This is a genomic window from Sphingobacterium sp. SGR-19, from assembly GCF_011043555.1.
Lineage (GTDB): Bacteria > Bacteroidota > Bacteroidia > Sphingobacteriales > Sphingobacteriaceae > Sphingobacterium.
The window spans coordinates 57672-115342 of sequence record NZ_JAAKGS010000003.1; the positions used below are offsets into that span (position 1 = coordinate 57672).

Sequence of the window (57671 nt, forward strand, 5' to 3'; positions counted from 1 at the left end):
TGCCGAACCGGATCAACTTATCAAAGAACTGGCCATGGATGAAGCTATCCAAGAAGCTGACACTTTGCTCCTAACTATTCCCAATACTTTGGGAGTAGATTATAATGTACACGTGCTTTCTTCCATTTTAGAACATGTGGCGCCTGGGTTGGGTTGGCGATAGCTAACAAAAAGGATTGGACAGGAAATAAAAGATAAAGCAAACGATATTTGGATACCACCGTTATATTCAGTGTAACACTATATGGTAGTATCTATAAAATCTTAAGCATCATGATGACAGAAAAATTGGTCCATCTATCACAAACAATGCCTAGTTGGTTATGGAACTTTATGCTCATTTTGCTGTCGATCTTTCTCGGATTCCTCATCAAGGCGCTCCTCATTCCTTTAGTCCGAAGGGCAGCGGTTGCCCAAACGTCATATTCTTTATTCCGATCGTTCGTAAAGCACTTCAACCAGATTTTGAGCGTTTTCATCCCTTTACTTTTATTCAACGGCCTACTGCCGATTACGCGACTAAATTCAGCCACCCATCAAATTTTATCTGCGGCTGCAGAGATCTTACTGGTTGTTTGTTTTGCTATCATCCTGATAAGAGCTATCAAAGTGTTCGAAGATTATCTATACCATCGGTTCGACGTAAACAAGGAAAACAACCTTCGCGAACGGAAAATACGGACACAGATCGTATTTATCCGAAAACTCGTTATAACGATTATCATCATTGTCACTCTGGCGATTATTCTTCTTAGTTTCGAGAGCATGCGTAAGGTCGGCGCCGGCCTATTGACCGGGGTCGGTATAGGAGGTATTATCATAGGATTTGCTGCACAGAAGTCTTTAGGTAATCTTTTAGCTGGTTTTCAGATAGCATTTACGCAGCCTATCCGTATGGACGACGTATTGGTTGTAGAAGGGGAATGGGGTAAAGTTGAAGAAATTAACCTTACCTATGTAGTCGTCAATATATGGGATAAACGCCGTTTAGTGCTTCCAATTAATTACTTTATTGAAAAGCCTTTTCAAAATTGGACAAGAACAACGGCTGAAATACTGGGGACTGTTTTTATTTATACCGATTTTACGGTTCCAGTACAGCTACTGCGTGACAAACTAACTGAACTTCTTGAGAGCCATCCGCTGTGGGATCGAAAGGTCAACGTTTTACAGGTCACGGATCTTAAAGAACGGACGATGGAAATCCGATGTTTGATGAGTTGCCGTAACTCGGGGCAGGCTTTTGATCTCCGATGCTTTGTGAGGGAACAGATGATTGACTATATCCGAACCCAATTTCCAGAGAGTTTATCCAAGACGCGGGTTGCTTACGTGCCGCAACAAGACTAATAAGTTCAAATTTGTGCGTGTATTTACTGTTGATATAAGTTCTTTTTATAGTCGTTTTCTTGACAGCTAACAAAAATGACTAAATGAAACATTATTGAATACAATGGATTTTGTCTAAATTTGCACTAAACAATTTAGCAAAATGAAACGGTCAGGAACAGCAGATCTCCCCTTACACTATGGAAAAGTTCCACCGTGGCTGTATGAACGCATGTCTGCTTTAGGATTTTCGATAATCGAAGCCATTTTGATCGATTATGGTAAAGAGGAAGTCTTACGGAAATTAGCCGATCCATTTTGGTTCCAAAGCTTTGGGGCTGTGATGGGCATGGATTGGCATTCCTCTGGAATTACCACGTCGGTCATGGGCGCTCTAAAACGCTCTATAAATCCGGCAGCATCATCGCTAGGAATCTACATATGTGGGGGTAAGGGCAAGCTCTCGCGCGATACGCCTACGGAACTGCTACGGATTGCCGATCGAACAGGGTTAGCGGGTGATCAGCTTGTGAATGCTAGCAAATTGTCCGCCAAAGTAGACAACACAGCCATACAGGATGGTTATCAATTATACCTGCACAATTTTATTGTCGCGGACAACGGGAGCTGGGCAGTCGTGCAACAAGGTATGCATGATCGAGACGGCACTGCCAGAAGATACCATTGGCACTCGGAAAATCTAAAATCATTTATTGAAGAACCACATACGGGCATCAATGGAATTCCACAGGGACACATATTAAATCTTACGGCTACAGAAGCTGCCAATAGCCGGAAGGGTATCCTAAATATTTCACGTGAGGATTCGGTAAAGGTTATACAGGATTTTGCTCGCTTGATCTTGCCCGGGCACCATGATGTCAATTCTTCTGATGTAGACCTTAAAAAATTGGGCGCACTACTCTACGTAACTCGTGAATTACAGCCCAATACGTTCGAGGATCTTTTAATGCTGCAAGGTGTAGGGCCACGCACGATGCAGTCCCTCGCGCTGGTAAGCGAAGTGATACACGGCGCTCCGTCAAGGTTTCAGGATCCCGCCCGTTTCTCGTTCGCACACGGAGGCAAAGATGGCCATCCTTTCCCTGTACCAATCGATATCTATGACGATAGCATACAAGTTTTGCGGAAAGGCATCGAAAAATCTAAACTTGGTAATACCGACAAATTAAAGGCGATCAGTAAATTACACAAAATCGTGCTGCAAGCGGAAGCCAATTTTACGCCAAAATTTGATGTACAGCAAGTTATAGAGCAAGAGCGTAAAAATTCATGGAAATATGGTGGAAGGACAGTTTTTGGGAAGCTCAAAAAACCTGCTCCACTTATGCCGGGATGTCAGCTTTCTTTGTTCTAACTATAATATTTCCCTATCCCCTATCATCCATGAAAATCAAGATCACATTAGAGAATTTGGCGAGCGCTCCTGGGCTCTTCTATGTGCCAACAACAATTTTATAAAAGTTCCTTTACTTTTCAAATTGTAATTTTTGTTTGCATAAGTATGCGAATTTGTTTTCTTTCTACAAAATTTTTATACCTTTGCGAATCTTGGTTAAGTATTATTAAGCTAAATCGCAAATAAGATTATATAAACTACAAACAAATACACGAAGACAGACAATGCAGAGTAAAGGGCTGATTAAATTTTTGGTGGTAGTGGTGTCAATAGCATGCCTCTATTCCCTATCATTCACATTTGTTACAAGAAAAGTAGAACGAGACGCTGCGGAATATGCGAAAGGCGATATGGCCAAAGAAAAGGCATATCTGGATTCCATAGCTGGTGAGGAAGTTTACAATTTAGGATTAGCTAAGTTCACTTACAGAGAGGCTAAGGCACATGAATTAGCACTGGGTCTCGACCTTAAAGGTGGGATGAACGTCACAATGGAAATATCATTGGACGAACTCATAAGGAATTTGGCAAATAACCCAAAAGATGAAAACTTCAATAAAGCGCTTGAATCTGCTGTTCAAAAGAGTAAATCCGTAAACAGAGGTGTGGTAGAACTCTTCGTCGAAGAATATAAAGCTTCGGGAGCAGGAACACCTTTAGCGACTTTCTTCGCGACAACAGACAATGCCTCCCTTATTAAAGGAACTAGCTCGGACAACGAAGTACGTAGCTTCTTAAATAAAGAGGCGGACAATGCTATCGAAAATTCGTTTAAAGTATTACGTACGCGTATCGATAAATTCGGTGTTGCGTCACCAAACATCCAGATTCAGCAAGGCACTAACCGTATCTTGATTGAATTGCCGGGAGTAAACGATCAAGAACGTGTGCGCAAACTCCTGCAGGGTTCGGCCAAGCTGGAATTTTATGAAACACATGATAATTATCAGGTATATCCATTGCTGGAAAACCTTAATAATATTTTGGCTAACTCGCTAAAATCCTCGGCATCATCGACCTCAGCTTCGGCTACAACGGTTTCAAACGATTCGACTGTTACAGATAGTACGGCTAAAGTCAATGATGACAATTTACTAGCTAATTTAGGGGCTGCTCCTAAAGATAGTACTGATACTGCTGGAATCTCTGCGGAACTAGCAGCAAGCAATCCGTTGTTTGCAGTTTTGAACCCTGCCACGTATATGGAGCAAAATGGCCAACCAAACCTAACTCCAGGTGCGATGGTTGGTATGGCGAACCTAAAAGATACGGCTCGCGTTAACGAATACCTAAATCGTCCGGAAGTTAAAGCTAACATCCCTGGGAATTTAAAATTCTTATGGTCTGTGAAGCCCGAACAAAGAACACCAAACTTCCTTTCCTTATATGCGATCAAAACATCGGGTCCCGAAAATGGACCAGTCTTAACGGGTGATGTCATTACAGATGCACGGGATGATTTTAATGAAAAGAATCAACCGGTTGTTTCCATGTCTATGAATACCGAAGGGGCTCGTCAATGGCGGAGGATTACAGCGCAAGCGGCACAGAATAACAACGCTGCCATTGCGATCGTACTAGATGGTGTGGTATACTCTGCCCCCGGCGTAAACGAGGAAATTCCAAACGGAAATTCTTCTATATCCGGTAATTTTACGATTGAGGACACAAAAGACTTAGCTAATGTTTTAAAAGCTGGTCGTCTTCCGACTACGGCGAAAATTGTAGAGGAGGCAATAGTTGGCCCGTCACTGGGACAGGCAGCTATTGATGCCGGCGTAAATTCTTCTGTTATTGCTTTAATCGTGGTCATGGCATTCATGGTTGTATATTATAATCGTGCTGGTTTAGCAGCGAATATCGCCGTATTGTTTAACGTATTCTTCTTGATGGGAATCTTGGCCTCGCTAAACGCGGTACTGACGTTACCTGGTATTGCCGGTATCGTGTTGACCATGGGAACCGCGGTAGACGCCAACGTTTTGATATACGAACGAATCCGAGAAGAACTGGGATTGGGCAAATCCATCCGACAAGCAATTGCCGACGGTTATAAAAATGCCATGCCTTCCATCCTAGACTCTCAAATAACAACATTCCTCGTAGGTCTTGTATTATTTTTCTTTGGTAGCGGGCCTATCTTAGGATTTGCCACGACGTTGATGATTGGTATCATTACCTCATTGTTTACGTCTATCTTTATTTCTCGCTTGATTTTCGAATACATGTTGTCCAAGGATTGGAAAATATCGGTATCATTTCCTTGGTCTGCAAATACGTTAAAAAATGCAAATTTTAAATTTATTAAAAAACGGAAGCTATATTATGGCATCTCCGTTATCGCTTCTATAATCTCTATTGCGGCAATCCTTACCAAAGGCTTCACGTTAGGCGTTGATTTCAGCGGCGGACGTACCTACACTGTAGCTTATGAAAAAGCGGTTGATTTAGAGGACGTACGTCAAAACCTTGACGAAGTATTTGGTTTGACAACTGAGGTCAAAACTTTTGGTAGCGAAAATCAAGTTCGCGTTACAACAACATACCATATAGAGGAAACAAGTGATGAAGCGGATGCAGAAGTATTAGCAAAATTGAACGACGGACTGTCCAAAATTGACGGCAATAGCTACGAGATCCTATCTTCGCAAAAAGTAGGTCCAAGTATCGCAACCGATATAAAAGATAGAGCGATATGGTCGGCTGTATTCTCCGTATTAATTATTGCTGGCTATATTTTAGTACGTTTCCAAAAATGGCAGTATTCTATCGGTGCTGCAATATCAACTATCCACGATGCGATTATTTTATTGGGTCTTTTCTCTATTTTAGATGGTATTGTTCCATTCTCATTAGATATAGACCAGCATTTCGTGGCAGCAATCTTAACCGTCATTGCTTATTCCGTAAATGATACGGTAGTTGTATTCGACCGTTTACGGGAATACTTGAATAAACCTTCTGCACACAAGGAAAATTTTGGTGATACGATTAATAACGCGATCAACTCCACCTTAAGCCGCACCATCATTACATCATTGACCATCATCTTTGTGTTGGCTGTATTGTTTGTTTTTGGTGGAGAGGTAATCAGAGGATTTTCTTTCGCCATATTAATTGGTATAGTAGTGGGTACTTATTCCTCTATTTTCCTTGCTGCGCCTTCTGTTTATGATCTTAGGAAAGGCAAAAATGCTGTAGAGCAAAAGCCAGAAAAAGCGAAAGTGATTACTCCCTAGCATATACAACTATCTTGTTAACGACTCAAAAGGCTTCTAATTGTCAGAAGCCTTTTTTTTAACTCATCATTTTATCATCATTTAATCATTTCGACTAGTTGATTGACACAATTTTTCCTAGCTTTGGTGCGCAAATATAATTGTAGAATGAAATTTTTGATCACTAGTATCGCTATCAGCACATGCGCCTTATTCAGTGCATGCCAGTCTAACAACAATGATGCAGGAAATGCACAGCATACGACAGACCACCAAGTGGACCAACACGAACGACAAGCCGCTACAACCTCACAGCCAATCGTACCCATGGCAAAAGAACCTGCTAAGCAGTTGCCGGACTTTAAATTCTACAAAGTCAAGTCAGGGATAGGATTTACGAATGAGGATATACCTGCCAACAGAAATACGGTATTTATCCTTTTCGATCCAAGTTGTGGTCATTGTCAACAAGAGACTGGACTTTTAGCTAAGAATTATGAAAAACTAAAAGACGTCAACCTGTATTTCATTTCCATGAATGATCCTTCACTTATGGCTTCATTTCTGGAAACTTTCGCCAAAGGGCTTGTCGACAAACCGAATGTCGAAGTGTTGTATGATAGAAACCAAGAATTTATTCAAAAATTCCATGTGCCTGCACAATTTCCAGCAAATTACATATACGGGGCAAACGGTGCTTTGAAAAATAACTGGGACGGAGAAAAGGATATTGATTTTGTCATAGCTGAGTTTATAAAATAATGAATGTAGCGATAAACGGCTTTGGGAGGATTGGGCGCAATACGTTACGCAATATCTATCGCCGAGGGCTCCAAAAGGAAATCAGAATTGTTGCTATCAACGATTTGACCGATACTGCTACGTTAGCCCATTTGCTAAAATATGACTCCGTCCATGGACCATTCCCATTTACAGTTCATCATGATGCAGAGCATCTTTATGTCGGGGATCAATCTATCAAAGTATTAAAAGAAAAAGATCCTTTACAGCTCCCTTGGAGTGTAATGAGCGTCGATATGGTGATCGAGTCAACGGGTGTTTTTACCAGTAGAGAAAAAGCCTCTTTACATTTGAAAGCCGGCGCGACACAAACTATCATATCAGCTCCTTCACCCGACAAAGAAGTTCCGACTGTCGTTTTGGGTGTCAACGATCTGACATTTGATTGGCAGACTCCCCTATTTTCAAACGCCTCCTGTACCACCAATAATGTCGCTCCTTTGGTGAAGATTTTGGATGAGAATTGGGGCATTAATGATGGCTACATTACTACTGTACATTCGATGACAGGAGATCAAAATCTACACGATGCTCCTCATAGGGACTTACGTAGGGCACGCGCAGCATCCTCATCGATTATACCGACAACAACAGGTGCTGCAAAAGCAATTACCAATGTGTTCCCGCATCTAGAGGGAAAACTGGGGGGGGCAGGTATACGCGTTCCTGTGCTCAATGGTTCATTAACCGATTTTACCTGTACGCTAAAGAAACAGACAACAGTAGAAGAAATCAACACTAAATTTAGAGAAGCGGCAGTAGACTCCTTAAAAGGCATTCTTTGTTATACAGAAGATCCTATTGTCTCTGTAGACATCATCAATAATCCATATTCTTGTATTTTTGATGCACAGCTTACTTCCATTGTTGGCGGATTAGTAAAAGTCGTAGGGTGGTATGATAATGAGTTTGGGTATTCCAATAGATTGGTGGATTTATTGGTTAAAGTTCACCTAATACCCCAATACCAAACAATGCAAAATCATATTTAACGGGATCTTCAGGATCGAAGCGCTTTAAATTTTCCGTCAATTCTACAGCGGTTTTCCAATTCACCTTATCGGACGTAATCAATCCGAATTTACGGGCAACGCGTTCTACATGAACATCACAGGGACAGATAAGATCACGGGGTTTTATTCGATTCCATATACCAAAATCTACACCTTTATCGTCTTGGCGAACCATCCAGCGCAGGAACATATTTAAACGTTTGCAGCTGGATTTTTGCATAGGAGAACTGATATGTTTTTTGGTACGAATGGGATGATCGGGTAACGAGAAAAAATAAGCTTTAAATTCATTCAGGCTTCGCTCCATCGAAAAAGGTTTATTCAATTGATTACCAATTAGAAAAGCATCTTCTAATGAAGCGAAATGGCGGTAATGGAATTGCAAAAAAGAAACAAAATATAACAAATCGGTATCATTAAAAGTACGGTGCTTGAATCCTAAAAGGTTTTTCAAGTCCTCTTCTTTATGTCCTATGATGAATTCCGAAGGCTGTCCGCCAAACCGTTCGATTAATTCTGTGCATTTATTAATAATGGTTTTGCGCTGCCCCCAAGCTAAAATAGCGGCGAAGAAACCCATAATCTCGATGTCCTGCTTCTTGGCAAACAAATGAGGAATACATATCGGGTCATTTTCAATAAATGCAGGCTGGTTAAAGGACGCTACTTTGTCGTTTAAAAATTGCTTCATGTCGAAGTCTGCCATGTGCTTGATATCTATGTTCTAATTTGTATATAAAGATACCCTTTTCACAAATACACGCAATAATTTAAATACCTTTGCATTAAATTACAAGTATATGGATTCTAAAAAGAAGAAGAACGTATTGCATCCCAGAAATATACATCAATCCGGTTATGATTTTCCTCAGCTAACAGAAGCAAATCGGGGATTTAAAGATTATATCATCGAAACTGAATTTGGTACGGTATCGATCGATTTTGCTAACCCGAAAGCAGTCATTGAGCTCAATAAAGCACTCTTAAAAGCTTACTATAACATACAAAACTGGTCTATTCTGAAAAATAGCCTCTGCCCTCCTATTCCAGGGCGAGCAGACTATATACACTATGTTGCCGACCTTCTTGCAGCTGATAACGACGGTGTTATCCCAACCGGGGCTCAAATAAATGTTTTGGATATCGGAACAGGATCTTCCGTCATCTATCCTATTTTGGGCGAACGGACATACGGCTGGAAATTCCTAGGAACTGATATCGACATTGCTGCACTCAATCATGCGCGCTCTTTAGTCAAAACCAATGAGGGATTGTCGCGGAAGATCGTATTTCAACTGCAGGAAAACCGGGAACACATTTTCGAGGGTATTTTGAACAAAGAAGATTATTTCGATCTAGTAGTTTGCAATCCTCCCTTTTTTGCTTCGCGGGAAGAAAATTGGCAAAAAACGACCAAAAAATTTCACAATGTACATAAAGGTGAAGAAGCGCTTCCGGTACAAAACTTTGGTGGACATCCCAACGAGCTCTGGTGCAAAGGTGGTGAAAGAAAATTTGTACGCGATATGATAAACGAGAGTATGCGATTCAAAAAACAACTAGGTTGGACTACAAGCTTGGTTTCTAATAAAGAAAACTTAAAACCCCTTGTCGCCACGTTGGAATACAACAAAGCATCCCAAGTGGAAGTCATCAACATGATGCAAGGACAAAAGGCTATCCGTATTTTAGCATGGAAATGGTAGTGTAGAGCTTAGGCGCCTACACTTCACTTTTTACCGGCTTATCCCTTAACTTCCGCACGAAAAGACTATAGTTTTCATGTTTTTCAACATATATCTCTTCTCCTACATCGATAAAACCGTCTAGTGCAACGGCATCGTACCACACGCCATCAATCTCAATTTTACCAGCTGGTCTTAGAACCGTCCGAGCAATACCATTTTTATAAAGCAGATTCGTTTTCTGTGGAGAAGACGTATATCCCACATCAGCTTTTTGTTCGTCTTGGAGTACCAATCGCTTAAAGGCAGAAGACCTTAGGATATTTTTCCCGAAAATAACCATTAAGATAATAGAGAGCACCATTGCTCCTGTTACAATTAAAAATGACTCCATCAATAATCCTGGTTTGGCTAATTTAAAATCAAAAAAGTTATTGTCTACCATAGAGAAAGCAAGACCACACAATATACATATTATACCTAATATGCCTGCAATACCAAATCCGGGTATAACAAATATCTCTAACAGCAGCAGCGCGACGCCCACGATAAATATCGCAATTTCCCAATGATCAGCTAATCCCTGCAAATACAGTGGCGCAAAAAACAACACACCGCATATAATAGCGACCACGAGTGCAAAACCGATCCCAGGCGTTTGTAACTCAAAATAAATACCTCCAATGAGCCCTAGTATTAAGAAACCACTGACCATTGGATTAATTAAAAAAGAAATAATACGGTCCACTACGGTAACTTGGTGCTGCACTACCTCAAGATTACCTTTTTCAATTTGTTTGTAGACTTCGCCTACATCACCTACGACGGCCCGAACAATACCTGACTTCACACCTTCTGAAGCCGTTAGTGTCAACAGCTTACCATCAGGTTTCAATTGAGGGATGGAAACTTCGGGATCTACAAACGCTTCCGCTATTTTGGGATCACGTCCTTTCGCCTCCGCCGTAGCACGCATCAACCCGCGCATATAAGATTGATATTTTTCCGGCATAATCTCCCCGCTTTGGTTGACAACGCTCGCCGCCCCCATACTTCCCCCTTTTTGCATAAAAATCTCATCCGAGGCCAATGAAATCAGCGCTCCTGCCGAAGCGGCATTGTTGTTGATGTACACCACCGTATGCATAGTGGAGCCTAAAAGCTTAGTACGTATGGAATCCGCAAAATTTACCGCTCCGCCAAATGTATTCAATTCTATTAAAAACGTCTCAGCTTGGAGCTCTATTGCTTTCTGATGCGCCAAATTGACGGTTCGCCATGCGTTTGGGCCAATATTTTCTTTGATATCCACTTTATATATCTTTTGTGCCGATGCTACAGAAAGCATAACACAAAAAGTTAAAAGAAAAGCAAAAAAGGATTTCGTAATTTTGTTCATCATGAATTCATATTCTTGCGATAGTAATGACTAAATATACGACATTTAAAGCATTTGAAAAAAACTTTCCTTATCAAATATGGAAAATTGTTGCAGATGCAGCCTCCCGACAAATCGCGGTTGAACTCCGTGACAACGAGACGACGTGCGCCGTACTTTATGTCTTTGATTTTGAAGGGAAAGAGATGCTAGTAAATAAACAAATAGATGAGAAAGAATGGACATTGGAGGCTATCCAACATCATACCATCATTCTGAAACGTGTTGGTGACACAAAACCAGTGAAAGAGGGTATTTTATTTTTAGATATAGCAGGCACTCCCCGACGTCTATGGCAAGAATACACTTGGGTAGATACCTACCACGGTGTTATCAAAATGAGGCATCGTAATTTCCAAAGTGGTTTTGAAGAATATATCGATATAGAAACACTGAAAAAGACTTCTGAGGCAAGAAGAATGCAAGACTATTCCAGTGCGATCAAAATGCCTGTTCCTTATAGCGGTCCCTTACCTTCCTATCTACTGCACTCGGCTATACAAGATCTGCCTTGGATCAGCCGTTCAGCAGATCGTATACTTTGGTCATATCACATCAAGGAGAATGACCATTATCGTTTAAACCTTGCTATCGCCGATACATCCAATTTATTATGGACACAATCTCTATTATCGGATATGCCCAAGATGATTCCACAGCCCTACTTTCAAATAGAAAATCAAATATTTTTAATGTCATATAATAAACGGAAAATTGTTTCGTATTTAGTATAATTGTAAATATATGGGAAAAACAAAAGCTTTTTCGACCACTATAAAATTAGGTGTCATGGGGATATTATGCGCCCCCCTTTTTTTGATAGCCAAATCTGTTGATTATAACGTTAATGAACCCTTTACGGTATCCATTGCACCAGATTCAGTCGGTATGGAAGTCGTAAACGGTGAAATAAATATTATCCACCGTATTGAGCGAAAAGAAACATATTATGCGTTGAGCCGTCGATATAATATTCCGGTAAATCGTATTATGGAAGTGAACAATAAAAAGAGTCTTAGACCCGGCGATACGGTAAAAGTTCCGACTGGCCGACAAGAAGTTCCGTCAACAGTAATTTCTTCATCCACTCCTGCCAAGAAAGACCAACAGCAGGGACAACCTAAAGTGTTAACTGCATATAAAGTGGGGAAGAGTGAAACCTTGTACGCAATCTCCAGAAGATTTGGCACGACCGTGGAGGCCATCAAAAAAATGAATGAACTTCGGTCGGACTCTCTTCGGAAGGGTATCACCTTAAAAATTCCCAATGCAGATTATCGGGAGCCCATTCCAAAAGCTCCAGAACAGCCTATCGCTATCGATACATCATCCGCAACCGAATTAACACCGGAGCAGATCATTGCAGCAAATCGATACGGTATCCGTGAAAAACAAGAAAAAGGCATCGGTGTTTGGATCAATGATCTCGAAACGGATGGTCAAAGTAACCTCGCTCTTCATAAAACCGCTCCTATCGGCACCATCTTAAAAATCACCAATCCAATGACACGGAATGTTACATACGCAAAAGTAGTGGGAAAATTCACAGACACATCGGAAACAAAAGATGCCATTGTGGTGCTATCAAAATCAGCTGCTGCTTATATCGGTGCGCTTGATAGAAGATTTTTGATTGAAATAGCGTATGGAGTACCTTTACGGTAATTAAATTCAATAAGGTATATAGATGGACAAACCATATGTTATCGGTATCGCGGGCAGCAGCGGATCAGGTAAAACATTCTTTCTGAAACGCTTTCTTGATCATTTTCAACCCGATCAAGTCACCCTTATTTCTCAAGACGACTATTATATTCCTGCAAATACCAAAACAAAGGAAGAAAACCGTTTATATAATTTTGACCAGCCTACCGCTATTAATCGAGAATCTTTCTTTCACGATATAAAACAGCTTTTCGGTGGACATACCGTTTATCGGCAGGAGTATACCTTTAATAATCCCGACATTACCCCTAAAATTCTCGAAATTAAACCAGCTCCGATTCTTATTGTAGAGGGATTGTTTATTTTTCATTATGAGGAGGTGAATGAGCTATTGGATTATCGAATTTTTCTCGATGCAGAAGAATCTGTTGCACTGGAAAGAAGGCTGCGACGAGATCTTATCGAAAGAGGATATGATCACGACGATGTTATGTACAAATGGATAAATCATGTCGTGCCAGCCTATGAACAATATTTAGTTCCGTTTAAATCAATATGCGATTTGGTTATTATCAATAATACCGACGACCCCAAAATCATCGATGAAGCTGCGCGTGAAATTTCGGTTGAACTTAAAATTATTTAAATTCAATCTAAACAATTATCTTTGTACCTGAGATGGAGAAGATAATGAACTCGTTATTTTATATAGAAGATGGGAATTCCTTTTTTGACGAAATAAAAAAGGGAATAAACAGCAACCCAGATTTGGGATGTTGTGTCTTTAAAAAATGCTGTAAAAAATACAAACGGGGCAAACGTTGCAAGAAATGTCCGAAACGATAATTTTTGCGCACTACTCTTCCATATAATTTAAATCCTTATCGAAACTCTCTTCCAGCCTGGTCAAAGCGAAAATTGCAATTATAGACAATAGTATCGTAACAGCCATCGCCGCGTAAAGTATCCCCATTTTTGATACGAGCCAACCATATAAGAGTGTCGATGGGATCAACGCCCCCCTTACAAAATTAGGTGCTGTGGTAGCCACGGTAGCACGTAGATTCGTACCAAACTGTTCGGCAGAAATAGTAACAAATGTAGCCCAATATCCTACGCCAAGCCCTAATAAGAAAGCCAGTAACAAAAACTTATTTTCTGATATCCCCGTACTAGATAAGTACCACACGGCGAATAAAATAATTAACATTTGACAGATAAAGACCACTTTTTTTCTCGATTTGAACCACTGTGCCAATAAGCCTGCCAAGACATCGCCCAATGAAATCCCGAGGTAAGTGAACATCACGCCCTTACCTGCACTCAACGGTACTTCACTTTGTAAAGCTCGTCCGATTTCGGGCGCCTGCGTGACCAGAACTCCCACGACAAACCAGATAGGCAGCCCAATACAAAGGCAATATAGATATCGAAGGAAGCGCTCCTTCTTGGTGAACAACATTAATAAATTTCCTTTTACCGCATTTTGGTTATCTTGTTTTTTAAATAACCCAGATTCAAACGTTCCGACACGCAGCAACAAAAGGCAAAGCCCCATACCGCCGCCGACAAAATAAGCCGTTCTCCAGTCAAACCATTCGGAGACATAATAGGCCAATATCGCACCTAATACGCCCAATCCTGCTACGATCATCGTGCCGTATCCACGTTTTCCTTTGTCCATACTTTCACTCACCAATGTAATCCCTGCGCCCAATTCTCCAGCAAGTCCTATACCCGCGACGAAGCGAATCCATGCATAGGTATTTACATCTTGAACAAAGCCGTTATATATGTTAGCCAGGGAATAGAGTACTATAGATCCGAAAAGCACCTTTAGTCGTCCGAACTTATCGGCAATAATACCCCAGATAATTCCGCCGAGCAGCAAACCCGCCATTTGCATGTTCAAAACAAACTCTCCATTGGACCGCATTTGCTCTTCCGGAATACCAATGTCCTGAAACGATTGTACCCGCACGATGGAAAAAATAATTAAATCATAAATATCCACAAAATAACCGAGTGATGCTACCAAGACCAGCAGCCATACTTTACCAGGTTTAGGGCTATTTTCCATAATAATTTAGCGTTGAGCGCGCAATTTACAATCTTTTCCATTTATTACAAGAATTAAACAATCATAATCCGCTTAAATATTGCCGGAGTCCTATATTTGTAACCAGAACATCAACAATAAAAAACGAACATAATGAAAAAGTTCACTTTAGGTACCTTAACATTCGGTGTATTCCTTGCGAGTGCTTGCCAAAATACCACCGGACAAAACGAAGAAGCAGAAAAGCTAGCAAAACAGGCCATAGAAATACATGACGAAATCATGCCTCAGGTTTCTAACTTCAACAAACATGAAATTCTGATCGACTCTTTATTACAAAACCTATCTGTATTAAAGACCGTAGATGCAAATCTCGATACTGTGGAAGCCAGAGAAAAATTCCATACATTGAAAACAAACCTGGAATCTGCTACAGATAAAATGATGGTTTGGATGAAAGAATACGCTGCAGATAGTACGGACGTAAATTATCAAAAGACTGAAGTGGAACGTATTTCGGATTTGAAAACGGAGTTTGAACAGGTGAAATATGAAGCAGAGAGCTTACTGGTCTCCTTTAAAAAATAACCATGAAGCTTAATCTCAAAACGTACCTAAGCGCATTTGCACTTTCTGCCACTTTCTTCGCTTGTTCGGGAACAAGTGAAAAGAAATTACCCATCATCGGCGAGCGGGAGACAGAAGAGCGGATCGTAGACGGCAAAACGATGGTTGATACGATTTATCACCAGATTCCAGCGTTTACTTTTATCAATCAGGACAGTGTAGAAATCACAGATAAGAATTTTGACAACAAAGTGTATGTTGCCAATTTCTTTTTCACGCATTGCCCAAGTATCTGCCCGACTATGCAACGCAATCTGTTAAAAGTATATGAAAAATACAAAGGTGATGAACGGGTTGCATTTTTATCCCACAGTATAGATTTTAAATACGATTCGCCAAGCGTACTCAAATCTTATGCACAAAAATTAGGTGTTACGAACGAACAATGGCAATTCGTAACAGGCAATAAAAAGGATATTTATGGCATCGCCGACAAATATCTCGTGTATACGAAGGAAGATGAAAATGCGCCGGGTGGCTATGACCATCAAAGTTATCTGGTATTAGTGGATCCGCAAAAACGTATCCGTGGTGCTTACGACGGAACAAATGACGAACAGGTTGCCCAGCTCTTCGACGACTTAACGATCTTGTTGAAAGAACAATAATGAATACATGCGAAATACGATATTTTCATTAGCAGGAATAAGCATATTTCTTGGTATGCTTATTTTTTCTTGTCAACCCAATGTGAGTATCGAGACAGCACAATATGCTGTAAACGGTCAGAAGCTTTATACCACCCATTGCCAGAGTTGCCATGGTTCCAAAGGCGAGGGACTGGGGATGCTCTATCCCCCATTGACAGACACAACATATTTACAACAAAACAGAGAAAAACTGGCATGCATCGTCAAAAATGGCATGACAGGCCCTGTTGAGATTGGTGGAAAAACCTTTGAAGGTGACATGCCTGGAAACCCGCAGCTGACTAACGTCGACATCGCGTATATATTGACATACATTACTACTACATTCGGAAATAGTACGGAAACCTATACGCAGGAAGATGTGAAAAGCAGTCTAGAAAATTGTCTATAAAAAAGAAGGTTTCCAAACGGGGAGAATGGAAACCTTACTAAACTAACCAATTATAAACCTAAATTATGATAGCACAAATATAAGGCTGATTCCTTGATTACGCAAACAAACTACCCCCGAAATCGCATATTTAACGAAAAATTAACATTAGTGTAATCTTCACACTAAGCATGGTTGTTTATATAACAAATATTTGACATTCGCGACCATGTTTTTTTACTACTTTTGCAACCGAATGAACGTTCAATTGCTAAATAAAAAAGAAGCCATTTTTGAAAGCACGCTCAAGCTCATTAATGAGCATGGTTTTCATGGCACTCCAATGAGTCAGATTGCTGCTCATGCTAATGTGGCGACCGGCACGATTTATCACTATTTTAATTCTAAAGACGAATTGATTTTAGAACTTTTCAAGTACTGTCGGGAAAAAACAAATGAGCATATTTTCAATTTTAACGAAGATTTATCCTATAAGGAGAAGTTCTTTTACATCTGGAACCGTCTTGTGGATTATTATCTGGCACATAAAGAAACTTTTTGGTTTATAGAACAGTTTTATTCTTCCCCATATTATGAGCTCATAAAACAAAAGAAGAGTACGTATTATGGTGTTGACAAAATGCATTTATTCTTTGAAGAAGGTATAAAATCCGGCATTATTCGAAACGTAAGTTTCTATACCTTGATATCTATCTACATCGGGTCGGCTACATCCCATGTCAAGATGGTTACCTATGGGTTTTGTAAAATGCACGTTAAAGGCCGGGAGGATTTAATTGAAATAATTTGGAATGGTGTTAAAAATCAATAATATGAATTTTAAAAAAGTTGCGTTATCGTTATTTCTTGCGTGCTGTGTCGCAGGATACGCACAAGCACAGTCTGTTAATAATTCGGAATCGGAGAAACTCAACAGCGAAGCAACACTGGACGAGCTAATTGACTATGCGCTGCGCAATAAAATTGAGTTAAAACAAGCATACATCGACAAAGAAATCGGAGAGCGGGAAATTGCTTCAGCTTTATCGGGCTGGTTCCCTCAAATCAATGCATCTGCTTCTTTAGTACACAACATTCAATTGCCCGCCATGGTCATTGGAGGCGAAACGATACGAATGGGACAAAGGAATACCAGTACGGTAGGGTTTCAAGCTGATCAAGCGATTCTTAGTCCCGAATTATTTCAAGCATCTCGTGCCGCCAAATATATACGTCAGCAAAACAACTTGAACCTAGAGGACACCAGAATCAACACCGTAGTAGATGTAAGCAAAGCGTATTATGACATCCTTACCTCAGAAGAAACCATTAAGATCGTTAATGAGAATATTGTCCGTTTGAAACGTCAGTACACGGAAGCCAACGCACGCTATGAAACCGGTCTGGTCGATAAAATAGATTATAAAAGAGCGCAAATATCGTTGAACAACGCCAATGCGCAATTAAAATCAGCCAACGAAGCACGCAAATTCAAATATGATTATTTGAAATCTCTTTTAAATATCCCCGCCACAGAAGAAATTTCTTTATCCTTTGTCGATCAATCGTTGGAAGCCAATATTTTACTAGATACTACAGAATTACTGCGTATTGCCAACCGTGTAGAATTCCGACAGTTGGAAACATTGAAAGAGATTCAGAAATTGAATACGCAATACCAGAAATGGAGCTTTATGCCTCGGCTGGGAGCTTATGCCAACTATAATATGAACTATTTCAATAATGAGTTTAGTCAATTATATAGAAACAATATCCCCAGTTCGTCCGTAGGCTTGTCCCTATCTCTTCCCATTTTTACTGGTACAAAACGTATACAGGAAATCCGAAGGTCAGAGCTGGAAGAAGAACGGATCGAATGGGACTTGAAAAATCTGGAAAATGTAATTAGTGCGGAGTATTCGGCTGCTATGGCAAGTTATCGTTCCAATATGAACGAGTGGAGAAATGCGAAAGAAAACATGGAATTGTCCGAAGAAGTCTATAACACCATCAAGTTGCAATATGATGCAGGTGTGAAAACCTATCTAGAGTTAATGACTGCCGAAAGCGATCTTCGAACTACACAATTAAACTACCTTAATGCTTTATATACTGTTCTTTCCAGCAAGTTAGACATTCAAAAAGCATTGGGTACGGTAGACACAACGTTATAAAAAACACCTTATCATTCAACCAAGAAATACACGAAAACATGAATAAGAACTATTTATTTTCTGCATTAATTATAGGTTCTGCATTGTTCTGGCAATCTTGCGGCTCCAAAGACGGAGCAAAGCAACAACAAGGAGCTGCTCCGGGGGAAAGAGCTGTTCCCGTAACGACAACAACCGTTGAGAAACAGATCGTTTCAGGTATCAAAACCTATCCAGCTAGCGTTGTTCCTCTTCAGGAAGCCGATCTGTTGGCAGAAGTATCCGGCTATGTGACGAAAATATATGTAGCGGACGGCGCAACTGTAAAACAAGGACAACCCTTATATGAAATTGACCGTATCCGTTATCAAGCAGCTGTAGATCAAGCAAAAGCCAATTTAGAAATTGCAAGAGCAAATCTTCTACGCGTCGAAAAGGATTTAACACGCTACCAAACACTTGCGGAGCAAGATGCGATTGCAAAACAGACCTTGGACTACGCTTTAACAGATGTAAGCAACCAAAAAGCACAAGTACAAGCGGCACAAGCAGCGCTAACAACTGCGCAGACCAATTTGGGACGATCAATTATACGTGCGCCGTTCAGCGGTGCTGTGGGAATTTCCCAAGTACGTACAGGTGCGTTGGTTTCTCCCGGTACCACACTTCTGAATACAATCAGTGCGATCGACCCTATCGCCGTTGAATTCCAAATCAGCGAAAGGGAGATTTCCGAATTTGCAGCTTACCAGTCCGGCAAATCATCTACCGAAATCAGCGTTTCTTTACCGGATAGAAGCACGTACACCCATGCCGGAAAAATTGCCACCATCGATAGAGCAGTTGATCCTACTACAGGACGATTAAAGGTACGTGCATCATTCAGCAATCCGCAAAACGATTTGCGTGCAGGTATGAACCTCACGATGAATGTGAGGAGCACTTCGGCTACCGAACAATTGGTGATTCCGTTTAAAGCAGTACAGGATCAGTTAGGTGTGTATAACGTATACGTGGTAAACGACAGTAGCCAAGCGGAGATACGTCCGGTGGAGCTCGGCTTAAAACTACAAGATAAAGTGGTAGTCAATTCAGGTGTAGAAGCAGGAGATAGAATTGTTGTCGATGGCATCCTGAATGTACGAAGTGGAGCAAAAGTTGTTGAAAAAGAACCGGAGACAAGTAAGCAGTAACAGGTGATCGGTTAACAGTAGTAAAACAATAAATCACGCGTCACGAACGAAGAGTTACGAATCTCAATAAGAAATAAAAAATGATATCAGAAGTTTTTATAAGAAGGCCCGTCACGGCAATCGTTATCTCTATATTGATTATGATTATAGGTACGATTTCCATCATGACGTTGCCTATCAGTCAATATCCATCTATCGCTCCTCCCACCGTTACAGTAACGGCAAACTATACTGGTGCGGATGCGCAAACCGTTGAACAGACGGTGACAACACCGATAGAAAGCCAGATTAACGGTACGCCGGGCATGATCTACATGTCTTCTAATAGTACATCAAACGGGCAGTCGAGTATTACGGTTACTTTTGAAGTTGGTACAGATATCGATATCGCCACACTCGATGTACAAAATCGTGTCGGCATTGCCGAGCCGGCCTTACCAGAAGCTGTACGTCGTTTAGGGGTAACTACACGTAAAGCGAATACAGACATCTTGATGCTTGTCTCGTTAGTGTCGCCGAACGGAACACGGGATGATAAGTTTTTAGCTAACTATGCGAACTTATACGTTCGCGATGCGATCATGCGGGTTAAAGGTGTGGGTGATGTAACTGCCTTCGGCCAACCCTTCTCGATGCGGATATGGCTCGATGCCAACAAATTAGCCGCATTAAACTTAACTCCCGCAGACGTTTCCAGTGCGATAGCAGAACAAAACTTACGTATGCCAGGTGGTTCCGTGGGTGCTCCACCTCAACACAACTCGCAAGTATTCGAATATCCGGTTATCACTGACTCTGATTTATCTTCTGAAGAGGATTTCGAAGAAATTATCGTCAAAACAAATCCTAACGACGGTTCCATTGTACAATTAAAAGACGTGGCGAGAGTAGAACTAGGTTCATTCGCATATGCTACGACGACAAGGGTGGACGGCATGGTTTCCACCGGGATGATGGTCGCCCAAACACCTGGAGGAAATGCTGTAGAAACAGCGGACGGTATTTACGCGGCATTGGAGAACTTGAAGAAATCCTTCCCCGAAGATGTAGATTACGTTGTGGGATACGAAACAGTTTCTGTAGTCAACGCATCTATCTCCTCCGTTATCCATACGTTGATAGAAGCATTGATATTGGTTACTGTGGTTGTGTTTTTCTTCCTGCAATCTTGGAGGGCAACATTGATTCCCGTACTCGCCATTCCAGTATCCATTGTAGGGACATTTATCTTCTTTACCCTGTTCGGGTTTTCGATTAACAACCTTACCTTGCTGGCGTTCGTATTGGCTATTGGTATCGTAGTGGATGATGCCATCGTGGTCGTGGAGGCTGTGCAGCATTATATCGACCATTACAAGATGGATGCGAAAGAAGCAACTCGACATGCGATGAAAGATATAACCGCTCCGGTAATTGCCATTGGTTTTATCTTGGCTGCCGTATTCGTACCGGTTGGTTTCATTCCCGGAATGGTCGGACAGCTCTACCAACAGTTCGCTATTACGATTGCTGTGTCCGTATTGTTATCTGCCTTTATCGCACTTTCCCTTACACCCGCGTTGTGTTCGATTATGATGAGACCTACCGCGGTCAACAAAGATGCTAAAGGCTTGAATAAATTCTTTTACAAATATAATCTGTGGTTCGATCGTGTCACCTACAGGTATTCTAAAGGCGTAAAAGCTGTTATACGCAAAGCACCATTAGCACTCATTATTCTATTATGCTTATATGTAGGCACCGGCTACATGTTTAGTGTAAAGCCAACAGGGTTTATTCCTACCGAAGATAACGGAATGTTCTTTGCGGGTGTAACTTTACCTGAAGGAGCTTCTGCAAGTCGTACAGCAGCGGTGCTTGACGAAATTGAGGCCGATCTGCGTAAAGATTTTCCAGAAATCAAACATGTCACGCTTATTTCGGGTATTAATATATTAAACCGTTCTTTTAAATCAAATGGAGCGACTTTATTCGTTTCGCTGAAACCGTGGGCTGAACGAACACGAACTGCCGCCGAGGTGACGGGAGCTATTATGGCTAAATATGGCGGGTATGACAAAGCGAGTGTCTTGGCCGTAACTCCTCCGGCTATTCCGGGACTTGGCGCATCGGGAGGTTTCTCTATGATGATACAAGACCATCAAACGGTGGATATCAAACAATTTGAAGGGGTTGTCAGACAATTTTTGGGAGCGGTAAACCAACGTCCGGAAATAGGCATGGCGTACACCCTATTCAACTCGAACTCTCCTAACTTTAAGATTACGGTTAACAGAGAACAGGCAAAAAGAATGGCTGTTCCCGTATCATCGGTTTATAGTACCATTTCTGCCTATTTAGGTTCGGCATATGTAAATGATTTCACGCGCTACGGACGTAATTTCCGTGTGGTCACACAGGCCGATCAAGATTTCCGGATGAACATTGAGGATCTCAATAAGTTATTTGTCAATAATGTCCGAGGGGAATCTGTTCCATTAAGTACACTGATCAGCTGGGACCTGGTACAAAATCCGTCCATCATCAACCACTATAACATTTTTCGAAGTATAGAAGTGAGCGGTTCCGCCGCTCCTGGATATAGCTCCGGAGATGCACTTCGCGCTTTGGAAGAGGTTGCTGCTCAAACTTTGCCTGACGGATATGGATACGATTTTTCCGGTATTTCCTTGCAAGAAAAACAATCTGGTAACATGACGGTCATGATTTTTGCCTTATGTATTGTATTTGTGTTCTTGCTATTGGCCTCCCTTTATGAAAGTTGGTCTGTTCCATTCTCCATTTTATTATCTGTACCTATCGGGGTATTCGGCGCTATCTTGACGTTGTTGTTTATCCCTGCTTTGGATAACAATATTTATGCACAGATCGGTTTAGTCACTATTATTGGTCTGGCATCAAAAAATGCCATTCTTATTGTAGAGTTTGCGAAAGAACGGGTCGATATCGGCATGCCGTTAATGGACGCAACACTAGATGCTGTGAAGTTGAGATTAAGACCGATCATCATGACGTCCTTTGCCTTTATCCTAGGGATTATCCCGTTGATGTTGTCAACCGGAGCCGGCGCCTTCTCTCGCCAAACAATTGGTTGGACAGTGTTTGGCGGCATGAGCGTTGCCACATTGCTGGGAATATTTATCATCCCGGTGCTATTTTACGTAATCACCAGAATGGCTTACGGGAAGAAAAAGCTTGCTGAATTGGAAGCTAATTTCGATCCTGAAAAAGCAAAGAATTTAAGTTCGCATTAATAGAAAAAAAAGAGCTGTCCAGAAAAGGTCAGCTCTTTTTTTTAAACCTCCTAGTCCTGTTTCCAACGTTGTGCGATATAATATATTGTTATATGAATTGCTGACTAAAGAAATAATCACAAAATGCATCTTAAAAACTAAACTTTTTCTACCTTTTAATATGTTATTTCTTTTAAGAAGCTTTAAATTATTTGTATGTATAATGCTATCATCGTCTTGTGCCCCCGATATAAATGAACCCGATAGACAAGTGGTACAAACGGATCGGATAATCAAGTTCTCGGGCTATGACTGGATTGTTCGCACATCGGACGATGAAAGAGTCGGCCCTGGACCGAACTACTTTTCAGATTCGGAAGATAATGTATGGGTTGATGAGAATGGCAGATTACATCTGAAGATTGTGCAGCGCGGGGGTATCTGGTATTGTTCTGGAATAATCCTAAAACAATCTCTAGGTTATGGCCAATATGTTTTTTATCTAGCTAGTGATGTAAGCAAATTAGACCAACATGCTGTAGGAGGCTTGTTTACTTATCTCAATGATGAAGAAGAAATAGATATTGAGTTTTCGAGGTGGTCAGATCCGGAAAACCAAGATTCCCAATTTGCCATACAACCGGCAGATCGTTCCGGCAACAAAGAACGCTATGATTTGAACTTATTAACGGAACATTCGACCCATTCTTTTAATTGGCAACGGGATAGAATCGATTTTTTCAGTCGTCAGGGACACGGCTTATCCGTTGATGAAAACAACCGAATCCATGAATGGACTTACAAAGGAAACGACATTCCATCACATAAAGGCACGGAACGTTTACGACTCAATCTCTGGTTGTTCCGTGGCCAAGTTCCTTCGGATGCTAAGGAACAGGAAATGATCATCGAGAAAGTAGAATTTATAAAGTAATATCAATAAAGGATTTCCGATTTGCTAGACATTTCGGAAATCTTTTATACTTATTTTTAGATTGGATCCTTTATTAATCTGCTTTAAACCCTACAAAAGATGCAAAGCATAAGTGCTTATGTAAAATATCAACTTGTTTAAAGCCAACTTTTTCTAGTAACTGTAGTTGGTACATTAAACTGCGAGGGGAATCTTCTTTTTCGATATAAGCGAATACGTGATCTCTGTATTGTTCGTCTTTCAAATCTGTTAAATATTTCCCATACAGATCATCGTAAATGTAACGTTGTAAGGTGATATCAGCTTGATGAACCAAATCAAATACCCAGACACTACCTCCATCGTTTAGTAAATCGAATAACTTTTTAAATGCGGTTTCCCAGTCCTCATCGTCTCGAAGATGGTGCAATACTGCCGTTGCAATAATCACGTCAAACTTTTTTGTTCCAAAATCAACTGATCTAAAATCACCTTTGAGCGTATTTACTTTACCAGTCGCCACCTCACCTACCCTTTCCAATGCCTTATCTAACATCGGTTGACTTAAATCTAACAACGTGACATCGATATTCGTTATCTTTTGCGATAACTTTACCATATAATTCCCCGCGCCACAACCGATGTCTAATACAGTACCGAGTTTAGGATAACGACGCGAAATAGCTTCCGTTATAAGTTCCATATTAAACGAAGCATCCAATGTCGTCTGCTGCCCGGTTTCCAGCTGAGAAAAACGCTCAACGTCCTTATCAAAACGCTCTTCTATTTCCTGAATGGTGGATTTCATCTTTTTATTTGTTTTAACAAATTCTCTAAATTTGTCAATAATACTAAAAATAATATAAAGCTGCCTAAGAGCCCGCTTTTCTTCATGAGGACGTTTACTCTTATAGCGGAATTGGTAAGTGTTATATAATTTTACGTCATCGGAAAGCTACATTCTATAAAATATAAAGAGGTAAAATACAGGGGAAACAGATCGGATTTATTACTTTTATAGGAAACAAAAAAATGAAAAAATGATCGACAAACTTCAACAACTAATCCAACAGACAACAACCCAAGAGGTTGACAGGAATAGCAACATCGCTAATGATCTGACTGGCAATGTAGCTACGGAAACAGGTTCATCTTTGCTTGACGGCTTAAAATCAGCCGTTTCGAGCGGAAATTTAGGTGATTTGACCAATATGCTTGGTAATACAGATAAAAATGCCTTGACATCTAATCCTATCGTAAAAAATATCATTTCCTCACTCACCTCAAAATTGGGTACAAATGTAGGATTAGACAGTCACACAGCGAGCGGGTTTGCCAGCTCTATTATCCCACAGATCATCAGTATAGTTTCCAGCAAAGTGCAAAGCGGAGATTTCAATATCAGTGACATTTTAAGTTCCCTTACCGGTGGCGGTACAGGCTCTGCCTTAGATCAGAACGGTGATGGTAAAGTCGGAATTGATGACGCTATAAGCGCGGTTACAAAAGGAAAATTAGGAGACGCGCTAGGCGGACTGTTTAAAAAGTAAATTTAAGCATGCATGAGACTATATACCATCGAGACTGGATTCTTTAAGTTGGACGGGGGCGCTATGTTTGGTGTGGTGCCAAAATCATTATGGCAACGCACCAATCCTGCCGATGAACGCAATCTATGTACCTGGACGAATAGATTGCTCCTCATTGAGGACGGCAAACTGCTAATTTTGGTGGACACCGCCATCGGCGATAAGCAGGATGAAAAGTTTTTTAGTCACTATTTTCTTCACGGGGATGCCACACTCGATGCTTCATTGGCAAAACATGGTTTCCACCGCAATGATATTACCGATGTTATTCTTACACACCTTCACTTCGATCATTGCGGCGGCGCCATCAAACGAGAAGGCGAACGTCTTCTTCCGGCTTTCAAAAATGCACGTTTCTGGAGCAACGAAAAACATTGGGAATGGGCGATACACCCGAACGCTAGAGAAAAAGCGTCATTTCTCCGAGAGAACATTCTTCCTATACAAGAAAGCGGTCAGTTGCACTTTATAAAAGAGGGAGAATCTTTTTTACCTCATATTGATATCCGTTATGCCTATGGGCATACCGAATCCATGATGCTTCCACAAATCCGCTACCGTGGAAAGACAATTCTATACATGGCAGATTTACTACCCTCTGTGGGGCATATTCCTCTTCCCTATGTAATGGGGTATGATGTTCGGCCGCTGACCACCATGGAAGAACGAAAACATTACTGGCAGGAAATCGTAGATAATGAATATATATTGTTTCTGGAGCATGATCCCATCAATGCGTGCTGTACACTCCAACATACCGAAAAGGGTGTTCGCCTAAAAGAGACTTTCCGGTTGGAAGATATGTTTGGTTAAGTTTGCTTTAAAGCGTATTTTTCACATCATACCTGTTCTATATTCTCCGCATAACAATACCCTTCTATATTGTCTGTACGGACGAGCCACCAATAGACGTTAGCGCGACTAACGACCGTGACTATCTCTCCTTTTTTTATTTTACCGATAGTAGGTAATTCAACTCCTGGACCTTTGTGAACATGTAAGATCGGATCTTCCATAAATAGCCTTGCTTTACAACCTTTTACCGTCGAGAGAACGTCGATATCCAATAAAACCTCACTGGAAATAAAATTAGGATCAATTTGGCTATAGATGTCCCATAGCTTATTTTTTGCTTCGGCATTTGGCGCCACGCCGCGGATAATAAGAACACGGTTATGTTCCATAAACTGCAGATCCTCGACGATTAAATCCTCTGCTGCATTTAAAAGTGTTTTATATTTATCGATTAGCGTCATCGTAAGACATTATTAGTCAGATTGAACAAAGCTTTGAATGCTGTAAACCTTACAAGATCGTTTCTGATTATGGAACAATAAACCCAGTAGATTGTTTGAAATTCTACCGCCCTTTAGTAAATAGCTGTTATTCGTTGTTTCGTACCGTTAAAGATAATCTCGTTCCCCACTTTGCATTCCAGTAACAACTTACCTATAGGTGAAGAAGGCGAAATCACCATAAAGCGCATACCATTAACGTGTTGCTCTCCCAAGCTGATGGCAACGAAATAGGCTACCTGCTCCGTCACGACTATCGCACCTATCTCTGCCTTTTCTTTTATATCAATATTTATTTTTTGCAACAAAATCCAGTCCTTTTTTGCCTGCGACAGCTGCATGTGATAGCGGTTCAAATCTTGTTGTATCATCTCACGCGATGTCTCATATTTGTCGCCGGCGCTACTCTTAGTGTCGCTTTCTATTGCCTCCTGGGCTTGTTTTAATGCGAGCGTGATTTCCTTCACTCGGCCTTCAGTTCGCTTAAAACAATGGTCTAATAGTTTCTTTTTTATTTCAGTATCCATATTGGTAGAAAACTTACAAAAAACCTCCTGAATAATCAGGAGGTTCAAAGATTTATCTTATAGCTAGGCTAGCTAACTCTTAAATAAACAGAAAAATCGTTTTTCTAGCGATTCTTTAAATCATTTAATTTTTTTTCAGCGTCGTCGGCAACTTTATTTGCTTTCTCTCCGGTTTTTTCTACCGCGTTATCGATAGCCTTTCCCGTAGCATCCGCTGCCTCCTTTGTCGCGTCGATCGTTTTATCATATGCTCTATCTAGTGCGTTTCCCGTGGACTCGGCAGCATTCTTGGTTGCATCGATAGCCTTATTTGTCCCTTCTTCGATTTTAAGGCCAGCTTCACGCGCAGTTGCTTTTGTTTTGTCCCAAAAGGTATTCGCCTCATCCAGCGCCTTGCGAGCGTCCTCTTCAGCGCGTTTATCGCCTTTTCGGACAGCTTCATCCAAATCAGCTTTTGCTTTATTCACCCTGTCTTCTGCCTTTGCTAACTCTTCTCTCAAAACAGCTTCTGCGTGATCTTGATGGCCCTCTAGCGTTTCCAATGTTTGATCCAACTTTTCACCAGCCGTCATCTCATTATCCGTATCATTATTTTTGGTATTGTTGTTACACGACGTAGCAATGATAGTACCTGCAACTGCTGCGATTAACATTAATTTTTTCATGTCTTTCTCCTTTAATTATAATTTTGATAGTTAATAGTTTAAATAAACAATTACTATACCAAAAAGTACTATTTAGAATAGACCGTACCTTTTGCAGCCTCTAGCGTATTTTTTAATAGTCCTACAATGGTCATCAGCCCTACACCACCGGGAACAGGCGTTATCCATGACGATTTCTTAGATACCTCGTCAAAATCAACGTCCCCATAAAGTTTAAAACCCGATTTCGTCTCCCCAGATTCCTCCCGGTTAATGCCTACATCGATTACAACAGCGCCTTCTTTTACCATATCCGCTGTAACAAAGTGTTTACGGCCAATAGCAGCTATGATAATATCTCCTGCAAATACCTCTTCTTTTAGATTTGCTGTACGGCTATGGGTTAATGTCACGGTACAGTTTCCTGGATTACTGTTACGAGCCAATAAAATACTCATCGGTGATCCTACAATATTACTACGACCGACCACTACCGCTTTCTTACCCGCAGTATCAATACCATAATACTCGAGCATTAGCATAATGCCATAAGGTGTAGCCGGTATAAAACAAGGCAGATTGCGTTGCATTCGCCCTAAATTAATAGGGTGGAAACCATCCACATCTTTACGATAATCGATGGTTTCCGTAATCTTTTCCGGATCAATATGCCGCGGCAACGGCAGCTGTACAATCAGCCCATCAATATTCGAATCTTGATTGATCTCCTTTATTTTAGCGATTAGTTCGTCCTCCGTAACATCCACGTCATAGCGAATATTCGTCGATTCAAAACCAACGAGCTCACAATTGCGCATCTTACTGGCTACATAGGTTTCGCTTCCTCCATCATTTCCCACCAAAATCGCTACCAAATGAGGTTTTCGTCCCGATTTTGCTGTAAATGCTGCTGCTTCCTTTTTTATATCTTCCTTTATTTTTGCCGATACCAGCTTTCCGTCTAATAAATTCATTTATATACGTATTATCTGCTTCTTAATCCAATTTCAAAACTGCCATGAATGCGGATTGTGGAATTTCCACGTTCCCTACCTGACGCATTCTCTTTTTACCTTTTTTCTGTTTTTCCAACAATTTACGTTTTCGGGAGATATCGCCTCCGTAACATTTTGCGGTTACATCTTTACGTAAAGCGGAAATTGTTTCCCGCGCGATGATTTTCGCTCCGATGGAGGCCTGTATACGGATTTCAAATTGCTGACGTGGCAAAAGTTCTTTTAATTTTTCACAAATCTTCTTTCCAAAATCATAGGCATTACTTCGGTGGATAAGAGACGATAAGGCATCTACAGGCTCATCGTTTAGCCGAATATCGAGTTTTACTAAATCCGACTGCCGATATCCGATTTGGTGATAATCGAATGATGCGTATCCTTTAGAAATCGTCTTCAATTTATCATAAAAATCAAAAACGATTTCGCCCATAGGCATTTCAAAAGTCAGTTCTACACGATCTGACGTTAGATAGGATTGATTGATAATTGTGCCTCTTTTTTGGATACACAACGACATCACCGGGCCTACAAAGTCTGCCTTGGTGATCACATTCGCTTTGATATAAGGTTCTTCGATAAAATCCAATTTACTAGGATCGGGCAAATCCGATGGATTATGCACAATAACCTCTTTTTTATCTTTCGTAAGAAATGCACGGTAGGACACGTTTGGTACGGTAGTAATCACCGTCATATTGAACTCCCGTTCTAGACGCTCCTGAATAATCTCCATGTGGAGCATACCCAAAAAACCACATCGAAAACCGAATCCCAATGCAGCCGAAGATTCCGGCTCAAAAACCAGCGAAGCATCATTCAACTGCAAACGGTGCATAGATTCCCGAAGTTCTTCATAATCTTCCGTATCAACGGGGTAAATACCTGCAAAAACCATTGGCTTAACCTCTTCAAAACCTTTAATTGCTTCTGTACAAGGTCTGTCGCGATGCGTAATGGTATCTCCCACTTTCACTTCGCGTGCTTCTTTAATACCGGAAATAATATAACCTACGTCACCTGTTTTTATAACATTTTTAGCAACTTGATTAAGCTTAAGTGTACCTATTTCGTCTGCAAAATATTCTTTTCCAGTCGCCACGAATTTCACACGGTCGCCTTTTCGGATTTCACCGTTTTCAACCTTAAAATAAGCCATAATTCCTCTAAAAGAATTAAAGACAGAATCAAAAATTAAGGCTTGCAGAGGTGCGTTCGGATCTCCAACCGGAGGTGGAATGCGCTCCACAATGGCGCTTAAAATATCAGGCACACCCATTCCGGTCTTACCGGAAGCTGGTATAATTTCTTCGCGCTTACCGCCGATCAAGTCGATAATTTGATCTTTCACCTCCTCAGGCATAGCGCCCGGCAAGTCCATTTTATTCAATATCGGGATGATTTCCAGATCGTGCTCCAAAGCGAGATATAAATTGGATATCGTCTGCGCTTGAATGCCCTGAGAAGCATCCACAATTAGCAATGCCCCCTCACATGCCGCAATTGAGCGCGAAACCTCATAAGAGAAATCGACGTGCCCGGGAGTATCAATTAAGTTCAAAATATATTGCTCGCCATCTTTGGTATATTCCATTTGAATAGCGTGCGATTTAATCGTTATCCCACGTTCACGCTCCAAATCCATATTGTCCAACAGTTGCGCTTGTGCCTCCCGTTGTGTAATGGTGTTGGTAAACTCCAACAGGCGATCGGCCAATGTGCTCTTCCCGTGGTCGATATGGGCGATAATACAAAAATTACGTATATGCTTCATACAGGTCCTTATCCAATATTCTAATTCGCAAAGATAAATTTTTTAAAGCAGATATTGGTGGTAAAAACGGGAAGAGGCCATAAAAAAGCAGCAACATTTGTAAATTTGCTTTAAATAGCGAAAAGACCGATAAAAATCGGCCTTTCTCGTTGTTTAGTTAGTAATAATATCTTTAATATCGATCAATTATTAGCATCATATGAGAGCCGCTCACCGTGCTGGGATAAATCCAATCCTTCTTCCTCTTCCTGTTCGCTGACGCGTAACGGTGTAATCGTGTCTGTCACCTTTAAAAGAATGAAAGCCATCAATAAAATAAACACAATAGATCCTAAAAGACCAATAAGGTGTGCGAAAAACAAATCAGTCTCGCCGTAAAACAACCCATTCGCTTCCACGGCTCCATTGATAGCGGAATGTGCAAATACCCCGGTTAATACCATACCAACCATTCCGCCCACGCCATGGCTTGGAAATACGTCCAACGTATCATCAATGTTCGATTTTGTACGCCAGTCAATCAACAAACGACTTACAATCGCAGCAACGGCACCAATAACAATAGAATGTGGAATGCTCACAAATCCTGCAGCGGGCGTGATGGCCACCAAGCCTACGACAACACCAATACAAGTCCCCATTGCCGAAGGTTTAATACCTCTAGCGGCGTCAAATAAGATATACATAATCGCTGCCGCACCAGAGGCTGCAGTGGTGGTTGCCATGGCTGTTGCAGCCAATGCGTCCGCCGCAAAAGCTGAACCTGCATTGAAACCAAACCACCCAAACCAAAGTAGTCCCGTTCCCAAGAGAACATAGGTTATTCTCGCAGGCGTATGTTCTTTCGCTGTTTTACCTTGTTTCAAATAAATTGCGGAAGCTAAAGCGGTCAATCCAGCAGACATGTGCACGACGGTTCCGCCAGCAAAATCTAACACACCCAACTGAAGCAATATCCCATCCGGATGCCATGTTGCGTGAGCCAGTGGCGCATAAATAAAAATAAAGAATAAACAAATAAAAAGAATGTAGGATGTAAAACGGATACGTTCAGCAAAAGCTCCTGTAATAAGTGCCGGCGTTATGATGGCAAATTTAAGCTGAAACATTGCAAACAATACAAACGGAATATTAGGAGCGCCTGCCCAAGGCGCGCGATCTAACACACCGTTAAACATAAAGAATGTTGCTGGATTTCCGATAATCCCCCCAACGGATTCTCCGAATACCAAGCTGAATCCAAACGCAAACCACAAGACGGCTACGACCGCCATACAAATAAAACTTTGTAGCATTGTCGAGATAACGTTTCTTTTTTTGACCATTCCACCGTAAAAATAAGCCAGACCCGGGGTCATGATCAAAACAAGTGCTGTTGATGTTAACATCCAAGCCACATCTGCCGAATTATACTCATGTTCAACCGATCCAGTCGGTAAAGCTGGGTTAAAAAATGCAATAACCACCAAAACAACCATCAACAAGAATGGTAAAAACGACTTTTTTTGATATATAGACATACGTTCATAATTTTTATAAAGCAATAATATGAAAAAATTATAAAAAACAAGATTTTTATTCATAAAACATACAAAAAACGTAAATAAATCAAATAACCATAATAAAAAACAATAAAAATGAAATAAAAACACCCAACAAACATAAAAACATATCCTTTTTAATATATAAAAACACAAAAACATCACAAAAAAAAGCATTCCGCATAAACAAAAAAAGGGTAAACTTCATGTTTACCCTTTTCTCCCTTATGGCTCAACCTATACTTGCGGCACCTCTATTCTTCGAATGTCGGCTCCTAAAGCCCGTAATCTTTCCTCAATATCCTGGTATCCACGTTCAATTTGGTCTATATTATATATAATAGACCTTCCTTGTGCTGATAAAGCAGCGATCAAAAGAGAAACTCCTGCTCGAATATCCGGTGAAGTCATTTCAATACCTCTTAATTTCACCTGTTTATTTAACCCGATGACAGTTGCACGGTGTGGGTCACAAAGAATAATTTGCGCTCCCATATCAATCAGTTTATCCACAAAGAATAAACGGCTTTCGAACATCTTTTGGTGAACCAATACATTGCCTTTTGCTTGAATAGCGGTTACCAAGACAATACTCAAGAGATCCGGAGTGAAGCCCGGCCATGGTGCATCTGCAACCGTCAATATAGAGCCGTCGATAAAGGTTTCAATTTCATAGGAGTCTTGCGCAGGAATAAAAATATCATCGCCACGCAGCTCAAACTGTATCCCCAGTTTCGCGAATACGGTCGGAATGATACCTAGTTCCGAAAAACAAACATCCTTAATCGTAATTTCTGAACCCGTCATCGCCGCCATACCGATAAAAGATCCGATTTCAATCATATCCGGCAACATACGATGAGTCGTTCCTTGCAATCTATCAACACCTTCAATCGTCAACAAGTTTGACCCAATACCCGATATTTTAGCGCCCATACGATTCAACATTTTACACAGTTGCTGCAAATAAGGTTCGCAAGCAGCATTGTAAATCGTGGTGATTCCTTTAGCTAACACAGCAGCCATTACCATGTTTGCCGTACCGGTCACCGAAGCCTCATCCATCAGGATATACGCACCTTTTAATTCCGAAGCATCTACATTGAAAAAATTTTTCTCCGCATCGTAAACGAATTTTGCACCTAATTTCTCAAATCCCAGAAAATGCGTATCCAATCGGCGTCGACCAATCTTATCCCCACCCGGTTTGGGAATCGCCGCCTTTCCAAAACGGGCCAACAAAGGGCCGACAATCATAATAGAACCACGCAACCCCCCACCTTTGTGCTTAAACTCTTCTGATTGAAAATAATCTATGTTGATGTTTTTTGCTTCGAACGAATAGGTATCTTTATTGATCCGGTTAACAGATACACCCAATGCCTCTAACAGGTCAATCAATTTATTCACATCTTTGATATCGGGAATATTGCTTATGACTACCTTTTCCTCAGTGAGTAACACAGCAGATAGAATCTGTAATGCTTCGTTTTTTGCTCCCTGGGGAATAATCTCTCCCTTTAATTTCTTTCCACCGATTATTTCAAATGCGCTCATCTTTTATTATCGTATATTAATATTAAAAAAAACAGAGAGCAACCGGATAACGACTTTCGCCACACAATTGCCCTCCTAATAAAACAGTCAAAATAGTTTATCTCCTATACGAAACTTTTTTAGAACCATTTTTTTTCTTCACCATATTTTTTTTGCCACTGCTTTTTTGATTATTACTTTTTTGGTTATTGTTAGCGCTAGTGGTAGTCCCACCTTTTGTCCGGCTGCCCGGAGGCGGAGTTTTAAAATCAAGTTTAGTCAATACCGTATCGGCAGGCAATGCCAGTTGCCCGTTAGAAAGTTCAGTCAGATTCTGGATGATATGTTCATCTTGCACTGTATCCTTATTCCAAGTCATATAAGCCATCTTCATGAAATTAGCGATAGATAAAGCCATACGTTCCCTATTTTCTGGAGCAGGCATAGCGAGCGCTTTTTCAATCATGCGTTCAATGGTATGACCATAATGTTTGTAACGAATGGCATGTTGCGGATAATCCAGCAGCTCAGGTTTCTTGTGAATAGCATCACGTGCTGGAACGGGATATGGAGAATCCACATCGATCTTAAAATCAGAGATGATATGTAAATGATCCCATAGCTTATGCTTAAAATCTGAAACATCTCGCAGATGTGGATTCAATACGCCCATCATGTCGATAACGACTTGCGCATATCGGTTTCTCTCCTCTTTCGTTGGAAGCGTGCATATATAGTCTACCATATTTTGCACATTTCTTCCATATTCTGCCAAAATTAATTTTGGCCGGGTACTATTGTAGTCGAAATCCATAAAGTGTAGTTTTACGCTTAGAAAACGTTATATAAGCGCAGTTTATTATTTTATCTGTTATTATACTATTCTAAGTTTTGCAAATTTAAGCAACAATTGTTTCTGCCCCAACTCTTTAAAGAAAATAGTTGCTTTTATATCCGGTCGGTTACCTTCGAGATTCACTACCTTTCCAAATCCGAACCGTTCGTGCTCTACCTCCATTCCCACTTGCAGTGCAGATGTATCTGATGGGGCAAAGCCTGCTGTGGGTACGTGTGCCTTCGGCAATATCGAAGTCGTTTTGACCATTTTCGGCTTTGGTTTCGAAAATGATTCCGTATCTTTCTGCTTCCAGGCCATACGCTCCGATTGAAAACTTCCACCAGTCTCCATCATGGTATTCCGCGGTTTAAAGTCGAGTTCCAGACAGGCCGGATTCAGCTCATCTAAGAAACGGCTGGGCTCACAGTTGTTGAGTGTTCCCCAGCGATAACGCGATGTAGCATAGGATAAATGTAGTTTTTTCTCCGCACGTGTCACCGCTACATAAAAAAGTCGTCTTTCTTCCTCTAGTTCCGAACGGGAATTGAGAGAGAGTTGCGAAGGGAACAAGTTCTCTTCCAAACCAACAATAAATACTACCGGAAATTCCAACCCTTTTGACGCATGTATCGTCATCAAGGACACGGTGTCTGCATTCGGATCTTTGTCGTTATCATCATTGGTCAATAAGGCCACATCCTGCATAAATACATCAAGACCTTTTTCTTCAATGTCTTCACGTTCTGAAAACTCCTTGATACCATTCAACAATTCTTGGATATTTTCGTAACGACTAAGCCCCTCCACCGATTTATCTTCATAAAGGTCTTTCAATATACCAGCATGTTGTGCAATATGCATGGCCGTATCAAACGCCGAGTTGGTTTTTGCTACAGCCTGGAAACTTTGAATCATCAGCCCAAAATTGCCTACCGCATTCGCGCTTCGTCCATCAAGAAACATTTGTGCATTCACAACTACATCCCACAATCGATATTGTTGCTGGTCTGCAGCGACCAAAATTTTCTCTAATGTGGTATCTCCTATCCCTCTACGTGGATAGTTGATGACCCGCTTTAATGCTTCTTCGTCATTGGGGTTGAACGTCAAACGAAAATACGCAATGAGGTCTTTGATTTCTTTACGTTGATAGAACGATGTACCGCCATATAATTTATAAGGAACATTGATTTTTCGCAGTGCCTCCTCCATCGCGCGGGATTGCGCATTTGTCCGATACAAAATAGCGAAATCTTTATATTGTAGATTTTTTAATGTGCGTTCTTGCGCAATGGCTTCCGCTACAATTTTCCCCTCCTCGTTGTCAGAAAATGCACGTACGACTTTGATTTTCTCCCCATCCTCATTTTCTGAAAAAACATTCTTTTCCAACTGATTTTGGTTCTTCTCAATCACGCTATTTGCTGCGTTGACAATCATTTTTGTGGAGCGGTAGTTCTGCTCTAGTTTAAAAACCTGAACGTCTGGATAATCCTTTTGGAAATTTAGGATATTTTGAATATTCGCACCACGGAATGCATAGATACTCTGCGCATCATCTCCTACCACACAGATATTTTCATTTACTGCCGCTAGCCTTTTTACAATAAGATATTGGGAAAAATTTGTATCCTGATACTCATCCACCATCAAATACTTAAATTGATGTTGGTATTTGTGCAGCACTTCCGGATACTTATTCAGCAGTACATTCGTTTTAAACAAAAGATCGTCAAAATCCATGGCCCCCGCCCGATAACAACGTTGTGCATAGGTCATGTATATCTGCCCCATCTGCGGACGTCCATTTGCAATGTCTTCAGCCATAATGGCCTCGTTCTTATTGTATTCTTGAGGAGATATCAGATTATTTTTAGCCGAAGAAATACGCCCGTATACATGGTTGGCATTGTATAGCTTATCATCGAGGTTCATCTCTTTTAGAATAGCACGGATCAAACTTTTTGTGTCATCCGTATCATATATCGTAAAATTCCGGGGATAGCCGATAAGCTCCGCTTCTACACGGAGAATACGCGCAAATACAGAGTGGAAAGTTCCCATCCATATATTCTTTGCCTCCTGCCCTACAACCTTCATGATACGTTCCCGCATCTCCTTTGCCGCTTTGTTGGTAAAGGTAAGCACTAAGATATTAAATGGGTCCACACCCTTCCGAATCAAATGGGCTACACGATAGGTAATCACGCGCGTCTTTCCCGAACCCGCACCGGCAACAATCATCACTGGTCCTTTCGTCTGCTCCACAGCTGCCCGTTGCGAAGGGTTTAATCCTGCTAAATAATCCAAAATTTTCTCCTAATTTTTATGACAAGCATTAACAAAAAGTAGCGGTAAAATTAAGAAAAATAATTGAGTGTTATAGCGTTTATCGCAAGATGATGGTTTAAAAATGCGCCAAAGCTTTCGCAAACGTGCCCGCTAAAATAATAAAGGTTTCTAGCCGGGCGACTAGAAACCTTTGTAAAACCAATTATAACTTACCGCCATGCTCTAGCGGCCTGAATTATGAACTACTAATTTAGAAACAACTATACACTTATGCAAGAGATTTTTTATATTTTTAGAAAAAATCGAAAGGACTATTAATCTCTTTTTAAATGAAACCCACTATTACCATTTTATATTGCCCCAAATGCGGATGGATGCTCCGGTCTGCTTACATGGCGCAAGAGTTGTTAACAACGTTCGTAGATGACCTTTATGGTATCACTTTGGTACCAAGCGAGATCAACGGACGATTTTCTATAGCAATTGATGGCGAAGTTATTTTTGACAGAAAGAAAGAAGGTCGGTTTCCGGAAATCAAAGAACTAAAGCAGTTAGTCCGGAATATCATCAATCCAGACAAAGATTTGGGACATTCTGACAAGAAATAAGGAGATGGCATAATTTTCGTTAACTTTAATTTTAATTTCTAATAACACAGGACAGAATAAAAAAAGCGTTAATGAAGATATTACATACTAGCGACTGGCACTTAGGCAAACGGTTGGATTATTTCTCGAGATTGGAAGAGCAGCGCGCGGTATTAACTGAAATATGTGAAATAGCAGACGAAGAAAGTGTAGACGCTGTTATCGTGGCCGGCGATCTTTTCGACGCTTTCAACCCACCTGTCGAAGCCGTTGAACTCCTTTATAAAACATTGCGGCAGCTTAGCCGTGAAGGGCAGCGTCCGGTCATCGCTATAGCCGGAAACCACGATAGTGCAGACCGCATCGACGCACCCGATGTACTTGCCCGTGAATGTGGAATCATTTTTATCGGTTACCCGCAGGCAACTATTCAACCCTTTCATACCAAGAATGGTTTCTCTATTCATGCAACAACAACAGGGTTTCTAGAGATATCCTTATCCCGATATAACTATCCGTTGCGTATTATCCACACGCCATTTGCCAATGAACTTCGATTAAAGCAATTCCTAGGACTGGACGATAAGGCACAACAACTCAACGAGCTTTTAAGAAAACACTGGCTCACCATCGGAAATATGTATTGTGACAATCAAGGCGTCAACTTGTTAACCACGCATTTATATATGTTACAGCGCGGCGGAGAAATATCGGAAGAGCCCGAAGGAGAAAAACCCATTAAGGTAGGACACGCTGATCTCGTATATTCCGATGCTATCCCACCGCAAATTCAATACACCGCATTGGGGCATCTCCATCGGTTTCAGAATATCGGCGATGAAAATCGTCCAGTAGTTTATCCAAGTAGCCCGCTTGCCTACTCTTTTTCGGAGGCAGGACAGGCAAAAGGCGTTGTCATTGTAGACGTTGTTCCGGAGCAGCCCGCGCAATATCAATTCGTTCCACTTTCTTCGGGAAAGAAACTACATCGTAAACAATTTAAGGACATCGATGCTGCCGTATTATGGTTAAACGAAAATCCCGATACGCTCGTCGAGCTGACACTGATGACTGATACTTTCCTCAGTTCTGCCGACATGAAACGAATACACGAAGCACACGACGGTATTATTCATATCATCCCCGTTGTACAACAAACAACAATCAATCAAACGCATATCCAATCCGTCAATCTCGACCAAAATATTGACGTACTTTTTAAGGATTATTTTCAGCATCGACTGGGACAAGAGCCTAATGGGGAGTTGATGGACTTGTTAAACGAGGTCATTCATTGTGAAACGGAAACGGAGGATTAAGCATGCTACCACTTTATTTAAGCATAGAAGGATTATATTCTTATCGAAATAAACAAGAGATTGATTTTACCCGTTTGACTGAAGCCGGCCTATTTGGCATTTTTGGAAAAGTAGGTTCGGGAAAATCCAGCATAATCGAGGCCATTAGCTTTGTTTTATATGGAGAGACGGAAAGACTAAACAAACAGGAGAAAAGAGCTTATAATATGCTCAACCTTCGCTCAGATGTCGCCAATATCGTGTTCGAGTTTCTGAATTACGAAGGACGGAAGTTCCGATTCACCGCGCAATGGAAACGAAGGAAAAAGTTTGAGGACACTACATCCTTAGAACGCTACGCCTATGAATGGAAAGATGGCGCATGGATACCGTTGGATTCGAACGATGGTACGCTTGTAACACAGCTCACCTATCCCAATTTCCGGCGTACGATTATTATTCCACAAGGACAATTTAAAGAATTTCTGGAATTACGAGGTAAGGACAGGTCCGAGATGATGAAAGACATCTTTAACTTAGATCGTTTTGATCTGGGACCTAAAGTGGCGATCCTGCAACGGCAGAATAACAGCAAATTGGAACAATTAAATGGGGCACTTTCTGGTTTTGACGCGGTCAGTTTGGAAATATTGGACAGCAAACAGCAGGAACTTGAAACGGCGAAACGGCATCTTGCTTCGGTAAAAGAGGAAACCGCATTGCTGGAAAAAGAGGTCAGCCGGCTTATGGAGAGCAAAAAAAAGCGGGACGAATTAGTGCAGAAAAAAGAAGATGTACAAGAGTATCTGCTAGAACAACCTCGAATAATCCAGCTGGAAAAAGAATTGCGGACGTATGAGATCACCCAATCAGCTTTTAGGGAAATTCTAAATACTACGCATAACTTAAACAAGGAAAAGGAACAACTTACCCATAAAATCGAACAACTTACGGTGCGGAAGAGCGAAGTCTTAAATCGCTTGGAAAAAGAAGAGACGGAATGGGAAAAGATAGCGCCAGCTTATCAGCAATTAGATTTTTTTAAAGCGGAGAGCGAAGACCTAAAGGTGCTTATCGATATCCTTCAAAACAAGACACAACAGGAAAAGCTTAGTAAACGCTTGCAAGATGGGAAACCCTATCTCTTACAAGCCCAAGACGAAGAAAAAAAACTTTTGGCGTCTATAGAAAGCGAGGAGAAACGACTAGATGAGCTTAAAAATACCCGGGTTGACACATCGGTATTACTGACGCTGGAATCTTGGTATCAAACTGATGACAATATCGGCTCTGCTATCGTCGAACTAAAAGCACAGCGTCAACAGCTTCAGAACGAATTGATACAAACAACGAAAATTTTCGAAGAACAGTCGACCTCAATCGACGATTGGGAATCCGTTTTACTCCAACAAGAAACAAAATTAAATGCCGAGCTTACTTCCCTGCAACGGGAGGAAACACATTTGAAAGTGCAAGCGAAACTATCGGAATTTGCCGGTAGCTTAGCCGAGGGACAACCGTGTCCGCTGTGTGGTGCATTAGATCATCCCAACCCGATGGCAAACCACGACATGGCCACCAAGATACAGGACGTAATGGACAAGCAAATAGAAGTAAAGCAGCACCAACAGCAGCTCAAAGCAAGTTATCAAGCTTTAACAGCTACATCTATACGGTGGCGGGATAAGAAAACACAGTTAACACAATCCGAAACTAACGTGCAAAACATGGAGGAGAAACTTAAAATCCATCGTGAACAATTTCGATGGGAAGAGTTTTCTCCTACGGACAAAACGGCCTTTCTCGCCTATAAAGATAAAAACTACCTCGCAGAAACCCATATCAAATCGGGCGAAGCGAATTTGAAAAATCTCCGTGTACAGTGGCAAACCTGCCAATTGAAGATAGAAAAATACAAAAACTCCCTTGCAGAATTTGAACAAAGTGTGACGGTATTAGATCAGTTAAACCGACAAAATATACGGCAAATAAAGAGGTTAAAACCAACTGACTTTGAACACGTTGATGAAACGGGACTCTTAAACAAAAAACAGGAAACTGAAAAAAAGATTACGTTCCTGGAAGACAGTCATAAACGGCTCTCTGAATCTATTCAATCTTTAAGAACGGAATTCGCACATATCAACGGTGAGCGAGCCGCATCAAAAGAACGATTCCAACAGCTTTACCAACAACTCAACAGTAAGCAAGCAGAAATCTCTACGTTACTGAAGGAACATGGCTACAGTGATATTATCCAGGTACAACATATCCTTCAAAAGAATATGGATGTAGATAGCAGCCGTAAAACTATACAGGAGTTCAATTTAAACCTACAAGTCCTTTTACGCAACATTGCCGAGTTGGAAAAAAGTGTCGCTCTTGATGCTTACGGTGAATCGATCTATCAAGAGAAGACTACGCTTTACGCTTTAAAGCGTGAAGAGTTGGAATTACAGATTCGCGTAACAGGAGCTTTAGAAAAAGAACACGCCCGTTTACGTGTGGAATTTGAGAAAAAAGAAAAATTATTGGAAGAATACGAGAAGCTGGCACTCCGAAAAAGCAATTTGACCACTTTGGAAAACCTTTTCCGTGGATCGGGCTTCGTCAACTATGTATCCAGCATACATTTGCAACGTTTGTGCGAAATTGCCAACCAACGTTTTCATCGTTTGACAAAAAATAATCTAAGCCTCACTATGAATGAAAACAATGAATTTGAGGTCGTAGATTTCTTGCACAACGGTTTTAAACGCTCTGTAAAAACACTTTCAGGAGGACAAGCCTTTCAGGCCTCGCTCTGTCTTGCCCTCGCATTGGCAGAAAGCATCCAATCGATGAACAAGGCAGACAAGAATTTCTTCTTCATCGATGAAGGTTTTGGCACCCAGGATCCCGAAAGTATGAATACCGTATTTGAAACATTGCAATATCTGAATAGGGATAACCGTATCGTCGGTATTATTTCCCATGTCGAGGAGCTAAAAGAACGGATTCCGCGGGCTATTACCGTAGTGAACGATATAGAAAAGGGAAGTCAGTTAACGTACCATTGATTTTAATATGCAAAATAGATACGCCATTATTGTTGCGGGAGGTTCGGGAAGCCGGATGAAAAGTAATTTGCCAAAGCAGTTTCTGCTTCTTGATGGCAAACCGATAGCTATGCATACGCTGGAAAGGTTTTCCAATACCGAAAATGAACTTCGATTGATATTGGTTTTGCACGCAGATATGTTCTCGTTTTGGGATGAGTTGTGCGAAAAATATGATTTTCAGATACCTCATACTGTCATTGCCGGTGGGGACACGCGTTTCCAAAGTGTCAGGAATGGTATACATTATATTGCAGAACAACAACATCAGTTTCTTGACAATACACTCATCGCCATTCATGATGCCGCCCGTCCTGTGGTTACATCGGAAACGATAGATACCTGTTTTGAACAAACCGTCGTCCACGCCGCTACCGTATTGGCGGTACCGAGTACAAATTCTATTCGACAGGGAAATGTGGAAGAAAACAGGGCATTGGATAGAGAGAATATATGGATAGTACAGACGCCCCAAACATTTCAGGGACATATTTTACATCAGGCTTTTCAACAAGATGAATTACCGGCGTTTACGGATGATGCTTCCGTAGTAGAAAAATTGGGCTATAGCATACATCTTATTCCCGGTGATCATCGAAATATAAAAATCACCTTCCCGGAAGATATTTCCATAGCCCAATTTTTTCTAAAAAATCTTTAACTTATTAGGCTGCTCCCCGTATAACACGTAGAAGAATAGCAATAACAGCAATGACCAGGAGGATATGAATGATACCTCCTGAAGCGTATCCGCCAAAAAAGCTAACGGCCCAAATAATAACCAAAATAACTGCGATTAAATAAAGAATATTTCCCATGACGTATAGAAATTAAATTAACACTATTTTCTATTATAGAACAGGGAATTATCAGAAAAGTTTTAGCATGTGACCTTGTTTGCTTTATTGAACATCAATAACCAGTCTATCATAAGCTACTCGGATACCCTCTGGAAGAGTCCTCTCGATATCAGCATGTTTTCCAAATCGATGGCTGATATGCGTTAAATAAGTTGTTTTGGCCTCTATTTCTTCGGCAAATGTGATTGCTTCTTCTTTCGTGAAATGGGATATATGCGGTTCTTCCTGCAAAGCATTTACCACCAAGGTATCGACACCTTTCAACAAAGACCGTGATTCCTCCGAAACGGTTTTCGCATCTGTTATATAGGCAAAGTTCCCGATACGAAACCCCATTACCGGCATCTTATAATGCATCACTTCGATAGGTATAAAACTTTGCGTACTTACACGGAAGGTTTCTCCTGCCACAATCGGCCGAAGTTCCAATCGAGGCATGCCCGGATATTTCTGTTCGCCAAAAGCATAATAAAACTCACGCTTAAGCGATTCATGTGTGAGAACCGTTCCATATACGGGAATAGATTGTTGTTGTTTATAGTTAAAAGCACGGACATCATCCATACCCGCTGTATGGTCTTTATGAGCGTGCGTAATCAGTACCGCATCTAAGTGACATACATCTTCCCGCAACATCTGGTAACGAAAGTCTGGCCCGGTATCGACAACAATATTCGTATCATCATCCAATTGGATCATAATGGACGCACGCAGGCGCTTATCACGTGTATCGGTAGACTGGCACACCGCACACTGGCACGCGATAACGGGCACGCCCTGGGAAGTTCCGGTACCTAAAAAAGTTATTCTCAAAGCGTTGCCTCTTCTTTCTTGATCAACTTATAAAATTCGCTCTTCTTTTCGTCCAATAGCGATACGTCTACCTCCATATCACGCAATAATTGGATTAACGACTGAATCCTGACCTCTAAGTTTGAAAACTTGTTAACAACGATAACCCGCGTATTTTGAAGTACACACGCACCTGTACGAAAAGAACCTTTTTCATACCGAACCCGATAACCCAACGCGGCAAAAAGGTCTTCTATTTTTCCTAAATTATGTTGAGTGAATGCTAGCACAAATCTAAATTATAAAACTTTATCCTATTATCAGGTAGTAGTATACCCTATTTTTTCCACACAACGCACTTTATATAGTTATCCATCAAACCTAATCCGTAGGCTACAAGCTGTGTATATGCAGCCACGACTCCCAGTCCGGCGACACGAATGTTTTTTGTGGTAAACCAAGCGTGTAAAAATAACAACAAAGTATAAACCACAAACACGATATTGCCAATTCTGCAAAGCAGCGGTAATACCGGAATTTTCCCAAGCCCCCCAAAATTGATCAGATTTAATAATATCAAGCTGCATAGACCAAATATAAAAGCAGCTGGCAGCGCGTGCACCAACTTCAGTTCTCGAGGAAAAAGCTTATAAATATCTATACGTCCTTTTCCGAAACCATAGGTTTGCTTAAAAAATTGCTCAAATGTCGCTCTACGTTTATGATATACAAATGCTTCCGGAATTAGTCCAACACGAAATCCCTGTTGAATCATTCGGATGCTAAATTCAATATCCTCCGAACGACGGGATAATCTAAACCCCTGTGTTTGTTCATAAACTTTTCTGGATATCCCCATATTAAAACTCCGGGGATGAAACTGGCCCACATGTTGCTTATTTCCCCGGATCCCTCCTGTGGTAAACGGGCTGGTCATCGAATAGGATATCGCTTTTTGAATATCGGTAAAGGATGGATGTGCAGCATCTGGTCCTCCAAAAGCATCCCAACCGCCACGTTGTATGCCATTAGCTACTTGTCGTAAATAATCCTGCGGTACAATAATGTCCGAATCAAAAACGATAAAATAGTCTCCCTTTGCTTTTACAAAACCAAAATTACGTGCAAACCCCTGCCCCTCGTTTTTCTTCTCATAATAATGGATATCCAACCTAGGGCGGTAACTTTCCACGACATGTTTGGCAGGCTTCGATGAGCCATCCTCCACCACAATGACCTCAAAGGGTGAATATCGTTGCTGGGTTAATGATTCCAACAGCTCGTCAATTTCTTGTGGCCGGTCGTACAAAGGAATCACAATCGAGAAAAACATACGTTAAATTTCTTTTTCGATGTGGTACTGGTTTCGTTCGGTCGAATTGCGGGAAACAAGTTCAGCAATGAAACCGGTCAGAAACAATTGCGTCCCGATCAGAATAGCTACAAGAGAAAGATAAAACAACGGTTGATCCGTAATATTTCGATATACGGTGCCTTCGGCTATGCTTCTCAGTTTTTCAAATATTAAGTAACAAGTTATAACAAAACCTATTACGAAGCTCAACACACCGATAGTTCCGAAAAAATGCATTGGACGTTTACCGAACTTCCCAACAAAAAAGATAGAAAGCAAGTCTAAGAAACCTTTAACAAAGCGCCCTGGCCCGAATTTCGTCGTTCCATATTTACGTGGATAATGCTTAACGATTTGTTCTTGTATATTCCTAAATCCTGCCCATTTCGCCAAGACCGGTATATAACGGTGCATTTCCCCGTACACCTCGACACTTTTTACCACCTCTTTGCGATATGCCTTTAATCCACAATTGAAATCATGTAGATTGTGGATTCCCGACATGCTACGTGTTACGGAATTGAACAGTTTTGTGGGAATCGTTTTGGTCAACGGATCGTAACGCTTCTGCTTCCAACCCGACACCAAATCGGCACCACGGTTCTTTATCCGGTCATATAACTCCGGAATCTCATCAGGACTATCCTGTAAATCAGCATCCATGGTAATCACGACATCCCCCTGGGCGGCATTGAATCCCACATTTAAGGCCGCTGATTTACCGTAATTCCGACGGAACTTAATTCCTATAATCTGTTCTTGTTGTAATTTAAGTCCTTCAATTACCTTCCAGGAAGTGTCATTGCTGCCATCATCCACCAAAATAATTTCATAGGAAAAACCGTGTTCGTCCATCACTCGACGGATCCATGCTGTTAGCTCAGGTAACGATTCTTCTTCGTTATATAAAGGAACAACAACCGATATATCCATATTAGCCTTCCTCTGACTTATAGTGCCCTTCACTATTCGTTTGATTCGGGTCATTCTGTACAGGTAAAAAACCGGGTCTCTCCCGTTTGAGGATAGCAGCGAGAATCAATGCGAAAACGAAATACATAATTAACGCTATACCTAGACCCTTAAGGTTCTGCCCAATAGAAAACTCCCGTAGCTCATCCCTTTGCTTTTCTAGATCTGCCACCTGTTTATCGATAAGATCATCATCTGCTCCTATGCTTTCCATGGTCTCAATCGTCAAATTGATTGTCTTATCGAAAACGATTTGCTGTGGCTCAGGATTGGCTAAGTTGAACAAAGCCCCCCCTACTGTAGATATAATAACCGAAATCGCCAACATGACAAATATACCTTTCAGCGCTTGGCTAAAATTCCAAAAACCACCGGCTACTTTTCTCAATAATACAGCAAAATATGCCGATAGCGCGATCATGAGTACGAAAGAAACACTCCCTGTGACGATAGAACTTATCTTAAAATCCGAGCTATTTACCAACACATACATGGATACAATGCTGATCACCAAAGAGATGATGCCTAGATAAACTCCGTATTTAATACCTTCTTTTTTTACTTCTTCCGAAGGAAAAGTTGAATTAAAATCGTGATTCATAATTTATTTATTAAAGTTTACAATAATCTGGTAAATAGCCCCGTCCAATGGCTTATTGTCGGAAGCGTCTAGATATTCCGTCATCTGCTCCTCTTCGGGATATGGTTCGTTAAAGAAAGACATTAACGGATAAAACAGCTCTTTTAATTCATCCTGCGAAGACAGCGATGAAGCTACTTTATTTATTTCGGCGAAAGTACTATCTACTAAAATCTGATTAGCGATTATTTTCTCATAAATAGCATATTCATCCTGAAACTCATCTTCTTCGACCAATAGAAATTCCTTTAGATAGTCGTCCAGAGAAGGATCAATATCTTCATCCTCACACTCCTGCAGATAGAGAAACATGTTTAATAATTCGGTGCCCCTATCGATTGTCTCTTCTTCAATAGCTTCCCATTCTGGCGAATCCAAATAATCTTCTTCCAATTTCTTCACATCCTCTGCAAAGAAATGGACCATCAATAAATCGAAGTAGATCTCCCGAAGCTCTTCAAATCGTTGATGATCATCAAAGGCCACATCCAACGCTTGTACTTTTTCTATAAAAGGTGCTTCTTTATCAAAAGCTTGTTGCAATGCCATCTCAAAAGTTCCTGCATCAATTCCTTCGGTCTGTGCGTACGTGCTAATTCCAGCATGAAACGCTTTTTTTACTTTTGCATCCATATCTTATTTAATTTCAACCAATTGACCATGGTTAATTACTACTTTCACTTTACCTCTTAATTCTTGACCAAGCATAGGACTATTTTCCGATTTTGATTTATTTGTATTGGTATCCAGCATCCATTTTTCGTTCATATTAAACAGTACCAAATTGGCTTCGCTCCCTACTTCAAGTGTAGGAATTTCTTTTCCAACGACCTGTCTGGGCTGTACAACCAAATATCGAACAATATCGTCAGCGTTAAATCCCGCTTCAATTAAAAAAGGTAGTGTTGTCTGTAAACCCAAAATGCCTTCTTTTGCAATATGAAACTCTACATTCTTATACTCCACTTCGTGTGGTGTATGTTGTGAAACAACTGCATCTATTGTCCCTTCTTTCAATCCTTTTAAAAGCGCTTTTATATCCTTCTTGGTCCGTAAAGGCGGATTCACCTTAAAATTACTGTCAAAACCTACCACTTCTTCATCGGTGTACACCAAGTTATGGGCGGCGACATCGCAGGTCACGTTCAATCCTTTCGCTTTTGCCTTTTTTATCAAATCTACTGATTCTGCCGCAGAAATGCTCGTAAAATGAATACGGGCATCGTTATACTCGGCCAGGAATAAGTCGCGAGATACCATGAGCGATTCCGCCAGGTTTGGCTTCCCTTTCATGCCCAGATAGGTGCTCATTTTCCCTTCATTCATTTGGTGCCCGCCAGCAACAGACGCGTCTTCTGGAAAAGAGATGACTAATCCCTCAAATCCTTTCGCATACAACAACGCCCGTCCCATTAAACCGGCCTGTTGAACGGCATGATCTCCGTCACTGAAAGCAATTGCTCCCGCTAGCTGCATATCATATAATTCTGCGAGTTCTTTTCCTTCACGTCTTTTGCTTATTGTACCAACAGGGTATACATCAACTATATTTCCTTTAGCAGAATTAACGACTAACGCTACTTCTGAACGACTATGGATGGGCGGGTTCGTGTTGGGATAGACAGCGACTCCAGTATATCCTCCTGCTGCGGCAGCTGCTGTACCGGTTATGATGTCTTCTTTAGTTTCCAGACCCGGTTCGCCAAAATTAGCATGCAAATCAAAAAAACCGGCTGAAACAATAGCGCCTTTTCCGTCTATAACACGTATTTGTTTATTCGTCTGCTTTATGCGCGGCGCTATACGACTAATATTTCCCGATTCAATAAGTATATCAACGATATTACCGTTCTGCGGATGACCGGGCACTATAAGCTGAGCGGAAGAAATCAATATATTATCCATGAATAATATTTAAACAAAGTAATGAGAAAAGTGTAAATTAAAATGGTGGGTAAATAAAACGTATAACGGAACAAACCAATGCTGCTTTGCCTGAGATAAACCAATGAAATATGGAATACGACTATCCAATTTTATACGTTTTTTCATTGAAAAACAAATGTACAAAATATATCGAAACACCGATATTGAAAATATCGGTTTTTATTGCTGATCGCCCCAAGCGTAGCTAGCCACGTCAATACCACCTAGAGAAAGTACCCTGTCTATCACTGTAGCGGCTAGTTCTTCGAATGTTTTGGGAAGGCTGTAGAACGATGGACTTGCTGGACAAATAATCCCTCCTGCCTGCGTTACCACATTCATGTTTTGTATATGAATGGTACTCAATGGTGTCTCACGTGTAACTAGTACTAATTTTCTACGTTCTTTTAATACCACGTCTGCCGCCCGGGTAGTTAAATCGGAAGATATTCCTTGCGCAATACGTCCCAACGTACCCATAGAGCACGGACAAACGATCATCGTTTCAAAACGTGCGGAACCAGAAGCAAACGGTGCCATAAAATCGCTCTTGTTATAAAAAGTGAAAGGATACTGTTGATAATCATCGTTGCCTAATTCAAATTTCCACACATCTTTTGCGTTGTCAGACATCACGACGCCCACTTCCGCCACCTGATCATCCAGTTTGCTTAATTTATCCAACAACACCTTTGCGTATATTGATCCGCTAGCACCGGTAATAGCAACAATTATTTTCTTTTTCTGCTTCATAACATTCTAGACAAAGCTACTAAAAAAGGAAGGTTTTCTTTATATATTTTTTGTGTCGCTCAAGCCGTGACCGGCTTTTCCTTTTTTTCTCTCAAAAAAAGGAAACAAAAAAAGTCGCCACTTTAAAACTTTGATAAGATGGGTACTACAAAAATGATATTTCTACAGTTATCAAAGTTTTACATGTGGCAATAAGGGGTTAAGGATGGGATAATACAATTGCATGAACCCTCTCTTAACATTAAAATACCGCATCCGAATGTTTTACAACTGTACAAACTTATTTTTAGTACTATCCCTAATGTAAAACATTCGAAGCGGTGAGCTTTTTGCTTCTTTTTCGCGGGGAAAAAGAAGATGAAAAAATTTGATTAAAGAAGACCTTCGATATAAAAATCGAAGATTTTCTCTAAATTCGAACCATGTTCAAAAAATCATTCGCGCCCATTATTCCCGAAAAAAGTAAACTTCTAATTTTAGGCTCTCTGCCCGGAGATAAATCATTGCAAGAAAACCAATACTATGCACATCCCCAAAATCGCTTTTGGAAAACCTTGGCATTGCTCCTATCCGCACCTGTTCCAATAGATTATTCTAGTCGAGTTGATCTGTTACACCGACACGGTATTGCACTATGGGATGTCTGCGAAGCGGCTATTCGAAAGGGTAGTATGGATACCGACATCTTGGAGGAAAGTCCCAACAAAATAGACCAATTGCTTCAAGATAATCCCGATGTCAAGACCGTTTGCTTCAATGGCCAAAAAGCACAGAAGCTATTCGACAAATATTTTAAACGAACCGCCGGCATCCAATATATCACACTTCCGAGTACTAGCCCCGCAAATGCCAGTTTTAATCAAGAGCGACTGCTAGGCGCTTGGGAGATTGTCGGCAAGATCGTTACATCCTAACTGGAACTTCATCCCACAAAAGTGGGCTTCCTATGGAAGCGTAAAACGCTAGAAAGCAAGTTTTTTTCTGTTTTTAGCTACACAATTAGTGAAATAAAATTAACTGAACATAAAATAAAACTCCCCCTCAACCGGTTTTCCAAGAGAAAAGACGCTCCAACAAAATGACGACGGCAACTTTTTCAAAGCAAGGTTTGTTTTTGGATAGTGACGGCGGTCGTTTGTCTAAAACAAACTTTCTTTTTGCAAAACCGAACGTTCCGTTTTTTAAATGACCGCGATCATTTTGAGGGGTTTGAATCCAAAAAAGCCGACATCCTAAGATGCCGGCTTTCCTATCAAGCTATGAAAAGCTTTTTATTCTATTTTCTTGAAAGTTAAATCGGTCATTACATTTCTGCTACGTCCGCCATTCTGGAACAATACCCGTCTACGGTGGATATTAGCGTCCGTTACCTCGTCCGCTGTTTCACTGCTCACGCTGCCCGACCCTAAGTGGAAAGAGCCAAGACTGCCCAAACGGATAATATAACCTCCGAAGATATTGCACGGGATTTCCTGTATATTGAACTTAATTGCCATATTATTTTAAATTTTAAAATTTAACATCGGTATCGGTCTACGCGCCATCGGCGAGCTCTTTGCGTTGGCATTTCCGATATCTTTTTCTTTGTTCTTCCTCCTCGCGAAGTGACGACTGCACAAAACTACAACACCATCCAAATCTCTATGTCCAAAATGGCCGAAAATGGCCGAAATGGCAACAAATGTCCGAAAATGGTCGAAATGTCCAGTAGTGTATCACCCACCTCACCGACTGTTTTCTCCATATAGCGAATTTTTATCTTTCCGTTATAGGAATATCATTGGGTTTATTATTTTTGCACATACGATGTCAGACTTAAAATACAACCAAAGGGGTGTGTCCGCAGGTAAAGAGGATGTACACAACGCGATCAAGAACATTGACAAGGGATTATTCCCGAAAGCTTTCTGTAAAATCATCCCCGACATACTAGGGGGCGACGAAGCTTGGTGCAACATTATGCACGCTGATGGCGCCGGCACCAAATCCTCATTGGCTTATGTATACTGGAAAGAAACCGGTGATAGCTCCGTTTGGCGTGGTATTGCTCAGGACGCCATTATTATGAATCTAGATGATCTGCTTTGTGTAGGAGCCGTCGATAATATCTTACTCTCATCTACTATTGGACGAAACAAAAATCTTATTCCGGGAGAAGTCATCGCCGAAATCATCAACGGCACGGAGGATATCCTTGCGGAATTGCGACATTTAGGTATCGGCATCTACTCTACCGGAGGAGAAACTGCCGACGTCGGTGATTTAGTGCGTACCATTATTGTAGACAGCACCGTAATGTGCCGTATGAAACGGGAGGATGTCATTTCTAATCACCGCATTAAGGCTGGAAACGTTGTTGTAGGATTAGCATCATATGGACAAGCAAGCTATGAAAAAGAATATAACGGCGGCATGGGTTCCAATGGTTTGACATCTGCTCGCCACGATGTTTTTCATAAATATGTAGCGGAAAAGTATCCCGAAAGTTACGATCCTGCTGTTCCTTATGAATTGGTATTTTCTGGCAGTTGCAATTTAACCGATCCGATAAAAATAAATGAAAACGAAGATGTAACCGCCGGCAAGCTTGTCCTCTCGCCTACCCGCACGTATGCTCCCGTCATCAAGACAATTCTCGACAAATATCGTCAGCAAATTGATGGGATGGTTCACTGTTCCGGAGGGGCACAAACCAAAGTATTACATTTTGTTGAAGAGGTGCATGTCATCAAGGATAATTTATTTCCTACTCCGCCACTGTTTGACCTCATTCAAAAACAGTCCAACACGGCTTGGGAAGAGATGTATAAGGTCTTTAACATGGGACATCGTATGGAACTGTATGTTCCGCAAGAAATTGCCGAGGGTATCATCAGTATATCCAAATCGTTTGGCATCGCAGCACAAATTATCGGCCGTGTAGAAGAGGCCACCTCAAAGAAAGTTACTATTCGCTCGCCACACGGGGAGTTTATTTATGAGTGAGGAGCGAGGATAAATGCAAGAGAAACGTATCATTGGCCGCATAGAAACAGTAAATCTCCCAGAGCTGGGGCTCTATAATATTTGTGCAAAAGTGGATACGGGTGCGGAGACCTCTGTGCTACATTGCAACGAATATAAAATTTTTGAAAAAGATGGACATCGTTATATCCGATGCACTATCCAGGGACACCCCGACTTTACTTTTCTCATCCATCGGGAACGCGTCGTGAAAAGCTCTTTCGGACAATCCGAAACAAGACATATTTTTATAACGAAGATAAAATTGTTCAACAAGCTATTCGACATTAAATTATCTGTCAGAGACCGTTCCTCTATGTCCTATCCTATGCTGTTGGGCAGAAACTTCATTAGCGGTAAATTCTTAGTCGATGTATCACACGACCATCTGGCAAAGAATATATAACGATACGCCGAAACTTATATAAGACTCATCTGTTTTAACTATAAAAAATACTTCCCGTGAATATTGCTGTATTATCAACAAATAAAAATCTCTATTCGACCAAACGTTTAGTCGAAGCCGTTCAATCCCGTGGACACCATTGCGTAGTCATCGACCACAGCAAATGCTACGTGGGCATTCAACAGGGAAAACCTACTATTCATTATAAAGGACAAGATTTATCCCATATTGACGCCATTATCCCACGAATTGGCTCCTCACTGACCTTCTACGGTTCGGCTATCGTGCGTCAGTTTGAAGTAATGGGTGTCGTATCCGCCAACCCAAGTCAAGCTATTACCCGTTCTCGGGATAAATTGCGTTGCATGCAGATTTTGTCGGGCGCTGGCCTCGGTCTTCCCATTACCGGCTTCGCTCGCTCGGTTTCCGACGTAGACGATTTGATCAGCATGGTGGGTGGCGCACCATTGGTTATTAAGCTATTGGAAGGAACACAGGGTATAGGTGTTGTATTGGCGGAAACGAAGAAAGCCGCCTCTTCGGTTATCGAAGCCTTCTATGGCCTGGGCAACAACATCTTGATACAGGAATATATTAAAGAAGCGAAAGGTACAGATATCCGGGCTTTTGTTGTGGATGGAAAAGTAGTGGGAGCTATGAAACGTACGGCTAAGGAAGGCGAGTTCCGCTCGAATCTCCACCGCGGCGGAAGTGCTGAAATTGTAAAGCTGACACGTGCAGAAAAACAGACAGCGGTATCCGCAGCCAAAGCTATGGGGCTCACCGTAGCAGGCGTAGACATGCTTCCCTCAGCACGTGGACCACTTATTCTGGAAGTCAATTCATCACCTGGATTAGAAGGAATTGAAACCGCCACGGGGAAAGATATCGCCAGCGAGATTGTGAAGTACCTAGAAGGTCAATATGCGGTTACGCAGGCTGCCAAGACCGTTAATATAAAACGCAAGGTAAAAAAAGAGAGCAAATTGTAAACTCGTTATTTTTAATCTTTCCAAATATGTACTATGCTAGCATAGTATTAAACCATATCATTATATTTGTGTAGAAACCAACTAAAATAGTTATGATGGGGCAAATCATCTTCTTTTGTTTGTTTATGATCGCTGTAGCGGTCTTCATTCGAAACGCTCGCCATATCTACAGAAACATTAAGTGCGGCAAGGCCGTAAACCGAAGTGACAGGCCAGCTAAACGCTTAAAACTGATGCTTCTGGTCGCTTTCGGACAGAAAAAGATGTTCAAGAAGCCACTGGCCGCCCTATTGCATTTAGGCGTATATTTAGGTTTCTGCATTATTAACATCGAGATGTTGGAAATCATCATCGACGGGTTATTCGGCACACATCGTGTATTTTCCTCGTTAGGATCGGTTTATAACGGTCTTATATACGCTTTTGAGTGGATAGCTTTTGCGGTACTACTTAGTTGCGTTATCTTTCTTGTTCGACGAAATGCACTTCATATTTATCGTTTTGGCGGTCGAGAGCTCAAAAACTGGCCAAAGACAGACGCCAATCTTATTTTAATTGCGGAGATTTTACTTATGACAGCGTTTCTTTTCATGAACGCTGCCGACTTTAAACTTCAACAACTTAACCACCCTTCCTATCATCACGCAGGTGCGTTTCCCATCAGCCAGTTTCTACTTCCTTTATTGCCGGAATCAGCGTCTCAATTGGTGGGAATAGAAAGATTCTCCTGGTGGTTCCATATTATCGGGGTATTAGCCTTCTTAAACTACCTCCCTATATCAAAACATTTGCATATTATTCTAGCTTTCCCGAACACCTATTTTTCGAAATTAGAGCCAAAGGGTAAATTCAACAATATGCCTGCCGTAACCGAAGAAGTGAAAGTAATGCTGGACCCATCGCTTCCCCCACCCACAGGAGAAGTTAACCGGTTTGGCGTTAGGGACGTGCAGGATCTCACCTGGAAAAATCTTCTGGATGCCTACACCTGTACCGAATGTGGCCGCTGTACGGCGGTCTGCCCGGCCAACATCACAGGCAAGCTTTTGTCACCTCGCAAAATCATGATGGACACCCGGGATCGGTTAGCGGAAGTAGGACAAAATATGGTAAAAAACGGGGATTTTCAAGACGATAACAAATCGTTGATCGATACCTATATTACGAGAGAAGAAATATGGGCATGCACAACGTGCAACGCCTGTGTTGAAGCTTGCCCGGTCAATATCGATCCGTTGGAGATTATCATCGGATTACGCCAATATGCAGTAATGGAGGAATCACAAGCACCTGCAAGTATCAACGCCATGTTTGGCAATCTAGAAAATAACGGAGCACCTTGGAAATATGCACAAGCGGATCGTGCAAATTGGACAAATCAATAACAACGAACTTATGGAGACACCATTTCATATCCCTACAGTAGCAGAAATGACAGCAAAAGGCGAACGTCCGGATCTTTTGTTTTGGGTCGGATGCGCAGGTAGTTTCGATGAACGCGCCCAGCGTATTACCAAATCCATTTGTAAGATTCTACAACATGTAGGCATCAAATACGCCATCTTAGGTACAGAAGAAAATTGCACGGGCGATCCGGCAAAAAGAGCGGGAAACGAGTTTCTCTTTCAGATGCAGGCAATGATGAATATCGAGGTATTATATGGGTATGAAATAACGAAGATTGTCACGGCATGTCCTCATTGTTTCAATACACTTAAAAATGAATATCCAGATTTGGGTGGTAATTTTGAAGTCATCCATCATACCCAACTTATCCAGTCGTTAATAGCCGATGGAAAACTCAAACCCGCCGATGGAAATGAATTTAAAGGAAAACGTATTACCTACCATGATCCCTGTTATTTAGGTCGTGCCAATGAGGTCTATGAAGCACCCCGGAAGGTGCTGGAAATACTTGACGCAGATCTAGTTGAACTAAAACGCTGTAGAAGTAACGGTCTGTGCTGTGGCGCAGGTGGTGCGCAGATGTTCAAAGAACCGGAAGCGGGAAAAAAAGATGTCAACATAGAACGTGTGGAAGATGTGATCGAATCGAAGGCAACCATAGTTGCTGCCGCTTGTCCGTTCTGTATGACCATGCTACGGGACGGTGTTAAAGCGAAAGAAAAAGAACAAGAGATTCAGGTGCTGGATGTTGCTGAGATTACCGCCAAAGCGAATAAGCTTTAACGTTAAAAAAATATCTCGTCAAACTTCATTTAACAGTACGATAAGGGCATTGTTTGCCATTTGGTTTATCTTTTTATGCTATAGCTTTTCTCAACGTTTCGATGTCGATTTTCTTCATTTTGTAAAAAGCAGCACTCACTTTGGGTGCGAGTTGGGGGTCGGTCATCCAAACGATTAATTGTTTGGGAACTACCTGCCACCAAACCCCAAATTTATCGCGAATCCATCCACATTGGCTTTCTTCCCCTCCATCGGCAAAAGCATTCCAGAACCGATCAATTTCTTCTTGGGTTTCACATTCAATGAACATGGAATTTCCCCAAGAAAATTGAAAATCAGGCCCATTTCCGCCGTCCATCACCGCCATAACACAATCATCCAATACAAACTGTGCGTGCATCACCAAGCCTTTCATCTCCCCTTCTTGGTGTTTCATCACACCGTCTAATTTGCTGTTTTCAAACAGCTTCACATAAAAAATCAATGCTTCTTCTGCCCTACCATTGTACTCCTGAGTGAACATATAAGTCGGAATAAATTTTTGTCCGTGTACATCGTCGTTTACTTTCCCAAAATAAAGTTGCCACGAAACACCAAATTTGTCTTGAATCCAGCCGTATTTTTCGCTCCATTCGTATTTATCTAGCTGCATCAGCACTTTTCCGCCATCAGATAGTTTGTTCCAGATGTTTTCCAGTTCGTCTTTATCTTCTAAAACAGCCATAAACGAAACAGCAGGGTTCGGCTTGACTTCCGGTCCGCCATTCAGCGCAAGAAACTTTTGTCCACTCAGTTCAAATGTGACGACCATTTGCGTGTCTGTCGTAATTTTTCCATCGCCGAAGATATCGATATAGAATTGAGCAGCATCTTTTCCGTCCTTGTCGAACCAGATGCAGGGTAAATATTCTTCTTCATGACATTGAATATAAATCGTTTCAGCTTTTCATAAAATCAAATGCACCTTTTCTTAAATGGATACCGTATTCTAACCAAGCTTTCATGCAAGCCAGAAAGTTAGCCCATCCCTCGCTTTGACCGATTGCCCATTTGATGCCTTCATCATCAGACTGATGTCCTTCTTCAAAAACGCGCACAACCGTATCGCCCTTCGCCAGCGATTCTAGTTTGATTTCTACGACCGAATCTGGATCCCAGACAAAGGAAATATATTCGTTTTCTCTGATTTCCCTTATCGAGACCGGGAAACTATCTTCAAATTCCGGAAATTCCCAATGAATTTCTTGCCCAGACTTCATACGTCCCGAACTTTTGGAAATAAAATAATTTACCATAATTTCCGGATCCACGATACTCTCAAAAACCTCTTCTATTGGCTTTTGTATTCCGATGGATGCTTTTGCTGTTACTTTCATGTTACAATAATTTTTTAAGTTGTCAAAAACTTAAGGATAGTATATATCCGAAATGACAAGTTCCAAATATTTTTAATGAAAAGTCTTTCCATAGGACAAGAAAATAGGACCTTATAAATATCCAGCAAATTATTAAAGTATAAACTGGAATATAAAAACAAAGAGGTCATTTGACCTCTTTAACAGTTGATTATTTGATTGTGCCCAGGAGCAGATTCGAACTGCCACGCCCTTGCGAGCGCCACCCCCTCAAGATGGTGCGTCTACCAATTTCGCCACCTGGGCATTGCGTTAGCAAAAGTAATGCTTTTTAGGACATTTGAAAAAGATTTTCGGCAATTTTGCGATTATTTCTGTAAGTTATTGTCTATCAAAGTTTGGATGATTCCATCTACTAATCCTACCCTAGGAGCTACAATATTCTTCAAACGACCTACCCTCATAATAGTAAGGAAAATCTCCGCAGCCGGAATAATAACATCAGCCCTATCCTGCTTTAATCCCAGCACATGGATACGGTCTTTAAGAGAATAAGCATTCAAGTGTTGATAAATAGCTCTAAGCTTAGCATAGGACATTGGTTTGTCAGCCTTGTCGTTGGCAATCCG

General features: G+C 41.1%; 57 protein-coding genes and 1 tRNA gene (2 of these 58 cut by a window edge). 30 read left to right on the top strand and 28 right to left on the bottom strand.

Annotated elements, in window-relative coordinates:
* From G5B43_RS07725 to gap, 6 genes are all read left to right on the top strand, one after another.
* On the top strand, positions 1 to 163 hold the final stretch of the coding sequence (locus G5B43_RS07725) for an LLM class flavin-dependent oxidoreductase (protein WP_165294169.1). The gene continues 860 nt to the left of window position 1, outside the view; 163 of the gene's 1023 nt are visible here — the last part of the coding sequence; its start codon lies beyond the left edge, outside the window; it ends in the stop codon at positions 161 to 163.
* Between the two features lie 110 nt (positions 164 to 273).
* On the top strand, positions 274 to 1350 hold the full coding sequence (locus G5B43_RS07730; protein ID WP_240904800.1) for a mechanosensitive ion channel family protein: 1077 nt from the start codon (positions 274 to 276) through the stop codon (positions 1348 to 1350).
* Between the two features lie 142 nt (positions 1351 to 1492).
* On the top strand, positions 1493 to 2707 hold the full coding sequence (locus G5B43_RS07735) for a DUF763 domain-containing protein (protein WP_165294170.1): 1215 nt from the start codon (positions 1493 to 1495) through the stop codon (positions 2705 to 2707).
* 266 nt (positions 2708 to 2973) lie between these two features.
* Positions 2974 to 5988 carry a protein translocase subunit SecDF gene (secDF, locus tag G5B43_RS07740; protein ID WP_165294171.1) on the top strand — a complete coding sequence of 1005 codons (3015 nt, stop codon included), beginning with the start codon at positions 2974 to 2976 and terminating at the stop codon, positions 5986 to 5988.
* Between the two features lie 147 nt (positions 5989 to 6135).
* Complete coding sequence (locus G5B43_RS07745; RefSeq protein WP_165294172.1) at positions 6136 to 6729, top strand: redoxin domain-containing protein; 594 nt, start codon at positions 6136 to 6138, stop codon at positions 6727 to 6729.
* A complete protein-coding gene (gap, locus tag G5B43_RS07750; protein ID WP_206367285.1) occupies positions 6729 to 7760 on the top strand; it encodes a type I glyceraldehyde-3-phosphate dehydrogenase in 1032 nt (343 codons plus the stop codon). Before G5B43_RS07745 ends, gap begins: the two co-directional genes overlap by 1 nt.
* Here gap and G5B43_RS07755 read toward each other — a convergent pair.
* Positions 7711 to 8472: a TIGR02757 family protein gene (locus G5B43_RS07755; protein ID WP_240904801.1), complete on the bottom strand. Its 762-nt coding sequence runs from the start codon at positions 8470 to 8472 to the stop codon at positions 7711 to 7713. The genes gap and G5B43_RS07755 overlap by 50 nt on opposite strands.
* A gap of 109 nt (positions 8473 to 8581) precedes the next feature.
* On the opposite strand from G5B43_RS07755, the gene rlmF reads away from it, so the two are divergent.
* Positions 8582 to 9487 (top strand): 23S rRNA (adenine(1618)-N(6))-methyltransferase RlmF, encoded by a 906-nt coding sequence (gene rlmF / locus G5B43_RS07760; protein WP_165294174.1) that lies wholly within the window; start codon positions 8582 to 8584, stop codon positions 9485 to 9487.
* A 16-nt stretch (positions 9488 to 9503) separates the two neighbouring features.
* Here the strand turns inward: rlmF and G5B43_RS07765 are convergent, their stop codons facing one another.
* The gene (locus tag G5B43_RS07765; RefSeq protein WP_240904802.1) at positions 9504 to 10868 is read right to left on the bottom strand and encodes an NfeD family protein; all 1365 of its coding nucleotides are present in this window, start codon (positions 10866 to 10868) and stop codon (positions 9504 to 9506) included.
* A gap of 23 nt (positions 10869 to 10891) precedes the next feature.
* On the opposite strand from G5B43_RS07765, the gene G5B43_RS07770 reads away from it, so the two are divergent.
* From G5B43_RS07770 to G5B43_RS07780, 3 genes are read left to right on the top strand one after another with little or no spacing between them, the layout of a single operon-like run.
* Positions 10892 to 11638 carry a hypothetical protein gene (locus tag G5B43_RS07770; protein ID WP_165294175.1) on the top strand — a complete coding sequence of 249 codons (747 nt, stop codon included), beginning with the start codon at positions 10892 to 10894 and terminating at the stop codon, positions 11636 to 11638.
* 10 nt (positions 11639 to 11648) lie between these two features.
* Positions 11649 to 12569, top strand: a complete 921-nt coding sequence (locus tag G5B43_RS07775; RefSeq protein WP_240904803.1) for a LysM peptidoglycan-binding domain-containing protein — start codon at positions 11649 to 11651, stop codon at positions 12567 to 12569.
* Between the two features lie 22 nt (positions 12570 to 12591).
* Positions 12592 to 13215 carry a uridine kinase gene (locus G5B43_RS07780; RefSeq protein ID WP_165294176.1) on the top strand — a complete coding sequence of 208 codons (624 nt, stop codon included), beginning with the start codon at positions 12592 to 12594 and terminating at the stop codon, positions 13213 to 13215.
* Between the two features lie 210 nt (positions 13216 to 13425).
* Here the strand turns inward: G5B43_RS07780 and G5B43_RS07785 are convergent, their stop codons facing one another.
* A complete protein-coding gene (locus G5B43_RS07785; protein WP_165294177.1) occupies positions 13426 to 14649 on the bottom strand; it encodes an MFS transporter in 1224 nt (407 codons plus the stop codon).
* A 132-nt stretch (positions 14650 to 14781) separates the two neighbouring features.
* Here G5B43_RS07785 and G5B43_RS07790 point away from each other — a divergent pair, with 132 nt between their 5' ends.
* From G5B43_RS07790 to G5B43_RS07825, 8 genes are all read left to right on the top strand, one after another.
* Positions 14782 to 15216 carry a transposase gene (locus G5B43_RS07790; RefSeq protein ID WP_165294178.1) on the top strand — a complete coding sequence of 145 codons (435 nt, stop codon included), beginning with the start codon at positions 14782 to 14784 and terminating at the stop codon, positions 15214 to 15216.
* A gap of 2 nt (positions 15217 to 15218) precedes the next feature.
* Positions 15219 to 15863 carry an SCO family protein gene (locus G5B43_RS07795; RefSeq protein ID WP_165294179.1) on the top strand — a complete coding sequence of 215 codons (645 nt, stop codon included), beginning with the start codon at positions 15219 to 15221 and terminating at the stop codon, positions 15861 to 15863.
* A gap of 7 nt (positions 15864 to 15870) precedes the next feature.
* Positions 15871 to 16296 (top strand): c-type cytochrome, encoded by a 426-nt coding sequence (locus G5B43_RS07800; RefSeq protein ID WP_165294180.1) that lies wholly within the window; start codon positions 15871 to 15873, stop codon positions 16294 to 16296.
* A gap of 235 nt (positions 16297 to 16531) precedes the next feature.
* Complete coding sequence (locus G5B43_RS07805; protein WP_165294181.1) at positions 16532 to 17107, top strand: TetR/AcrR family transcriptional regulator; 576 nt, start codon at positions 16532 to 16534, stop codon at positions 17105 to 17107.
* A 1-nt stretch (position 17108) separates the two neighbouring features.
* Complete coding sequence (locus G5B43_RS07810) at positions 17109 to 18449, top strand: TolC family protein (RefSeq protein WP_240904804.1); 1341 nt, start codon at positions 17109 to 17111, stop codon at positions 18447 to 18449.
* Positions 18450 to 18487: 38 nt separating this feature from the next.
* Positions 18488 to 19621: an efflux RND transporter periplasmic adaptor subunit gene (locus G5B43_RS07815; RefSeq protein WP_165294183.1), complete on the top strand. Its 1134-nt coding sequence runs from the start codon at positions 18488 to 18490 to the stop codon at positions 19619 to 19621.
* A gap of 80 nt (positions 19622 to 19701) precedes the next feature.
* A complete protein-coding gene (locus tag G5B43_RS07820) occupies positions 19702 to 22875 on the top strand; it encodes an efflux RND transporter permease subunit (protein ID WP_165294184.1) in 3174 nt (1057 codons plus the stop codon).
* A 202-nt stretch (positions 22876 to 23077) separates the two neighbouring features.
* Positions 23078 to 23788 carry a glycoside hydrolase family 16 protein gene (locus G5B43_RS07825; protein WP_165294185.1) on the top strand — a complete coding sequence of 237 codons (711 nt, stop codon included), beginning with the start codon at positions 23078 to 23080 and terminating at the stop codon, positions 23786 to 23788.
* Positions 23789 to 23861: 73 nt separating this feature from the next.
* On the opposite strand, the gene G5B43_RS07830 is transcribed toward G5B43_RS07825, so the two are convergent.
* Positions 23862 to 24575, bottom strand: a complete 714-nt coding sequence (locus tag G5B43_RS07830; RefSeq protein WP_165294186.1) for a class I SAM-dependent methyltransferase — start codon at positions 24573 to 24575, stop codon at positions 23862 to 23864.
* A 232-nt stretch (positions 24576 to 24807) separates the two neighbouring features.
* On the opposite strand from G5B43_RS07830, the gene G5B43_RS07835 reads away from it, so the two are divergent.
* Both G5B43_RS07835 and G5B43_RS07840 read left to right on the top strand, forming a co-directional pair.
* Positions 24808 to 25317 (top strand): hypothetical protein, encoded by a 510-nt coding sequence (locus tag G5B43_RS07835; protein ID WP_165294187.1) that lies wholly within the window; start codon positions 24808 to 24810, stop codon positions 25315 to 25317.
* A 12-nt stretch (positions 25318 to 25329) separates the two neighbouring features.
* Positions 25330 to 26169: an MBL fold metallo-hydrolase gene (locus G5B43_RS07840; protein ID WP_165294188.1), complete on the top strand. Its 840-nt coding sequence runs from the start codon at positions 25330 to 25332 to the stop codon at positions 26167 to 26169.
* Positions 26170 to 26195: 26 nt separating this feature from the next.
* Here the strand turns inward: G5B43_RS07840 and G5B43_RS07845 are convergent, their stop codons facing one another.
* From G5B43_RS07845 to G5B43_RS07885, 9 genes are all read right to left on the bottom strand, one after another.
* Entirely contained in the window at positions 26196 to 26612 is a 417-nt protein-coding gene (locus G5B43_RS07845) for an SH3 domain-containing protein (protein ID WP_165294189.1), read from the bottom strand.
* A 113-nt stretch (positions 26613 to 26725) separates the two neighbouring features.
* Positions 26726 to 27178 (bottom strand): hypothetical protein, encoded by a 453-nt coding sequence (locus G5B43_RS07850; protein ID WP_165294190.1) that lies wholly within the window; start codon positions 27176 to 27178, stop codon positions 26726 to 26728.
* A 104-nt stretch (positions 27179 to 27282) separates the two neighbouring features.
* Positions 27283 to 27843, bottom strand: a complete 561-nt coding sequence (locus G5B43_RS07855) for a hypothetical protein (RefSeq protein WP_165294191.1) — start codon at positions 27841 to 27843, stop codon at positions 27283 to 27285.
* Positions 27844 to 27911: 68 nt separating this feature from the next.
* Complete coding sequence (locus tag G5B43_RS07860; RefSeq protein WP_165294192.1) at positions 27912 to 28796, bottom strand: bifunctional 5,10-methylenetetrahydrofolate dehydrogenase/5,10-methenyltetrahydrofolate cyclohydrolase; 885 nt, start codon at positions 28794 to 28796, stop codon at positions 27912 to 27914.
* Positions 28797 to 28818: 22 nt separating this feature from the next.
* Positions 28819 to 30609: a translation elongation factor 4 gene (lepA, locus tag G5B43_RS07865; RefSeq protein WP_165294193.1), complete on the bottom strand. Its 1791-nt coding sequence runs from the start codon at positions 30607 to 30609 to the stop codon at positions 28819 to 28821.
* 182 nt (positions 30610 to 30791) lie between these two features.
* Complete coding sequence (locus tag G5B43_RS07870) at positions 30792 to 32129, bottom strand: ammonium transporter (RefSeq protein WP_165294194.1); 1338 nt, start codon at positions 32127 to 32129, stop codon at positions 30792 to 30794.
* A gap of 258 nt (positions 32130 to 32387) precedes the next feature.
* Positions 32388 to 33707, bottom strand: coding sequence for a UDP-N-acetylglucosamine 1-carboxyvinyltransferase (murA, locus tag G5B43_RS07875; protein ID WP_165294195.1), 1320 nt, complete (start codon positions 33705 to 33707; stop codon positions 32388 to 32390).
* Positions 33708 to 33804: 97 nt separating this feature from the next.
* The gene (locus G5B43_RS07880) at positions 33805 to 34500 is read right to left on the bottom strand and encodes a DUF4290 domain-containing protein (protein ID WP_165294196.1); all 696 of its coding nucleotides are present in this window, start codon (positions 34498 to 34500) and stop codon (positions 33805 to 33807) included.
* 60 nt (positions 34501 to 34560) lie between these two features.
* Positions 34561 to 36834 carry an ATP-dependent helicase gene (locus G5B43_RS07885; protein ID WP_165294197.1) on the bottom strand — a complete coding sequence of 758 codons (2274 nt, stop codon included), beginning with the start codon at positions 36832 to 36834 and terminating at the stop codon, positions 34561 to 34563.
* 311 nt (positions 36835 to 37145) lie between these two features.
* On the opposite strand from G5B43_RS07885, the gene G5B43_RS07890 reads away from it, so the two are divergent.
* The 4 genes from G5B43_RS07890 (at position 37146) to G5B43_RS07905 (ending at position 42460) form a co-directional block, all read left to right on the top strand.
* On the top strand, positions 37146 to 37424 hold the full coding sequence (locus G5B43_RS07890) for a SelT/SelW/SelH family protein (RefSeq protein ID WP_165294198.1): 279 nt from the start codon (positions 37146 to 37148) through the stop codon (positions 37422 to 37424).
* A 71-nt stretch (positions 37425 to 37495) separates the two neighbouring features.
* Positions 37496 to 38722, top strand: a complete 1227-nt coding sequence (locus tag G5B43_RS07895; protein WP_165294199.1) for an exonuclease SbcCD subunit D — start codon at positions 37496 to 37498, stop codon at positions 38720 to 38722.
* Between the two features lie 2 nt (positions 38723 to 38724).
* On the top strand, positions 38725 to 41760 hold the full coding sequence (locus tag G5B43_RS07900) for an AAA family ATPase (RefSeq protein ID WP_165294200.1): 3036 nt from the start codon (positions 38725 to 38727) through the stop codon (positions 41758 to 41760).
* 7 nt (positions 41761 to 41767) lie between these two features.
* The gene (locus G5B43_RS07905; protein ID WP_165294201.1) at positions 41768 to 42460 is read left to right on the top strand and encodes a 2-C-methyl-D-erythritol 4-phosphate cytidylyltransferase; all 693 of its coding nucleotides are present in this window, start codon (positions 41768 to 41770) and stop codon (positions 42458 to 42460) included.
* Positions 42461 to 42464: 4 nt separating this feature from the next.
* Here G5B43_RS07905 and G5B43_RS07910 read toward each other — a convergent pair whose 3' ends face one another.
* The 9 genes from G5B43_RS07910 to G5B43_RS07950 all read right to left on the bottom strand — a co-directional run bounded on the left by G5B43_RS07910 (position 42465) and on the right by G5B43_RS07950 (position 49096).
* Positions 42465 to 42617 (bottom strand): lmo0937 family membrane protein, encoded by a 153-nt coding sequence (locus G5B43_RS07910; protein ID WP_165294202.1) that lies wholly within the window; start codon positions 42615 to 42617, stop codon positions 42465 to 42467.
* Between the two features lie 84 nt (positions 42618 to 42701).
* A complete protein-coding gene (locus G5B43_RS07915) occupies positions 42702 to 43472 on the bottom strand; it encodes an MBL fold metallo-hydrolase (RefSeq protein WP_165294203.1) in 771 nt (256 codons plus the stop codon).
* On the bottom strand, positions 43469 to 43741 hold the full coding sequence (locus G5B43_RS07920) for a hypothetical protein (RefSeq protein ID WP_165294204.1): 273 nt from the start codon (positions 43739 to 43741) through the stop codon (positions 43469 to 43471). Before G5B43_RS07920 ends, G5B43_RS07915 begins: the two co-directional genes overlap by 4 nt.
* Before the next feature lie 47 nt (positions 43742 to 43788).
* Complete coding sequence (locus G5B43_RS07925) at positions 43789 to 44784, bottom strand: glycosyltransferase (RefSeq protein ID WP_165294205.1); 996 nt, start codon at positions 44782 to 44784, stop codon at positions 43789 to 43791.
* A 3-nt stretch (positions 44785 to 44787) separates the two neighbouring features.
* On the bottom strand, positions 44788 to 45738 hold the full coding sequence (locus G5B43_RS07930; protein WP_165294206.1) for a glycosyltransferase family 2 protein: 951 nt from the start codon (positions 45736 to 45738) through the stop codon (positions 44788 to 44790).
* Between the two features lies 1 nt (position 45739).
* Positions 45740 to 46378, bottom strand: a complete 639-nt coding sequence (locus G5B43_RS07935; protein ID WP_165294207.1) for a DUF4199 domain-containing protein — start codon at positions 46376 to 46378, stop codon at positions 45740 to 45742.
* Positions 46379 to 46381: 3 nt separating this feature from the next.
* The gene (locus G5B43_RS07940; RefSeq protein ID WP_165294208.1) at positions 46382 to 47050 is read right to left on the bottom strand and encodes a hypothetical protein; all 669 of its coding nucleotides are present in this window, start codon (positions 47048 to 47050) and stop codon (positions 46382 to 46384) included.
* 3 nt (positions 47051 to 47053) lie between these two features.
* Positions 47054 to 48322: a dihydroorotase gene (locus tag G5B43_RS07945; protein ID WP_165294209.1), complete on the bottom strand. Its 1269-nt coding sequence runs from the start codon at positions 48320 to 48322 to the stop codon at positions 47054 to 47056.
* A 201-nt stretch (positions 48323 to 48523) separates the two neighbouring features.
* A complete protein-coding gene (locus G5B43_RS07950; protein WP_165294210.1) occupies positions 48524 to 49096 on the bottom strand; it encodes a UbiX family flavin prenyltransferase in 573 nt (190 codons plus the stop codon).
* 422 nt (positions 49097 to 49518) lie between these two features.
* Between G5B43_RS07950 and G5B43_RS07955 the strand changes: the two genes are divergently transcribed.
* Entirely contained in the window at positions 49519 to 50010 is a 492-nt protein-coding gene (locus G5B43_RS07955; protein ID WP_165294211.1) for a DNA-deoxyinosine glycosylase, read from the top strand.
* A gap of 357 nt (positions 50011 to 50367) precedes the next feature.
* On the opposite strand, the gene G5B43_RS07960 is transcribed toward G5B43_RS07955, so the two are convergent.
* The gene (locus tag G5B43_RS07960; protein ID WP_165294212.1) at positions 50368 to 50592 is read right to left on the bottom strand and encodes a hypothetical protein; all 225 of its coding nucleotides are present in this window, start codon (positions 50590 to 50592) and stop codon (positions 50368 to 50370) included.
* Between the two features lie 125 nt (positions 50593 to 50717).
* Positions 50718 to 50840 (bottom strand): hypothetical protein, encoded by a 123-nt coding sequence (locus G5B43_RS19495; RefSeq protein ID WP_262887168.1) that lies wholly within the window; start codon positions 50838 to 50840, stop codon positions 50718 to 50720.
* A gap of 62 nt (positions 50841 to 50902) precedes the next feature.
* On the opposite strand from G5B43_RS19495, the gene G5B43_RS07965 reads away from it, so the two are divergent.
* The 5 genes from G5B43_RS07965 (at position 50903) to G5B43_RS07985 (ending at position 55687) form a co-directional block, all read left to right on the top strand.
* Positions 50903 to 52081, top strand: coding sequence for an AIR synthase related protein (locus G5B43_RS07965; RefSeq protein ID WP_165294213.1), 1179 nt, complete (start codon positions 50903 to 50905; stop codon positions 52079 to 52081).
* Between the two features lie 13 nt (positions 52082 to 52094).
* Positions 52095 to 52505, top strand: a complete 411-nt coding sequence (locus G5B43_RS07970; protein WP_165294214.1) for an ATP-dependent zinc protease — start codon at positions 52095 to 52097, stop codon at positions 52503 to 52505.
* A 56-nt stretch (positions 52506 to 52561) separates the two neighbouring features.
* Positions 52562 to 53497: a 30S ribosomal protein S6--L-glutamate ligase gene (gene rimK / locus G5B43_RS07975; RefSeq protein WP_165294215.1), complete on the top strand. Its 936-nt coding sequence runs from the start codon at positions 52562 to 52564 to the stop codon at positions 53495 to 53497.
* Positions 53498 to 53589: 92 nt separating this feature from the next.
* Positions 53590 to 54882 carry a (Fe-S)-binding protein gene (locus G5B43_RS07980; RefSeq protein WP_165294216.1) on the top strand — a complete coding sequence of 431 codons (1293 nt, stop codon included), beginning with the start codon at positions 53590 to 53592 and terminating at the stop codon, positions 54880 to 54882.
* A gap of 10 nt (positions 54883 to 54892) precedes the next feature.
* Positions 54893 to 55687 (top strand): (Fe-S)-binding protein, encoded by a 795-nt coding sequence (locus G5B43_RS07985; RefSeq protein WP_165294474.1) that lies wholly within the window; start codon positions 54893 to 54895, stop codon positions 55685 to 55687.
* 73 nt (positions 55688 to 55760) lie between these two features.
* Here G5B43_RS07985 and G5B43_RS19500 read toward each other — a convergent pair whose 3' ends face one another.
* The 4 genes from G5B43_RS19500 to G5B43_RS08005 all read right to left on the bottom strand — a co-directional run.
* Complete coding sequence (locus G5B43_RS19500) at positions 55761 to 56621, bottom strand: VOC family protein (RefSeq protein WP_317167503.1); 861 nt, start codon at positions 56619 to 56621, stop codon at positions 55761 to 55763.
* Positions 56622 to 56625: 4 nt separating this feature from the next.
* Complete coding sequence (locus tag G5B43_RS07995) at positions 56626 to 57063, bottom strand: SRPBCC domain-containing protein (protein ID WP_165294217.1); 438 nt, start codon at positions 57061 to 57063, stop codon at positions 56626 to 56628.
* Positions 57064 to 57264: 201 nt separating this feature from the next.
* Positions 57265 to 57348 (bottom strand) — tRNA-Leu (locus G5B43_RS08000).
* Positions 57349 to 57410: 62 nt separating this feature from the next.
* A protein-coding gene (locus tag G5B43_RS08005; RefSeq protein ID WP_165294218.1) for an exopolyphosphatase crosses the window boundary here: on the bottom strand, positions 57411 to 57671 show its 3' portion. It continues 618 nt past the right edge of the window; only the last 261 of its 879 coding nucleotides appear in the window; its start codon lies off the right edge, out of view; the stop codon is at positions 57411 to 57413.

Excerpts from the sequence above, each read along its gene's own strand:
- G5B43_RS07730 (WP_240904800.1), top strand. The coding sequence starts at position 274 with ATGATGACAGAAAAATTGGTCCATCTATCACAAACAATGCCTAGTTGG.
- G5B43_RS07735 (WP_165294170.1), top strand. The coding sequence starts at position 1,493 with ATGAAACGGTCAGGAACAGCAGATCTCCCCTTACACTATGGAAAAGTT.
- secDF (WP_165294171.1), top strand. The coding sequence starts at position 2,974 with ATGCAGAGTAAAGGGCTGATTAAATTTTTGGTGGTAGTGGTGTCAATA.
- G5B43_RS07745 (WP_165294172.1), top strand. The coding sequence starts at position 6,136 with ATGAAATTTTTGATCACTAGTATCGCTATCAGCACATGCGCCTTATTC.
- gap (WP_206367285.1), top strand. The coding sequence starts at position 6,729 with ATGAATGTAGCGATAAACGGCTTTGGGAGGATTGGGCGCAATACGTTA.
- G5B43_RS07755 (WP_240904801.1), bottom strand. The coding sequence starts at position 8,472 with ATGAAGCAATTTTTAAACGACAAAGTAGCGTCCTTTAACCAGCCTGCA.
- rlmF (WP_165294174.1), top strand. The coding sequence starts at position 8,582 with ATGGATTCTAAAAAGAAGAAGAACGTATTGCATCCCAGAAATATACAT.
- G5B43_RS07765 (WP_240904802.1), bottom strand. The coding sequence starts at position 10,868 with ATGATGAACAAAATTACGAAATCCTTTTTTGCTTTTCTTTTAACTTTT.
- G5B43_RS07770 (WP_165294175.1), top strand. The coding sequence starts at position 10,892 with ATGACTAAATATACGACATTTAAAGCATTTGAAAAAAACTTTCCTTAT.
- G5B43_RS07775 (WP_240904803.1), top strand. The coding sequence starts at position 11,649 with ATGGGAAAAACAAAAGCTTTTTCGACCACTATAAAATTAGGTGTCATG.
- G5B43_RS07780 (WP_165294176.1), top strand. The coding sequence starts at position 12,592 with ATGGACAAACCATATGTTATCGGTATCGCGGGCAGCAGCGGATCAGGT.
- G5B43_RS07785 (WP_165294177.1), bottom strand. The coding sequence starts at position 14,649 with ATGGAAAATAGCCCTAAACCTGGTAAAGTATGGCTGCTGGTCTTGGTA.
- G5B43_RS07790 (WP_165294178.1), top strand. The coding sequence starts at position 14,782 with ATGAAAAAGTTCACTTTAGGTACCTTAACATTCGGTGTATTCCTTGCG.
- G5B43_RS07795 (WP_165294179.1), top strand. The coding sequence starts at position 15,219 with ATGAAGCTTAATCTCAAAACGTACCTAAGCGCATTTGCACTTTCTGCC.
- G5B43_RS07800 (WP_165294180.1), top strand. The coding sequence starts at position 15,871 with ATGCGAAATACGATATTTTCATTAGCAGGAATAAGCATATTTCTTGGT.
- G5B43_RS07805 (WP_165294181.1), top strand. The coding sequence starts at position 16,532 with ATGAACGTTCAATTGCTAAATAAAAAAGAAGCCATTTTTGAAAGCACG.
- G5B43_RS07810 (WP_240904804.1), top strand. The coding sequence starts at position 17,109 with ATGAATTTTAAAAAAGTTGCGTTATCGTTATTTCTTGCGTGCTGTGTC.
- G5B43_RS07815 (WP_165294183.1), top strand. The coding sequence starts at position 18,488 with ATGAATAAGAACTATTTATTTTCTGCATTAATTATAGGTTCTGCATTG.
- G5B43_RS07820 (WP_165294184.1), top strand. The coding sequence starts at position 19,702 with ATGATATCAGAAGTTTTTATAAGAAGGCCCGTCACGGCAATCGTTATC.
- G5B43_RS07825 (WP_165294185.1), top strand. The coding sequence starts at position 23,078 with ATGCTATCATCGTCTTGTGCCCCCGATATAAATGAACCCGATAGACAA.
- G5B43_RS07830 (WP_165294186.1), bottom strand. The coding sequence starts at position 24,575 with ATGAAATCCACCATTCAGGAAATAGAAGAGCGTTTTGATAAGGACGTT.
- G5B43_RS07835 (WP_165294187.1), top strand. The coding sequence starts at position 24,808 with ATGATCGACAAACTTCAACAACTAATCCAACAGACAACAACCCAAGAG.
- G5B43_RS07840 (WP_165294188.1), top strand. The coding sequence starts at position 25,330 with ATGAGACTATATACCATCGAGACTGGATTCTTTAAGTTGGACGGGGGC.
- G5B43_RS07845 (WP_165294189.1), bottom strand. The coding sequence starts at position 26,612 with ATGACGCTAATCGATAAATATAAAACACTTTTAAATGCAGCAGAGGAT.
- G5B43_RS07850 (WP_165294190.1), bottom strand. The coding sequence starts at position 27,178 with ATGGATACTGAAATAAAAAAGAAACTATTAGACCATTGTTTTAAGCGA.
- G5B43_RS07855 (WP_165294191.1), bottom strand. The coding sequence starts at position 27,843 with ATGAAAAAATTAATGTTAATCGCAGCAGTTGCAGGTACTATCATTGCT.
- G5B43_RS07860 (WP_165294192.1), bottom strand. The coding sequence starts at position 28,796 with ATGAATTTATTAGACGGAAAGCTGGTATCGGCAAAAATAAAGGAAGAT.
- lepA (WP_165294193.1), bottom strand. The coding sequence starts at position 30,609 with ATGAAGCATATACGTAATTTTTGTATTATCGCCCATATCGACCACGGG.
- G5B43_RS07870 (WP_165294194.1), bottom strand. The coding sequence starts at position 32,129 with ATGTCTATATATCAAAAAAAGTCGTTTTTACCATTCTTGTTGATGGTT.
- murA (WP_165294195.1), bottom strand. The coding sequence starts at position 33,707 with ATGAGCGCATTTGAAATAATCGGTGGAAAGAAATTAAAGGGAGAGATT.
- G5B43_RS07880 (WP_165294196.1), bottom strand. The coding sequence starts at position 34,500 with ATGGATTTCGACTACAATAGTACCCGGCCAAAATTAATTTTGGCAGAA.
- G5B43_RS07890 (WP_165294198.1), top strand. The coding sequence starts at position 37,146 with ATGAAACCCACTATTACCATTTTATATTGCCCCAAATGCGGATGGATG.
- G5B43_RS07895 (WP_165294199.1), top strand. The coding sequence starts at position 37,496 with ATGAAGATATTACATACTAGCGACTGGCACTTAGGCAAACGGTTGGAT.
- G5B43_RS07900 (WP_165294200.1), top strand. The coding sequence starts at position 38,725 with ATGCTACCACTTTATTTAAGCATAGAAGGATTATATTCTTATCGAAAT.
- G5B43_RS07905 (WP_165294201.1), top strand. The coding sequence starts at position 41,768 with ATGCAAAATAGATACGCCATTATTGTTGCGGGAGGTTCGGGAAGCCGG.
- G5B43_RS07910 (WP_165294202.1), bottom strand. The coding sequence starts at position 42,617 with ATGGGAAATATTCTTTATTTAATCGCAGTTATTTTGGTTATTATTTGG.
- G5B43_RS07925 (WP_165294205.1), bottom strand. The coding sequence starts at position 44,784 with ATGTTTTTCTCGATTGTGATTCCTTTGTACGACCGGCCACAAGAAATT.
- G5B43_RS07930 (WP_165294206.1), bottom strand. The coding sequence starts at position 45,738 with ATGGATATATCGGTTGTTGTTCCTTTATATAACGAAGAAGAATCGTTA.
- G5B43_RS07935 (WP_165294207.1), bottom strand. The coding sequence starts at position 46,378 with ATGAATCACGATTTTAATTCAACTTTTCCTTCGGAAGAAGTAAAAAAA.
- G5B43_RS07940 (WP_165294208.1), bottom strand. The coding sequence starts at position 47,050 with ATGGATGCAAAAGTAAAAAAAGCGTTTCATGCTGGAATTAGCACGTAC.
- G5B43_RS07945 (WP_165294209.1), bottom strand. The coding sequence starts at position 48,322 with ATGGATAATATATTGATTTCTTCCGCTCAGCTTATAGTGCCCGGTCAT.
- G5B43_RS07950 (WP_165294210.1), bottom strand. The coding sequence starts at position 49,096 with ATGAAGCAGAAAAAGAAAATAATTGTTGCTATTACCGGTGCTAGCGGA.
- G5B43_RS07955 (WP_165294211.1), top strand. The coding sequence starts at position 49,519 with ATGTTCAAAAAATCATTCGCGCCCATTATTCCCGAAAAAAGTAAACTT.
- G5B43_RS07960 (WP_165294212.1), bottom strand. The coding sequence starts at position 50,592 with ATGGCAATTAAGTTCAATATACAGGAAATCCCGTGCAATATCTTCGGA.
- G5B43_RS19495 (WP_262887168.1), bottom strand. The coding sequence starts at position 50,840 with ATGGAGAAAACAGTCGGTGAGGTGGGTGATACACTACTGGACATTTCG.
- G5B43_RS07965 (WP_165294213.1), top strand. The coding sequence starts at position 50,903 with ATGTCAGACTTAAAATACAACCAAAGGGGTGTGTCCGCAGGTAAAGAG.
- G5B43_RS07970 (WP_165294214.1), top strand. The coding sequence starts at position 52,095 with ATGCAAGAGAAACGTATCATTGGCCGCATAGAAACAGTAAATCTCCCA.
- G5B43_RS07980 (WP_165294216.1), top strand. The coding sequence starts at position 53,590 with ATGATGGGGCAAATCATCTTCTTTTGTTTGTTTATGATCGCTGTAGCG.
- G5B43_RS07985 (WP_165294474.1), top strand. The coding sequence starts at position 54,893 with ATGGAGACACCATTTCATATCCCTACAGTAGCAGAAATGACAGCAAAA.
- G5B43_RS07995 (WP_165294217.1), bottom strand. The coding sequence starts at position 57,063 with ATGAAAGTAACAGCAAAAGCATCCATCGGAATACAAAAGCCAATAGAA.